This is a genomic window from Pseudomonas izuensis (assembly GCF_009861505.1).
Lineage (GTDB): Bacteria > Pseudomonadota > Gammaproteobacteria > Pseudomonadales > Pseudomonadaceae > Aquipseudomonas > Aquipseudomonas izuensis.
In genome coordinates, this window is record NZ_WTFT01000043.1 from 1 (window position 1) to 57,671 (window position 57,671).

A 57,671-nucleotide genomic window follows, 5' to 3' on the forward strand; every position below is an offset into this window, starting at 1 on the left:
GATTGGGGGCTGGGGCTTCGGGGGTGAAGGTGAGTGAAGTGTGTCGAACAGGCCGAGAGCAAGAGTGTAAAAAAGTTAAGCTCACTGAGAGTGGAAAGCTCATTGGATCTACAGTTGGAAGTACTGCGGGACCAACAATAGTTGGTTACGCTTGTCCCGCAATAAGTTTGACGCCTTATGGACTGCTCGTCTGCGGAGTAGTTACAGCGGGACTGGGAGCAGTTGGTGGCGGATTGATAGGTGAAACAATCGGTGAAGGTATTGGCGAGGTAATATACGAGTGGAGTGAATGATGTTCGGCGCAAGAGATTTTTACTTCGCAACTGCCCTCGCTGTAATTGCGCTAGGGGTGGGCTTGCTTTTTGCGCAACTATATTTCTCTTATTTCAAACTTGATCGTATTTTTGAAATACTGCGAAATTCCCATGGTGCACAAATCCGTAAACTGCTACTGGGTAAAGACCCCATAAGCAGAATATTTCTGACCAATAACATTGGAATGATGATCGTGCACTATAAGCGCTCAATAACGAATGGAGAGCTTGATGCGCTGGACTATGGAAAAATACCTGCAAAACTGATTTTTTATATCAGACTGATGCATTTTTCTGCATTGTTTGTGGGGATCATGATGGTTTTACTTTTTTTAATTGGCAAGGGTACTGGATGGCTCTGATTGTTGAGTTGCTATTGGAGGTGGTACGGCAGGCCCCGTGCAAAAAAATGGCAAAGAAGGTTTAACCATGAGCCAGACTTTGACGACTTTCGATATGACGGCGCTGCTCGACAGCGATGAAGCAATCAGCGAATACCTATCTCAGGTGCTGGCTGAAGATAACAATGAGGAGTTTCTTCGTGCCGTCTGGTATGTGGTAAATGCCCGCCGCGATGATAGTCAAGCACGAGGACCGATCAAGCCTTTTGGTTGACCACAAATCTTGTGTGTCAACCACAGATCCAATGTGGGAGCGTGCCTGTTCGCGATTGGGCCATTACATTCAATGAAAATGTTAAAAGTGCTGCCGTCATCGCGAGCAGGCTCGCTCCTACAGGGAATGAGGTGATCCTGGTGTCAATTGGTGTAGGGCATTTCTGTTTTTCCTAGGCGTCGGTCATGCCCGTTGTCCCTTACTCACAACCCACCACCCACTTTTTACGGATACAAGTTCCACAGGTCCTAGGATATTTCTGGGCAAGGTCTTCGGAGAATTCCTTCGAATTGTGGCGATCGGCGTGAACTGGTTTGAACTGTGTTCCATCGATAGTCTTTAGCGGTCGCTGACCATACAGCGGCAGGGTGTAGGAACCCTTGAAGACCAATGGGATGCAATTGGCGTCAAAGCATGGTTTGCGGCCGTTTACAGGCGTCCGTAAGATCACCTGCGGCGGCTGTGCACGGGCACGCTTCGGCGTGGTCGAGTTTTCCCAAAGGTCTCGATATTCCTACCCCGTGCATAGCTGCCACCCTAGCCCGTAGGAAGGCTAACGGCAGCTCCGTTTCTTCTTTGGGAATATCTAAATGAAAACTTTGACACCTGATCCACCCTACGAAAAACCAGCCCCACATCCCGACAATCGTTTCATGGCACTCACCAGCAATTGCAGTGAAATGCCCACCCTCTTCGTCGACACCCACGCCCCGCTCGACGTCCTGATGGACGCCGCCAACTACCGAATCCGCACTGTCACCCAAGTACTGGAAAATCTGTCCATGCGCGGTTCGATTGAATGCGATTCCTTCATCCTCAGCGATTTTTCACTGCTCTGCGCCATCCCGTTGCGCGATGGCTGTGATGTGCTGGAAGTAGTCGGGCGGCGGTTGCGGGCGCGCTGACCAACCCTGTAGGAGCGAGCCTGCTCGCGATGGAGGTCGACGATAACGCGGGCTGCCTGACTGAACGCGTCGTCTGGACGTTCTTCGCGAGCAGGCTCGCTCCTACAGGTTATCGGTTGTGCCGGGCAATCAATGCCCGCGCAACCACTCGATAAACAGCGCAAACAACTCCGACTGTGATCCCACTTCCAGCTTCAAATACAGATTCTTGCGGTGCATGCGCACGGTTTCCGGGGAGATGTTCATCTGGCTGGCGGTGGATTTCACCGAGTGCCCCCTCAACACCATGTGTGCCACTTCCCGCTCCCGTTCGGTGAGCAGATCACTGCCGAAATGCTCGAACGCCGATTGCACCCGGTGCTTGAGATCATCACGCAGGCCTTGTTCGTGATTGCACTGGATCTCGCTATTGCGCAGCAACCCTCGTCGGCTGAATTCGCTGACGAATTCGCGCACCAGCGGTTCGACGGCGCGCAGCAGGTTCAACTGGTCGACCCGCAGGCATTCACCGCCGTGGCCCTGGAAGAGACTGACGGAAATCTTCGTGTCATTGCCGGTATCGACGATGTAGTAGCTGTCCTCCGAACACCCCACATTCAGGTAATAGGTCTTGTAGTAATCGCTGTCGAAAAAGTTGTCCGGAGCGATTTCCTCCAGGTGATAGAAGCCTTGCGCCAACCCCTGCTCCACCGCCAGACAGAACGGGTCGAGCAAGTAGCCGCCGGCAAAATAGCGTTCGAGAATCGAGACCTGATATTGCTCGGCAATTCCGCGCTGATACAGCAACTGGGGCACGCGGTCCTTGCGCTCCAGGCTGATCATCATCGACTCGATGGACACCAGCTCCCCCAACGCCGCTGCCAGGTATTGCAGGGCGTCGGGTTCGTCGACATGGGCGAATGCCTCGCGCATTCCCCCATGCCATTTATGCAATGCCCCGAAGGGCATCGCGATCAGCGTTTCGTCGTTTGGTCTGCTCATGACCCGCAGTCTAGCGGGTGAACAGGGCCTTGGTAACAGCCTGAGCGATGAAGTCATTGGCCGGCGTACTGGCCGCTCGCTTCCAGCTCGGCCGCCACTTCGAGGATGCACTCGCGCAGGATGTCGACGATCTCATCGACCTGTGCATACGTCAGGATCAGCGGCGGCGACATCACATTGAGGTGCATGATCGGCCGCACCAGCAATCCCTTGGCCTGAGCCCGTGAATGGATCTTCTCGCCGATGTTGATTTCGTCGGCGAACAGCGCCTTGGTGCGTTTGTCCGCGACGAACTCCACGCAGGCCATCAACTTCAAGCAGCGCACATCGCCCACCAGCGGCAAATCCCGCAGCGTGGCCAGTTGCTGCTCCAGGTAGCCGCCGACATCGTCGACATGGGCCAGCAGGTTTTCCCGCTCGATGATTTCAATGTTCTTCAGCGCCGCCGTGCAGCACACCGGATGGCCGCTGTAGGTGAAGCCGTGGGTGAAGCAGCGACCTGTGCCCGGCTCGGCGATGACCTTCCAGATGCGGTCGGAAAAGATGCACGCGCCCAGCGGCAGATAAGCCGAAGTCAGACCCTTGGCGGTGGTGATGATGTCCGGCTGCACGTCGAACACGTCTTTTGAGGCGAAGAACTTGCCCAGGCGCCCGAAGGACGTGACCACTTCATCGGCGACGAACAAGATGTCGTAGCGCTGGCAGACGTCCCACATGCGCTTGAGGTAACCCTTGGGCGGAATGATCACCCCGCCCGAGCCCATCACCGGTTCGGCGAAGAACCCGGCAACCTTGTCTGCGCCAATGGAGAGGATCTTGTCTTCGAATTCCTTGACCAGGAATTCGAGGAACTGCGCCTCGTCCATCCCCTCTGGTGCACGGTAAGGGTTGGGGTTGGACACGTGGTGGATCAGCGGGTTGGCGTAATCGAACTCCGGCACCCGGTCGGCGGCCTTGTTACCGATCGACATGGTCAGTGTGGTCGAGCCGTGATAGGCGTTGAAACGGGCGATGACGTGCTTCTTTTCCGTCTTGCCACGGCAGTTCTGATAGAACTGGATCAACCGGTAGGCGGTGTCCACCGCGGTCGAGCCGCCAGTGGTAAGAAACACATGGTCGAGGTCGCCGGGCGCCAGGCTGGCGAGTTTTTCGCACAGCTGGATCGCCACGTTGTTCGACATGTCGCAAAACGGATTCGAATAAGCCAGCTGCCGTACCTGATCGGCGATGGCCTCGGCCATTTCCTCGCGGCCCAAGCCGATGTTGGTGCACCACATGCCGCCCACTGCATCGAGGAAGCGGTTGCCCTGAGTGTCGTAGATGTAGGTGCCTTCGCCGGCGACGATATTCAGGGAGCCCTGTTCGGCGTGCTCGTCGAACATGTGGTAGCCGTGCATGTGGTGGGCCTTGTCAGCCTTGACCAGTGCGGCCTCTTCAGCCTGCGAAAATACTTTCTTGATTGGAGTAGCCATACACAAACCTCAAACTGAACAATTGGACGATCAAATCCCGCTCTTCACCGTGCTCCACACCCGCGTGATGGCGCGCATGTCTTTGGCGTCCTGGGTTTTCTGCGGGAACAGTCGTTGGCGAACTTCGTCATCGGGATAAATCGCCGGGTTATTGCGCACGCTGGCATTGAGCAAAGGCGTGGCGGCCGCGTTGCTGTTGGCGTAGTTGATGTAATCGCTCACATCGGCCATCACCTGCGGTTGCATCAGGTAATCGAGAAACTTGTGAGCGTTGGCCACGTGCGGCGCGTCGGCCGGGATGTACATGTTGTCGAACCAGATCAGCGAACCTTCCTTGGGAATGAAGTAGGCCAGGTTGATCTGCTTCTTGGCCTCTTCGGCACGGGCCATGGCGGTGGCGTAGTCGCCGGACCAGGTCATGGCCATGCACACATCGCCATTGGGCAGGCTGGTCAGGTAATTGACCGAGTCGAACTTGCGGATGTAAGGCCGCACCGACAACAGCACATCCTGGGCGGCCTTGAGGTCTTCCGGCGCGGCACTTCGCGGGTCACGGCCCAGATACTTCAGCGCCAGCGGAATCACCTCGGTGGGCGCGTCCAGCAGGGTGACGCCGCAGTCGGCGAATTTGGAGACGATCTTCGGATCGAAAATCATCGCCAGCGAACCGATCGGCGCGTCCGGCATGCGTTCCTTGATCTTGTCGACGTTGTAGGTGACGCCATTGCTGCCCCAGGTATAGGGCGCCGAGTACGTGGTGCCCGGGTCGAAGCCTTGCAGGTCCTGCAGGACTTTCGGGTCAAGGTTGCTCCAGCTCGGCAGCAGTTTCTTGTCCAGCGGTTGGAACACCTTGGCCTTGATCAGCGGCGGCGCGAGGGAGGCGTTCAACACGATCAGGTCATAACCGGAGTGACCGGTCAGCAACTTGGCCTGCACCGTTTCATAGGCATCGAAGGTGTCGTAGATGACTTTGATGCCGGTTTCTTTCTCGAAATTCGCCAGCGTCTTCTCGCCGATGTAATCCGCCCAGTTGTAGAGCCGCAGCGTTTTACTGTCGTCCACGTCAGCGGCATGGGCATTGATGACCAACGAAACAACAAACAGACTGGAAATCACCTTCAGTGTCTTGCGCATTGCACATTCACCTTATCGAGCGAGTTCGGCTCTGGATGAGCGGATGAACCTACTATTGGGCGATTCGCCGGGTGAATCCATACCCCGAATGGGTGTGTCGGCCGATGACATGGCAAAAAGCATCAGCTTGGTTGACCCGTTTTGTCATAGCTCCGGGGTTTATCCGCCGCTTAAAGTGGCCGCCAAACCGACTCCGCAGGCGCCAGCCATGACCGACCTGATCAAACAAGAACTACGCGATGGCGTGCTGACGCTGACCATCGATCGCCCCGACAAGCTCAACGCGCTGACCAACGCCATGTACACGCGGTTGGCCGACTGGATTTTCGCGGCTGACGAGGACGATTCGATCCGCGTGGTGATCCTGACCGGTGGCCCGAACTGCTTCACCAGCGGCAACGACCTGGTGGACTTCCTGCAGGAGCCGCCGACGCACCTGGACAGCCCGGCGTTCCGCCTGATGCGCGCCGTGACGCATCTGCAAAAGCCATTGATTGCCGCGGTATGCGGCGCTGCCATCGGCATCGGCACCACCGTGCTGTTGCATTGCGATCAAGTATTGGTGACCCGTAACGCCAAGCTGCGCATGCCGTTCGTCAACATCGGCCTGTGCCCGGAGTTCGGCGCCAGCCTGCTGTTGCCGCGCCTGCTCGGTCAGGCCCGTGCCGCGCGTTTGGTGTTGCTGGGCGAAGGCCTGAACGGCAGCGAGGCGGTGGCGTGGGGACTGGCCAACGAAGCCTTCGACGACGGAGAGCAATGCCTGCTCGCGGCTCAGCAAATCGCCCAGCGTTTTCTGGCGATGCCTCAGGGATCCTTGCGCCAATCCCGACAATTGATGAAGCAGGCCGGCATGGCCGAACTGCAAGCCACCCTGCGCGAAGAGAACACATTGTTCATTCAGCGCCTGAACACCGACGAGGCGAAAAGCGCCTTGAACGCCCTGCTCAATCGCAGTACAGATAAGAATCCACCGAAAGGAAACTAGCCATGAACACCCCGGAAATCTACGTAGTCAGCGCCGCCCGTACCGCCATCGGTTCCTTCGGCGGCTCGCTCAAGGACGTGCCCCTGGCCGACCTGGCGACCACAGCGGTCAAGGCCGCCCTGGAACGCGCCGCCGTGGACCCGGCCCTCGTCGGCCATCTGGTGATGGGCAACGTGATCCCCACCGAATGCCGCGATGCCTACATCTCCCGCGTTGCCGCGATGAACGCCGGCATCCCGAAGGAAACCCCGGCCTACAACGTCAACCGCCTGTGCGGTTCCGGCCTGCAAGCCATCGTCAGCGCCGCGCAAACCCTGCTGTTGGGTGATGCCGATATCGCCATCGGCGCCGGTGCCGAATCCATGAGCCGCGGCCCGTACCTGCTGCCTTCGGCCCGTTGGGGCTCGCGCATGGGCAATGTCCAGGCTGTCGACTACATGCTCGGCATCCTGCATGACCCGTTCCAGAACTTTCACATGGGCATCACTGCCGAAAACGTCGCCGAGCGCAATGGCATCACCCGTGAAATGCAGGACGCCCTTGCTTTCGAAGACCAGAAGCGCGCGGCCCATGCCATCGCCAACGGCTACTTCGCCGACCAGATCGCCACCGTTGAAATCCAGGGTCGCAAAGGCACCCAGCTGTTCAACGTCGACGAGCACCCTCGTGCCACCACCTTGGAACAACTGGCTTCGATGAAGCCCGCGTTCAAGAAAGACGGCTCGGTCACCGCCGGCAACGCCTCGGGCCTGAACGACGGCGCTGCTGCCTTGGTCATGGCCACCGGTGCTGCGGTACAGGTCAACAACCTGCGCCCACTCGCCCGCCTGGTCAGCTACGCCCACGCCGGCCTCGAACCTGAATTGATGGGCCTGGGCCCGGTCCCGGCCACCCGTATCGCCCTCAAGCGTGCCGGCCTGACCGTCGCGGACATGGACGTGATCGAAGCCAACATCGCCTTCGCCGCACAAGCTTGTGCCGTCAGCCAGGAACTTGACCTAGATCCGGCCAAGGTCAACCCGAACGGATCGGGCATCGCCCTGGGTCACCCGGTGGGCGCCACCGGCGCGATCATCGCGACCAAGGCCATCCACGAACTGCATCGCACTGGTGGCCGTTATGCGCTGGTGACCATGTGCATTGGTGGTGGTCAGGGGATTGCGGCGATTTTTGAGCGGGCGTGATAGTCGGATAAACCTGTAGGAGCGAGCCTGCTCGCGAAAAACGTCCAGACAACGCGTGCATTCAGACAGCACGCGTTATCGTTGACGTCCATCGCGAGCAAGCTTTGCTCCCACAAGGGATTCGTGGTGTTGCCGGGTATTGTGTTCGGCCACGATCAACTGTGGGAGCAAAGCTCGCTCGCGATAGCGGTGTTAGAGACAACATAGAATCTCCCGCAAACAACAACCTGCGCCTTGATATTTCCCACTCGCAACTGGTCGCTTTCCATCAATCCCCCCTCCTCCTCGCCCCCTAGATTAGGACCCACAACAAAGCCGTACCGTGCGGCGCCAGTCACCGAGGAGATCGCCCCGATGCTCAATGTCCAGACTCTCAAATCCCCAGGTTCGATCGACGGCTGGGATCATCAGGATCCGGAAGAGGCCTTCACCCTGCCTTCGCGTTACTTCTACGACGAGACCTTGTTCAAGGCCGAGCGCGACAACATTTTCATGCATGCCTGGCATGTCGCCGGGCATGTCAGTGAGTTCGCCGAGCCGGGGCAGTATGTGGTGACGGATATTTTCGACCAGAGCGTGGTGGTGGCGAAGAATCGGCAGGGGCAGATTCATGCGTTCCACAACGTCTGCCAACATCGCGGCAATCGCCTGCTGGAAGAACGTCGCGGCACCACCGGGGGCGTGGTGCGTTGCGCCTATCACTCGTGGTGCTACGAAATGGACGGCAGCCTGCGCAGCGCGCCCCGGTGCGAGAAGATGAAGAACTTCGAGTTGCAGCAGTTCAACATTCCGCAGATCCGCACCGAGGAAATGGGCGGTTTCATCTACTTCAATCTTGATCCGAAGGCGCCTTCTCTGCGCGATTTGTTTCCCGGTGCCGATGAAGAAATGCGCCGGGTGTTTCCGGACCTGGCCAACATGCGCCTGATCGAGGAACAGGACGTGATTGTGCCGGCCAACTGGAAGGTGATCATGGACAATTCCATCGAGGGCTATCACTTCAAGTTGTCGGGGCCGTGCCATATCGACCTGGCCAGACTCATCGATTTCAAGGGCTATCAGTTGACCAAACGCGACAATTGGTGGACCTACATCGCCCCCGCCAATCTGTCGGTAACCGAAGCCTACGGCGTGCCGCTGCGCAAGGATCTGAACCCGGACGAGTGCTTCTTCAACATTGGCCTGTGGCCGAACAACACCTTCTACACCTTCCCGTTCTCGGAGTTCCTGGGCTCGTTCATCATGATTCCGCTGGACGCCGAGCGCTCGCTGTTGCGCTTCGGGTATTACTCCAACAATGCCGAGACCGCCAGGGTCAGCGAGCAGTGCATGAAGTGGATGAACGAGGATCTGGGGCCGGAGGATATTGCGCTGAATATCTCGGTGCAGAAGGGTTTGCATTCGCTGGGGTATGACCAGGGCCGCTACATGATCGATGCCCAGCGCAGCAATGAGAGCGAGCATTTGGTGCATCACTTTCATCGGTTGGTGTTTAACGGGATTCACGGTAAGTCCGCGATCTGAACCAGCCCACATCCTGTAGGAGCAAAGCTTGCTCGCGAAGGCGGTGTGTCAGTCGACGCTGATTTTGCCTGCCCCACCGCTATCGCGAGCAAGCTTTGCTCCCACAGCGGGTGTGAAATGTTCTTTCAACTATGGAGCACCCCGAACCATGGCCAACCATGAGTTTGATTACCTGATTGTGGGCGCAGGGTCCGCGGGCTGTGTGTTGGCCAATCGCCTGGGTGAAGATCCGGCAGCGAAGATTCTGCTGCTGGAGGCAGGACCTGCGGACAAGAGCTGGACCATCGACATGCCGTCCGCCGTCGGGCTGGTGGTGGGTGGCACGCGCTATAACTGGAGCTACCACTCTGAGCCGGAACCCTATCTGGACAGTCGCCGCATCGGCACGCCTCGGGGGCGAACCCTGGGCGGTTCTTCGTCGATAAATGGCATGGTTTACATCCGTGGCCACGCCCGGGATTACGACGCATGGGCCGAACAAGGTTGTGAAGGCTGGAGTTATCAAGAGGTGCTGCCGTACTTCAAACGCGCGCAGAGCCATGCCGACGGCGCCGACGATTATCGCGGGGCGACCGGGCATTTGCACGTCACCCCCGGCGATACGCAAACACCGTTGTGCGCGGCGTTTCTGGCGGCCGGCGCCGAGGCCGGGTATGGCTTGAGCGACGACCTCAACGGCTACCGTCAGGAAGCCTTCGGTCCGGTGGACCGCACCACTCGCAACGGCCGGCGCTGGAGTACCTCGCGCGGTTATCTGAGCGAAGCGCTGGGCCGGGGCAATGTGCGGGTGGCCACCGATGCCCTGGCGTTGCGCATCCTGTTCGACGGCCTGCGTGCCATCGGCATCGAGTACGAACAGAACGGCGTAACCCACACGGCCCATGCCCGCCGCGAAGTGTTGCTGACGGCGGGAGCGATCAATTCGCCGCAATTGTTGTTGCTGTCTGGCATAGGTCCGGCGGCGGAACTGCGCGACCTGGGCATCACCGTCAAACATGACCTGCCCGGTGTCGGCCGACGCCTCAACGACCACCCGGACACCGTCGTGCAATACCTGTGCAAAAAACCGGTGTCGCTGTACCCCTGGACCACCGCACCGGGCAAATGGTGGATCGGCGCGCGCTGGTTCGCCACTCACGATGGGCTGGCGGCGAGCAACCATTTCGAAGCCGGGGCGTTCATCCGCTCCCGGGCCGGGGTCGAACACCCCGACCTGCAATTGACCTTCATGCCGCTGGCGGTGAAACCCGGCAGTGTCGACCTGGTGCCGGACCACGCCTTCCAGATCCACATCGACCTGATGCGCCCCACCAGTCTCGGTAGCGTCACACTGACCAGCGCCGACCCCAGGCAGCCGCCGCGCATCCTGTTCAATTACCTGAAAACCGAGCAGGATCGAGCCGACATGCGCGCCGGTGCCCGGCTGGTGCGCGAGATCATCGGGCAACCGGCCATGGCGGCGTTCAAGGGCGAGGAACTGGTCCCCGGCCCCCAAGCGCAAAGTGATGAAGCGCTGGATGCCTGGGCCAGACAAGTGACGGAAACCGGCTACCATGCCAGCGGCACCTGCAAGATGGGGCCCGCAGGTGACTGGGAGGCAGTGGTCGACCCGCAATTGCGCGTGCATGGCCTCGACGGTTTGCGGGTGGTGGATGCCTCGATCATGCCGGTGATTGTCAGTGGCAACACCAACGCACCGACGGTGATGATCGCGGAGAAGGCCAGTGACATGATTCGCGGCAGGCAACCTCTGCCGCCCTCCAAAGCACCGGTATGGATTCACCCGCAATGGCAGACGCAGCAACGATAGAGATCACTCATGAGCAATCAGTCGTCGAGTAACGCAGAAACACGCTTCACCTGGCGGCGCGGCGAGGTCGCGCCGTTGCGCGTCGCGGTGTTGCTGTTGCCATCGTTTTCCAACTTCGGACTGGCGGCCGTGCTGGAGCCGCTGGCCATTGCCAACTGGCTGAGCCAGCGCACATTGTTCCAGTGGTCATTGTTGTCGCTGGACGGCGAACCGGTGCAGGCCAGCAACGGCCTGACCACCGTCGCCAACGATGGCTTGAAGGCCGACCAGGGGTTTGATGTGTGCCTGGTGATCGCCAGTTTCGATGTGCATAAACACAGCCGCAACCTCGCGCTCAAAAGCTGGCTGCGCAAACAGGCGTTGTTCGGCGCGGTGCTGATGGGGGTGGAAACCGGCACCGAACTGCTGGCGGCGGCCGGGGTACTCGATGGTTATGAAGCGGCGGTGCATTGGGACAACTTGCAGGGTTTTCAGGAAAGTTATCCACGGGTCCACGCCAAGCCGCAGCTGTACACCCTGGAACGCCAGCGCATGACCTGCGCCGGCGCCACATCGACGCTGGACATGCTGCTCGGCTGGATCGGCCAGAGCATCGACAGCGAACTGGCGCGGGAAATCGGCATGCACCTGTTGATGGGCCAGGTGCGCGCGCCGGCGGACAACCAGCTCGACGGCAGCCTGACCAACACGGGGTTGTACGGCAGCAAGATTCGCCGCGCCGTGCAGTTGATGGAAAAGGCGCTGGAGGAACCGCTGGATTGCGAAGCGATTGCCGGCCAGGTCGGGTTGTCGCGGCGGCAACTGGAGCGGCAGTTCAAGCATCAGACCGGGCTGTCACCGCTCAAGTACTACATCACCTTGCGCCTGGCCAAGGCCCACAGTTTGCTGCAACAGACGCGTCTGAGTGTGGCTCAGGTGGCAGCCTGTTCGGGTTTCGGTTCACTGGAGCATTTTTCCCGCACTTACCGCGCCCGCTTCGGCTGTCCGCCCAGCGAAGACCGCAGTCAGGTCTGGACCGCTCCGGTGATGCGCCAGCCGCTGCGCAAGGCGCAGCGGCCGGTTGAGGCGGATTGATTACTGGCGATAATCCGGTTCTTCCTCGTCCAGAATCCCCAGCAGCGCATTGAAATGCTTGTCGGCAAAACCCGGATAGTCGAGCCATTGCCGGCAGGTCTTGCGTGCGATGTCATCGCTGGCGATGCGCAACTCCCGTCCCGTTGAAAGCGCGGTGATATAGGTCTCGCAGGCCCGTTCGAAGTAATACAGATCATCGAAGGCCTGGGCGATGCTCGGCGCGGCCACCAGCACCCCGTGATTGCCCATCAACAGAATCGGCTTGCCCCCCAGCAGACGGCTGACCCGCTCGGCCTCATCCCCCAGGCCCATGCCGTCGAAGCCGTCGTCGATCACCACGCGCTCGAAGAAGCGCATGCAGTTTTGCTCGATGGGCGGCAGCCGCGAATCCTTGAGACAGGCCAACGCCGTCGCGTACTTCGAATGGGTATGCAGGATGCAGCGGGCATGAGGCTGATTGCGGTGCAAAGCACTGTGCAAGGCCCAGGCGGTGATGTCCGGCGCATCCGGACGGTCGAGGCTGGACGGATCATCGGCGTTGACCAGCAGCAAGTCGCTGGCCTTGATTCGCGAGAAATGCTTGCCATAAGGATTGATCAAGAACTCCCGACCGTCTCCCGACACCGCCACGCTGAAGTGATTGGCGATGGACTCGTGCAGGTTCAGCCGCGCCGCCCAGCGAAACGCGCAAGCCAGGCGGGTTCTCAATTGCTCGACAGGTTGATTCATCCGGTGCTCCACAGATGTTGATCGGTTGCCTGGCAGTGTAGAGGGACGCCTTGCGCGCACTTGATGGGAAACGACATGGGCTGCCGTTATTTAGCGGCATCGCAACTGCTGGAAAACGGCGCGTTTATGCCGCGTTTGATCAAGAGCAGCCTCGATTACGCCCTCACAGTAATCCACCTGTGGCGAGTGATTTCACGAAGGATTTTTTCTGCATCACCCATAACAACAAAAAGGTTCACCCCTTGAGGAGTCGATCCATGAAAGCCTTGCTCTTGCTTGCATCCCTCACTATGCCGTTGCATGCCCTGGCCGCCGAACCGGAATCCTGCGCCACGGTGCGCTTCTCGGACGTCGGCTGGACCGACATCACCGTCACCACCGCCGTTGCCAGCGAAGTGCTGGAATCCCTTGGCTACACGACCAAAACCACGCTGCTGTCGATCCCGGTGACCTACCGCGCCCTGTCCTCGGGCAAGGAGCTGGACGTGTTCCTCGGCAATTGGATGCCGACCACCGAAAACGACATCAAGCCCTACCGCGACGCCGGCACCGTGGAAACCGTACGCGCCAACCTGCATGGCGCCAAATACACCCTGGCGGTACCCGACTACGTGTACGACGCCGGGCTGCATGACTTCGCCGACATCGCCAAATTCAAGGACAAACTCAACGGCCAGCTCTATGGCATCGAACCGGGCAACGACGGCAACCGGCTGATTCAGACCATGATCGACAAGAACGCGTTCGGCCTGAAGGACTTCAAGATTGTCGAGTCCAGCGAAGCGGCGATGCTCTCGCAACTCAAACGCGCCACGCGCAAGAACGAATGGATGGTGTTCCTGGGCTGGGAACCGCACCCGATGAACACCCGCAACAAGATGAAATACCTCAGCGGCGGCGACGAATACTTCGGCCCGAACTTCGGCCAGGCCACGGTCTACACCAACGTGCGCAAGGATTACCTCAAGGAATGCAGCAACGTCGGCAAGCTGTTGCAAAACATGGAGTTCAGCCTGGCCATGGAGAACCAGTTGATGGATGCGGTGCTGAACCAGAACCAGAAGCCCCGGGCGGCGGCCAAGGCGTGGTTGAAGGCTAATCCGGCGGTGTTGCAGGCCTGGCTGGAAGGGGTCAGCAGCCGGGATGGCAAGGGTGGGTTGGCGATGGCGAATGCCCGGCTGGCGAGCCAGTAGCCGGCAACACCAATCCACTGTAGGAGCGAGCCTGCTCGCGATGGTGTGTCAGCCACATTGATGTCGACTGACACACCATCGCGAGCAGGCTCGCTCCTACAGGGGATCTTCAACGAACACAACATCTCGTTACCACTAATGAGCACCTGACGACCGGCAGCAAAAATAAATTGCCACTAAATATGACATGCGTCATATTACGTACGTAATTAAATGCCGTTTCCTACAGGTAATCCTCCATGACCAGCATGCCTTCCGTTGAGCCCGACCTGGCCGTCCCGGTGACCGCCCCCAAGCCTCCCCTGCTCAAACGCCTGCTCCTGCCGACCCTGGGCATCGCCGCGCTGGTGCTGGCCGGTGTGTACGCCGCGCACTGGTGGACGAACGGCCGATTCATCGAGGAAACCGACGACGCCTACATCGGCGGCGATGTGACGGTGATCGGGTCAAAGGTTGCCGGTTACATCGACGAAGTGCTGGTGACCGACAACCAGACGGTCAAGGCCGGTGACGTGCTGATCCGCCTCGATTCCCGCGACTACCGCGCTAATCTGGCCAAGGCCGAAGGCGCGGTGGCGGCTGAAGAAGCCCTGCTCGCCAACCTCGACGCCACCGAACAGCTGCAACAGGCGGTCATTGGCCAGGCCCGTGCCGGCATCGATGCCGCTGGCGCCGAAACCGCCCGTTCGCGGGATGACGATGCCCGCTACAAAAAACTGGTCAGCACCAACGCTGTTTCTGTGGAAAGCGCCCAACGGGCCAATGCCACGTTCAAGACCGCACAGGCTCAAAGCAGCCGTGCCCAGGCTGAATTGCTGGCTGCGCAACGGCAGCTGAATGTCATCGCCACCCAGAAACAACAAGCCCGCGCCGCTTTGATTCAGGCCAAGGCCGAGCGCGACCTGGCGCAGTTGAACGTCGGCTACACCGAGTTGCGCGCGCCGGTGGATGGCGTGATCGGCAATCGTCGGGCACGGGTCGGTGCGTATGCCCAGGCCGGCTCGCAACTGTTGTCGGTGGTGCCCTCCAGTGGTTTGTGGGTCGATGCCAACTTCAAGGAAGACCAATTGGCGCGCATGACGCCCGGCCAGCGGGTGGTGATTCATGCCGACGTGCTGTCGGGGCAGGAGTTCCACGGCCATCTGGACAGCCTCGCGCCGGCCAGCGGTTCGCAATTCAGCGTACTGCCGCCGGAGAACGCCACGGGCAACTTCACCAAGATCGTGCAGCGGGTGCCGGTGCGGATCCATCTCGATCCGGCCGACAGCGTGCTCGGTCATCTGCGTCCCGGTTTGTCGGTGACCGCTGAAGTGGACACCCGCAAGGCACCTGACGCCCCTGCCGTGGCCAGCGCGCCATGAGCCGCCCCCTCGCCGCCCCGGCGCAACCGTTCAATGCCGCGAGCATGGCCACGGCGACCAAGGTCTTCGCCTTCGCCAGCATGTGCATCGGCATGTTCATCGCGCTGCTGGATATCCAGATCGTCTCGGCATCGCTGCGTGACATTGGCGGCGGACTGTCGGCCGGTACCGACGAAACCGCCTGGGTACAGACCAGCTACCTGATTGCCGAAATCATCGTGATCCCACTGTCCGGCTGGTTATCGCGGGTGTTTTCTACACGCTGGCTGTTCTGCGCATCCGCCGTGGGTTTTACCCTGACCAGCCTGCTCTGCGGCGTCGCCTGGAACATCCAGAGCATGATCGCCTTCCGCGCCCTGCAAGGGTTTCTCGGCGGCTCGATGATTCCCATGGTGTTCACCACGGCTTTCGTTTTCTTCGGCGGCAAGCAACGGGTGATCGCCGCCGCAACCATCGGCGCGGTGGCTTCGCTGGCACCGACCCTCGGGCCGGTGATCGGTGGCTGGATCACTGATATCTCGTCCTGGCACTGGCTGTTCTACATCAACCTGGTGCCGGGGGTTTTCGTTGCCGTGGCGGTGCCGATGCTGGTGAAGATCGATCAGCCGGAGCTCTCGTTGCTCAAGGGCGCCGACTATATAAGCATGGTGTTTCTGGCCCTTTTCCTCGGCTGCCTGGAATACACCCTGGAGGAAGGCCCACGCTGGAACTGGTTCAGCGACAGTACGATCCTCACTACCGCGTGGATCAGCGGCTTGGCCGGCCTGGCATTCATCGGCCGCAGCCTGCACGTGGCCAACCCGATCGTCGATTTGCGCGCCTTGAAAGACCGCAACTTCGCCCTCGGTTGTTTCTTTTCATTCGTCACCGGGATCGGCCTGTTCGCCACTATTTACCTGACACCGCTGTTTCTCGGCCGGGTGCGCGGCTACGGCGCGCTGGACATTGGCCTGGCGGTTTTCTCCACCGGGGTGTTCCAGATCATGGCGATTCCGCTGTATGCCTTTCTGGCCAACCGCATTGATTTGCGCTGGATCATGATGACCGGCCTGGGGTTGTTCGCCTTATCGATGTGGGATTTCAGCCCGATCACCCACGATTGGGGTGCCAGGGAGTTGATGTTGCCGCAGGCCTTTCGCGGGATTGCCCAGCAACTGGCGGTGCCGCCAGCGGTGACCCTGACCCTGGGCGGGCTGGCGCCGGCGCGGCTCAAACATGCTTCGGGGTTGTTCAATTTGATGCGAAACCTGGGCGGCGCCATCGGCATCGCTGCCTGCGCGACCATTCTCAATGACCGCACCAACCTGCACTTCACCCGGTTGGCCGAACACCTCAACAGCACCAACGAAGCCCTCAACCAGTGGCTGTCCCAGGTCGGCAACAACTTCGCCGCCCTGGGTCAGAGCGGCGATGTCGGGGTGAGTGCCAGCCTGCACCAGCTCTGGCTGCTGACCTACCGCGAAGCGCAGACACAAACCTACGGCGACGCATTCCTGATGATCATGGTCTGCTTCATCGTCGCCACGGCGATGGTGCCCTTGATGCGCAAGGTGCAACCACCGGCTGCGCCGAGTGCGGATGCGCATTGAGGTCAGATCGGAAATTTTGGCCCCTGTGGGAGCGAGCCTGCTCGCGATGGCGGTTTGTCAGGCAATGATGATGTGACTGACCCACCGCTATCGCGAGCAGGCTCGCTCCTACAGTTGATTGGGGACTATCAGGCTTGTGGGGTCTTGCGGAAGCCCACAGCCAGGCGGTTCCAGCTGTTGATGGTGCTGATGGCCACGGTCAGGTCGACCATTTCTTTGGGCGTGAACTGCGCGCTGACCACGTCGTAGTCTTCGTCCGGGGCGTGGGTCAGGCTGAGCTGGGTCAGGGATTCGGTCCACAGCAATGCAGCACGCTCGCGCTCGGTGAAGAACGGTGCCTCGCGCCAGGCCGTGACGGCGAACAGCCGGCGTGGAGTTTCGCCGCCCTTGATCGCATCGGCGGTGTGCATGTCGATGCAGAAAGCGCAGCCATTGATTTGCGAAGCGCGCAGCTTGACCAGCTCGATCAGGTTTTTTTCCAGTGGCAGTTTGGAAACGGCGGTTTCCAGGGCAATCATGGCCTTCAGGGCATCAGGCGAAGCGGTGTAGAAATCGGTACGGGTTTGCATGACGTGCTCCAGGGCAAGTGGGTGTGGACATACGTTAGTCCCGTGGGCGATTTGCACAAATAGCCAATATGGGGGAAGTCGAGTAGGCCACTGGTCGAACCGAGGGTTTGACATTGTAGGAGCGAGCTCTGCTCGCTCCTACAGGGAACCGCGCAGCGGCCATACTCTGCAAAACTCAGCCCGTCCGCTTGAGCAACCACTGCAAAAACCCTTTCTTCTGCACCACCACCGGCACTTCCTGTGTCAATTCCTGCACTTTGTGCAGGCGGTAATCGAGCAAGGTCTTCATCGCGTCGTTGATGTCGTGCCGGGCTTCCAGGCACGGTCTGAGGTAGGCCTTTTCAATGCGGTAAAGCGTACAAGCCGTTTTCGCGGAAAACACGGCGGGCACCGAACTGTCGATCAGGATGCCGGCCTCGCCGATCACTTCCCCCGGCCCCATGCGCCCGGACTCCAGTGGCATGCCGTGGCGGATCAATGAGACCGTGACCACTCCCGAATCGATGATAAACAAGTGATTGCTGACCTCCCCCGCCGCCAGGATCGTCTCCCCGGCGCGAAAGTTTTGCGGGGTCATGTTCTGGCTGAAGGTTTCTTTCTCTTCCTGGCGCAAGGTAGAGAAGATCGGCGAACTGTCGATCAACGCCCGCGCCCGTGACAGGCCGCTCGTCGGCGTGGGTTCCACACTCGACAACAGGCACACCCCGGATGCCCGCAAGTGCCGGTACGCCAGGTCATACAGTTGATTGCACACCGTGCGCTTTTCACTCATCTGGGCGACAAACCCGCTGATTTCGTATTCCACGCCGGCAGGGCTCGAACCTTTGAGCGCCACTTTCGGGCCTGGGTGATTCAACAGGATGCGACAGCCCTGCATCGCCCGCTCCAGGGCATCGATCACGGTTTGCGGGCGCACATGGGGGCTGACCTGCAGACTGATCGAAACGCCGAACATATCGCTGGGCCGGCTGAAATTGGTGATCTTGGCCTTGGCGGCCAGTGAGTTGGGAATCACGATCATGCTGCCCTGGGAGGTTTGCAGCCGCGTGGCACGCCAATCGATGTCGATGACCCGGCCTTCCGTGCCGTCGATGGCGATCCAGTCATCCAGTTGATAGGGTTTGGTGGTGTTCAGGACGATGCCGGAAAACACGTCGCTGAGGGTGCTTTGCAGCGCCAGGCCGACAATGATCGCCAAGGCGCCGGACGTCGCCAGTACGCCCTTGACCGGCAGATCGAGCACGTAGGCCAGGGCGGCGATGACCGCGATCAGGAAAATCAACGCACCGAGCAGGTCCTGCAACAATCGCCCGGTGTGCCCCACACTTTGCATCATCGCTGCGCCGATCAGCACCGTCAGGGTACGCGCGGCGAATAACCACCAACCTATCTCCAACCCAGTGGCGGCCAGGTGCAGCGGCACGTTCTCAGCCCACGGCGCCTGCTCCAGCGGGTTCATGCCTTCGTTGAACAGCAGGACGCTGTACAACGAGAAAATCACCACCCGTACTAACAGTTTCCAGTTGTGGTGGTTGGCACCGATCAAGCGCCACAGCACCAGATCGATCAGGATCAGGACCAGGGCGCAGATCAACGGGTGTTCGGCAAGCAACGACAGCATCAAGCGGCTCCAGCACAGGACGATGAGCAAAAGATCGCACACATTGGGCACAGTGTAGGAGCAATTGATTTGGCTGGATAATCGCGTTTGGCCTGATACCGCAAATCCCTGTAGGAGCCGGCTTGCCGGCGAAGGCGCCTTGAGTCTTGCATCGGCAAGTTGGACGCCTTCACTGGCAAGCCAGCTCCTACAAGGGGTTAAGCGTGTTGCCGGGTTATTTGCTGTTGGTCAGTGTGTTGTAGCTGGTCATCAGGTTGCGATAATCCGGGATGTGGTTGGAGAACAGCGTCGCCAGACCTTCCACGTCATTGCGCCAGTCGCGATGCAGCTCACAGGCCAGGCCGAACCAGGTCATCAATTGCGCGCCTGATTGGGACATGCGATCCCAGGCCGAGTGACGAGTCACTTCGTTGAAGGTACCGGAAGCGTCAGTGACCACGAACACATCAAAACCTTCGGCCAGGGCCGAGAGTGCCGGGAACGCCACGCATACTTCGGTCACTACGCCGGCGATGATCAGTTGTTTCTTGCCGGTGGCCTTGATCGCCTTGACGAAGTCTTCGTTATCCCAGGCATTGATCTGCCCAGGACGAGCGATGTACGGCGCATTCGGGAACAGTGCCTTGAGTTCGGGCACCAGCGGGCCGTTGGGCCCGGTTTCGAAACTGGTGGTGAGAACCGTCGGCAACTTGAAGTATTTGGCCAGGTCGGCCAGGGCCAACACATTGTTCTTGAAGCGATCCGGTTCAATGTCCCGCACCAGCGACAGCAGCCCCGCCTGATGATCCACCAACAGAACGGCGGCGTTATCCTTGTCGAGACGTTTGTAAGAAGTTGTCATGGCAGTAGTCCTCGCGTGTTATCGATGCCGAGTGGAAATCGGCGTGGGGTACCCGGTTAGCGCTGGGAATCCAGCACTTCGTGTTCATTCGCCACTTGCTGAGCCTTGAGGTAGCTCTCGATCAGCAATTGATAATGCGGCATGGCCTGGGCATAGACAGCGGCCCACTGCTCGGCGTCCGGACGGTTCCACGAGCCTTGCAGCTCAGAGAGCGTAGCCATAATGTCGATTGGCACCACCCCGGCCTGGGACAAGCGGGCAATTGTCAGATCAGTGGCCAATTTCGAGTGGTTGCCGGAAGCATCGACCACCGCAAACACCTTGTAGCCTTCATGCACGGCGGCGATGGACGGGAACGCCAGGGTTTTCTTGCCGGTGGTTTTCACTGCCGCGTGAAACACCGCGTTGTCCCAAGCATTGATTTCACCCTTGCGCGCCTGGCCGGAAAACCGGCCTACACATCCTGTGTAGAGCGGGTGATTGAAGCGCGATCGATCAGCCGTGCATCTGACCGAAACGACCGGACTGAAAATCGGCGAAGGCCTGGTGGATTTCCTGCTCGGTGTTCATCACGAATGGACCATGACCGACGATCGGCTCGTCAATTGGCTCGCCGCTGAGCAACAGCACCACCGCGTCCTCACTGGACTCAAGGGTCAACTGATCGCCTTTGCGGTCGAACAGCGCCAACTGCCCCTGGCGCACCGATTCCAGGCCATTGACCTGAACCGAGCCGCGCAGGACCACCAGCGCCGTGTTGCGCCCTTCATGCAGATCAAGCGTGAGCAATTTGCCGGCATTCAGACGGATGTCCCAGACATCGACCGGGGTAAAGGTGCGCGCCGGTCCGGTGTGACCGTCGAACTCACCGGCGATCAAGCGCAGGCTGCCGGCGTTGTCTTTGAGCGCGATGCCCGGAATGTCGCCATCCAGAATGGTCTGGTAGCCGGCATCGGCCATTTTGTCCTTGGCCGGCAGGTTGACCCACAGCTGCACCATTTCCAGGGTGCCGCCGGTTTTGGCGAAACCTTCGGAGTGGAACTCTTCATGGAGAATGCCCGAGGCCGCGGTCATCCATTGCACGTCGCCAGGGCCGATCTTGCCGCCGCTGCCGGTGGAGTCACGGTGCTCCAGTTCGCCTTTGTAAACGATAGTCACGGTTTCGAAGCCACGGTGCGGATGCTGACCAACGCCACGTCGTTCGGTTGTCGGCGTGAATTCGGCGGGACCGGCGTGGTCCAGCAGCAAAAACGGGCTGATGTGTTTGCCCAGGTTGTCGTAGGAAAACAGCGTGCGCACCGGGAAACCGTCGCCGACCCAATGGGTCCGTGGGCTGGTATAGATACCGATGATGTTTTTCATGGTGCCTCCAAATAAGGTGAGTAAAGCCATGGACAAAGCTTAAAACCGTGACCTTTTCTGCACTAGACTGCAAAAATCAGCCTTAGCGTTCTATTTGGAGAACGACGGTGGAAGACCTCAACACCCTCTATTACTTCACCCAAGTGGTGGAACATCATGGTTTCGCCGCGGCCGGGCGGGCGCTGGACATGCCCAAGTCCAAGCTCAGCCGACGCATAGCCGAGCTTGAAGAACGCCTGGGCGTGCGCCTGCTCAATCGCACCAGCCGCCATTGTTCGTTGACCGAAATCGGCCAGGCCTATTACCAGCGTTGCCTGGCCATGCGGGTGGAAGCAGAAAGCGCCGCCGAACTGATCGAACGCAATCGCTCCGAGCCCCAGGGCCTGGTGCGCATCAGTTGCCCGACGGCGTTGCTCAACACCTGGGTCGGGCCGATGCTGACCCGCTACATGCTCAAATACCCGCTGGTGGAATTGTTCATCGAAAGCACCAACCGCCGGGTCGACCTGATCCACGAAGGCTTCGACATTGCCCTGCGGGTACGTTTTCCGCCGCTGGAAAACACCGACCTGGTGATGAAGGTATTGGGCAACAGCACCCAGAGCGTAGTCGGCAGTCCGGTGTTCGCCGAAGGTTTATCGACACCGCCATCGCCAGCCGACCTCAGCGGCTTACCCAGCCTGCATTGGGGCGCGGCGCAGCGTGAATATCAGTGGGAATTGTTGGGTGCCGAGGGTGCCAGCGCGGTGATTCGCCATGCGCCAAGGATGGTCACCGATGACCTGTTGGCATTACGTCACGCGGCCATCGCCGGGGTCGGCATCGCCCACCTGCCCAGCGTGGTGGTGCGCGACGACATCGCCGCCGGGCGCCTGGTGGAACTGGTGCCGGGCTGGGCGCCGAAGAGCGGGATCATCCATGCGATTTTCCCGTCGCGCCGTGGGTTGCTGCCGTCGGTACGGACCTTGATCGACTTTCTTGGGGAAGAGTTCACCCGCAGTGATATTGCTTAGGGGGTAAGGCTTCAAACCGAGTCGCCTCCTTCGCGAGCAAGCCCGCTCCCACATTGGATTGCGTTTCCCCCTGTGGGAGCGGGCTTGCTCGCGAAGGCGTCAGACCAGGCACCATCAATATTCCTGACTGCTCCCCCGATTCTTGACTTGCGGTAAACATTGCTTTGCCAGTCCAGCGGTTTTTCTCACGGATGCAGGCGCGGATACTCGCGCTCATTCCCACGGCAACCTCTGGAGTCATTCATGTCTATCCCCGCATTCGGTCTGGGCACCTTTCGCTTGCAAGGCCAGGTGGTCATCGATTCGGTCAGCACCGGCCTGGAACTGGGCTACCGGGCCATCGACACCGCGCAAATCTACGAAAACGAAGCTGACGTCGGCGAAGCCATCGCAGCCAGTGGCGTCGCCCGTGAAAAACTGTTCATCACCAGCAAGATCTGGGTCGCCAACTTCGCCGGGGATCGCCTGATCGAAAGCCTCAAGGAAAGCCTGCAAAAACTGCGGACCGACTATCTGGACCTGACCCTGATCCACTGGCCATCGCCGGAGGATCAGGTGCCGGTCGCAGAGTTCATGGGCGCCCTGCTCGAAGCCAAGCGCCTGGGCCTGACCCGTCAGATCGGCGTGTCCAACTTCACCGTCGACTTGATGAAACAAGCCATCGCCGCCATCGGTGCCGAGCACATTGCTACCAACCAGATCGAGTTGCATCCGTACCTGCAAAACCGCAAGGTCGTCGAGTTCGCGCATAGCCAGGGCATCCAGATCACTTCGTACATGACACTGGCCTACGGCGAAGTGCTCAAGGACCCGGTCATTGCCCGGATCGCCGACCGCCTGCAAGCGACTGCGGCACAAGTCACTCTGGCCTGGGCCATGCAATTGGGGCACGCGGTGATTCCGTCCTCCACCCAACGCGCCAACCTCGCCAGCAACCTCAAGGCCAGCGCCATGAAATTGAGCGACGCCGACATGGCGTTGATCGCCGGTCTGGATCGGGGCCATCGCCTGACCAGCCCGAAAGGTATCGCACCGATCTGGGACTGACCTCAGCTCCGCTCGAGACTGTGGTCCAGGCGGGTCATGGCTTGATGCAACTGATCGACGGCGGCGTCGATCAGTGAGGCATCCCCCCTACCGCATGCATGCTCCAGTTGCTCACAACACTCGACCAGATTCTGCGCCCGGACCATCTGCGCCCCGCCCTTGATACGGTGCGCCAGGTCCTGCAAACCGTGGTAATCGCCACGGGCATGAGCTTGCAGCAGGCGCTCGCGGTCATCGCGATTGGTCACGGCCAGATCGCTCAACAGCTGAGTGATCAGTTCATCGTCGGCCCCCGTGAATTTGCGCAGCCCGCTCAAGTCGATTTCGGGGGAAGGCAATGGGGTCACGCCTGCCGGTTCGCTGGAGAATCTCGAGGCCAACCATGCGCTCAAGTCGACCAGCCGGATCGGCTTGAACAGGCAGTCGTCCATGCCGGCTTCAATGCAACGTACTTTTTCCTCGGGTCGTGCATTGGCGGTAAAGCCCAGGATCACCGTTCGCTCCCCCACTTCAAACCGCTCCTCATCGCGGATCGCTCCCGCCAGTTCATAACCACTGACCTTCGGCATGTTGCAGTCGGTGATGACCAGATCGAAGGCCTGTTCACGCCATTGTTCGAAACCTTGCTGGCCATCCTCCGCGACCTGTACCTGATGCCCCAAATAACTCAATTGCCGCGAAAGCAATTCGCGATTGGGTAGGTAATCGTCGACCACCAGAATGCTCAAGGGGCGAACCTGCGATTTCTCCTGCAGCATTTCAATGTCGGGCAAAGGTTGCAACGCATCCAGTTCAAGGCTGATATCCACCCGGGTGCCGCGCCCCAGAGAGCTGTCGAGCCGCAAGTTCCCCCCCATCATTTCGCACAACGTTCGACTGATCACCAACCCCAAGCCGGAACCCTGGCGGGGTGATTGCTGGCTGTTCCCCGCCTGCACGAACGGGCTGAACAGCCGTTGCTGGTCATAGGCGCTGATGCCGATGCCGCTGTCCTCGATGCATACCGTGACGGCAAGACGGTCCGGCGGCGCCGGCACCACACGCAAGCACAGGCTGACCTCGCCTTCGTGGGTGAACTTGATCGCATTGCTCAGCAGATTGGACAGCACCTGCTTCAAGCGGGTGGCGTCGACCAGCACATCGCGGTCGCTGTGCTCACCCAGTTCCACCTGCCATCGCAGGTTCTTCTGCCGTGCCAGGCCTTCGAAAACCCGGCACACCGACATCACCAACGCCTGCAGATTGGCCCGCTCCGGCGACAGCGACAGATGCCCGGACTCGATACGGGCGATGTCCAGAATGTCGCCAATCAATGCCAGCAGCTGTTGCCCGGCCTTGGACGCCACCTCGATGGCCGCACGGTCGGTAACGCCCTCCTCGGCCCTTTTCTGCGCCAGTTCAAGCATGCCCAACAGGGCGTTCATCGGCGTGCGGATCTCATGGCTCATGGTGGCCAGGAACGTGGTCTTGGCGCGGTTGGCATCGTCTGCGGCGTCCTTGGCCTCCTGCAGTTGCCCCAGCAGTTGCTGGCGCAAACGAATCTGCCGACGCTGCCAGGCGATCCCGGCCAAGGCTAGCAACAGCAGGAAGCCGGCCGCGGCGAACGTCTGAAAAATGGTGTCTCGGTGACGCAGCCAAACGCTTTGCTCCACCATCAGGTCATTGCGCCAAAGTTGCCTCAGTTCTTCGATTTCTTCAGGGGGGATACTGAGCAACGCCTTGTCCAGGATCGAATGCAGCTCGGTCGCCTCGCGACTGGTCGCCAGGGTACTGCGGGCGGGATCGATGCCCACGGCGCTGGTCACTTGCAGGCGATCGCGGTATTGCCGGGAAATCAGGTAACGGGCGCTGATCAACGAATTGATACTGCCATCGGCCTTGCCCTGGGCAACCATTTCCATGGCATCCGCCGACAGGGGCGCATCCACACTGCGAATCAGCGGGAAGTGTTGCCGAACGAACTCGCCGGCAATGTTGCCATGGGTCATTGCCAGGGTTTTTCCCGCCATCTCTTCGAGGGTTCTGGGGCTGTCGGGCGCCACGCGAGTCACCAGCACGGAAGGACTGCTCAGGAATGGCCGGGTAAACAGCAGGTCCTCTTCACGCCGGGTACTGAGGCCAATCCCGGCCAGCACGTCGACCTCGCCGCTCTTGATGCCGTTGACCATGTCCGTAACCGACCGCATGGCCCGGATGTCGAATTGCAACCCGGTGCGCAGACTGATTTTCGTCAGCACATCGACGCCGATACCGCGAAACTTGCCATCGCTGTCGATGAAGGTGATCGGCGGGATATTGTCGTTGATCGCCACGCTCACACGGGGGTGTCGGTCGAGCCAGCGTTGTTCGGCCACGCTCAATTGCAGTGATTTCGTACCCGGCATCGACGCCCCGTTCGCCCCCCACCGCCGCAGAATGTTCATCTGTTCATTGGCCGGGATCGCCGCCAACGCCTGGTTGACGATGCGCAGCAGCCGCCGGTTGTCGCGGCTCAGGGCAAAGGCGAAGTGACCGGGTTCCATGGGTGAAAAGTCGGCCAGCACGACGTTATTGAGATAGTTTTTGCTGATCAGGTAGTGGGCAGAGAGCGCGTCACCCAAAAAGACATCCGCCTGACCGAAAGCCACCGCCCCCACGGCTGCAAGGGTCGAGGGGTAAAGCTGAACATCAGTCTCGGGATAGAACTGTTTTACGCTGTGTTCAGGCAGGTAGTGGTACACCATCGCCAGGCGCTTGCCTGCCAACGTCGGGTCCGGCACATTCGGCAAATCGGTTCGTGTCACCAGTACTGGTTGATCGACGGCATAGGCGCTGGACATCTGTAGCTGTGGATCCTGTGCCTCATACCGGTTGGCTGTTCCCAGCAGGTCCGCATTCCCTTGCTTGAGCGTCCGGATTGCCTCCTCTCGCGACGTAAGGCGCCGCACCTGAACCTCCACCTGTAACAACTGACCGAGCAGACCGGCATAGTCCGCCGTCACGCCTTCAAGTGCGCGATCGGTAGGGGTGATTTCGAAGGGCGGATAAGGTACTGAAACGGCCAGCACCAGCTTACCTTTTTGCTGCAACCAGCGGGTATCGGCTTCAGAGAGCGGGGCGGTATAACCCTCTGCGCTGGAGCGTCCCAGCAACGTCAGTGTTTGTGGTTGGGCGCTGACATTGATGCCCCACAGGAAAACGCCCAGCAATAGCAGGCTTTTCAAAATGCGCGGATATCGCAAGGCGTTCATTCAGATCAGATGATTGCGCAGGGCAAGATCGCGCAGATGCACCAGCGATTCCACGTTGAGTTTTTCGATCAAACGGGTTTTGTAGGTACTGACAGTCTTGTGGCTCAAATGCAGGGCCTCGGCGATGGCCTTGTTGCTCATGCCCCGGGCCAGTTGCTGGAAAATCGTCAATTCGCGGTCCGACAAATTGTCGATCATCTGTTTTTCGCTGCGTTGCATGATGCTCATCGATACCGAACTCGAGGGCAGGCGCGCGAAATAGCTGTATCCACCCATCACCGCGTGCACGGCTTTTTGCAAATGCTCCAGATCGTTGGTCTTGGCGACATAAGCCGAGGCACCGGCACGCATGCAACGATCCTGGAAATGCTCCGCTTCCTGGGACGTGAAGACCACGATCCGGCACCGCACTTCGCTTGCCTGGATACGTGCCAGCACTTCCAGCCCGTCGAGGCACGGCATGTTCAAATCCAGCACCACCAGATCCGGCTCATGCTGGCGGATCATCGGCAAAACTTCGTTGCCAGTGCCGGCTTCAAGGATGTGCTTGTAGCCCTCCTGCCTGAGTACGATTTTGAGTGCCCCGCGAATCACCGGATGATCGTCCGCAATCAACACTGACTTCATGGCAACTCCCTGGGCAAAAACACGACGATTGAGCAAGACCCAAATTAAACGCAGTGGCTGCGCATAGACTCTGGCACGGATAACTGCGCGGCACTACCTGACAGAAATGACAGTGCCGACGAACGGTAACCGCGGATCGACGACGGCCATCAGGCGCTGGATTGATGTGAGATCAGGCAACGAAGCATGGCTTACCTGAACCCTATTTTTTTCACCGGCGGGAATGGGTGACAGCCCGGCCTGCTTACCGTTGTAGATCAACACGTGATCCAGTTGCCGGTTATCGAGGCACAAACCCAGCAGATCCAGCTTGCCATCGGCCAGTGCAGCATCGACGACCAGCAGGTCGAAGGGCTCGCTGGCGTACTCCACCAGAATCAGCAGTTCTTCGAGGCTCTGCACCGGCGCCACCCCGTAGTAGCCAAGCTGGTTGAACCAGCGTTCGATCCGCAACCGGTGAAAGTGTTGTTCGTCAGCGATCAGGATGCGTAATGACTTGTTCGACAACGTGGCCCCCCGCAAGCGAGTCAGATTAATGAGGGCGCAAGGCTACGGAAGACCCCTCGAGCTTTCTGTAGGACTTTTCCTAAATACCAGTCCCCATCGGATACACGCGATCACAGCTGTTGCGTCCGGCACATCCCCCTGTGGGAGCGAGCCTGCTCGCGAAAGCGGTGGGTCAGTCAGCATGGATATTGGATGGGATGGCCTCTTCGCGAGCAGGCTCGCTCCCACCGTGGATCTCGGTCGCTCGGATACTTCCCCTCAACCAAAGAATCTCCCACAGGGAGCGGCGGGATCATTGCCAGCCAAACCGCCGGATGTAGAACCCCTTCACCGCCTGGGTCAGGCCCATGTACGCCAGCAGAATCACCGGCAGGAACACGAAGTACAGCGACGGCAGCGCCTGCAGCTTGAAGTAATGCGCCAGCGGTCCCATCGGCAGGAAAATCCCCACGGCCATGATGAGCCCGGTCATCACCATCAGCGGCATCGCCGCGCGGCTTTGCAGGAATGGCACCCTCGGCGTGCGGATCATGTGCACGATCAGCGTCTGAGTCAGCAGCCCGACCACGAACCAGCCGGACTGGAACAGTGTCTGATGGTCCGGGGTATTGGCATCGAACACGTACCACATCAAGGCAAAGGTCGTGATATCGAAGATCGAGCTGATCGGCCCGAAGAACAGCATGAACCGACCGACATCCGCGGGCTGCCAGCGTTGTGGTTTTCTCAGCATGTCGGCGTCGACGTTATCGAACGGGATGGCGATCTGCGAAATGTCGTAGAGCAGGTTCTGCACCAGCAGGTGCATCGGCAGCATCGGCAGGAACGGAATGAACGCACTGGCCACCAGCACCGAGAACACGTTGCCGAAGTTGGAACTGGCGGTCATCTTGATGTACTTGAGCATGTTGGCGAAGGTGCGCCGCCCTTCCAGCACGCCCTCCTCCAGCACCATCAGGCTTTTTTCCAGCAGGATGATGTCCGCCGCTTCCTTGGCGATGTCCACGGCACTGTCCACCGAAATGCCGATGTCGGCGGTCCGCAGGGCCGGGGCGTCATTGATGCCATCGCCCATGAAACCGACCACATGGCCGTTGCCCTTGAGCAGGCGCACGATGCGTTCCTTGTGCGACGGCGTCAGTTTGGCAAAGACGTTGGTGCGCTCCACCGCGACCGCGAGTTCGGCATCGGTCATGCGTTCGACATCGTTGCCCAGCAGCAGGCCTTGTTGCTCCAGCCCGACTTCGCGACAGATTTTCGCGGTCACCAGTTCGTTGTCGCCGGTGAGTACTTTCACCGCCACGCCGTGGGCAGCCAGGGCCTTGAGCGCCGGTGCGGTGCTTTCCTTGGGTGGGTCGAGGAAGGCGACGTAACCGATCAGGGTCAGTTCCCGTTCATCGGCCAGGCTGTAGGTATCACGCCCTTCGATCATTGGCCGGGCCGCCACGGCAACCACCCGAAGACCTTCGGCGTTGAATGTCGCAGTGACTTGGCGAATCCGCGCCAGCAGCACTTCGCTGAGCACTTCATCCACCTCGCCATGACGCACCCGCGAGCAGACCCCCAGCACCTCCTCCACGGCGCCTTTGCAGATCAGCAGATGCGGTTGATCACGTTCGGCGACCACCACCGACATGCGCCGGCGAGTGAAGTCGAACGGGATTTCATCGACCTTGCGAAACGCCGTGCCGACTTTCAATTCACGGTGGATTTCCACGTGTTCGAGCACTGCCACGTCCAGCAGGTTTTTCAGGCCGGTCTGGTAGTAACTGTTGAGGTAAGCCATTTCCAGTACGTCATCGGAGTCATTGCCCCAGACATCGACATTGCGCGCCAGGAAGATCTTGTCCTGGGTCAGGGTGCCGGTCTTGTCGGTGCATAGCACATCCATGGCACCGAAGTTCTGGATCGCATCCAGACGTTTGACGATGACTTTTTTGCGCGACAGGAACACCGCGCCCTTGGCCAGGGTCGAGGTTACGATCATCGGCAGCATTTCCGGGGTCAGGCCCACGGCAATCGACAGTGCGAACAGCAGCGCCTGGGTCCAGTCGCCCTTGGTGAAGCCGTTGATGAACAGGACCAGCGGCGCCATGACGAACATGAAGCGGATCAACAACCAGCTGACTTTGTTGACCCCGGTCTGGAACGAGGTGGGGGCACGGTCGGTTGCGCCGACCCGTTGCGCCAGTGCACCGAAATAGGTGTTGTTGCCGGTGGTGAGGATCACCGCCATCGCCGTGCCGGACACCACGTTGGTGCCCATGAACAGAATGTTGTCCAGGTCCAGTGGATTGAGGGTGTCGCTGTCCTGGCGGCGCGGGAATTTTTCCACCGGCATCGATTCACCGGTCATCGCCGCCTGGCTGACGAACAGGTCCTTGGCACTGAGCACCCGGCAATCGGCGGGAATCATGTCGCCGGCCGACAGCACGATCAGGTCGCCCGGCACCAGTTGCTTGATCGGCAATTCGAGACGCTGTGTACCGCCGTTTTCCATATCGCGACGCAGTACCGTCGCGGTGTTGCTCACCATCGCCTTGAGCGCATCGGCGGCCTGGTTGGATTTGCTTTCCTGCCAGAAGCGCAGCAAGGTCGAAAGCACCACCATGGAAAAAATCACGATGGCGGCTTTCATGTCTTCGGTCAGCCAGGAGATGACCGCCAGCAACGTCAGCAGCAAGTTGAAAGGATTCTTGTAGCAGTGCCACAGGTGGGTCCACCACGGCAGCGGTTGTTCGTGCTCGACCTCGTTGAGACCGAATTGCTCGCGCAGTGCCTCGGCTTCCAGTTCGCTCAAGCCGTCGGTGTGACTGCCCAAAGTGCCCAGCAGCGCGCCGGTGTCGCTGCCGGCGGCGCTGACCAGGGTTTGCGCCAGGGTCGGCGGCACCTCGCGGCTGACCGTGGTGTCGGTGAAGTTTTCCAGCAGCGCCAGGCGACGGAAATGCCGGGCGATGTGGCGGGTGCGCAGGAATCCGGCGAAGAATTCTTTGAGCAGGGTCAGGTTCATGGCAGTTCCCCCAGGATCAGCCGGGAAACCGTCGAGCAGGCGTGTCGGTGCGCCGCGATGACGACAAAAGGTCGAACATCACGCACGGTTCAGCGTCGATGAGAAGGACGTCGGGATACCGGCCGGGAATGGCCGTGATCGGGATGCCGCTGCTCGCTATTACGGCGAGACAACGGCACAAAAAAGATGGCGCGCTATCAGGCCGAGGATGTGCCGGTTATCGAAACCGGCCGACTACTGTCACTCGAACAAGTACCCACTGTGGGTCTCCGCTATGGATTGAAAACGCGCGAAGCTTACGCCCCGGTATGTGGAGAGTAAACCTGTTACAAAACCTTGCAGGGGGAATCGCGGGGTTCTTCAGGAAGGGTTCAGCTTTGAAGATTTGTATCGTTCATTCGGGCCCCTTCGCTGGCAAGCCAGCTCCTACAACGAATATCTACTGTAGGAGCTGGCTTGTCGGATCGCCGCATCGCAGCGAAGGTGGTGGGCCCGGTCAGGCGCTGGCAGCCATGGCATGTCGGCGATGATGCACTTCAAGCTGATCCTTGATCACCTTGAGTACCTTGGCCTCATGCTCATGAATGAAGAAGTGCCCGCCGCCGAGCATGTCCAGGGAAAAGCTGCCACGGGTTTCCTGGCTCCAGCCGATCAACTGTTCGGTGGTAGCCCGGTCGGCCTTGCCGCCGAGCACGTGTACCGGGCACTGGAGCAGTGGACGTGGCAATGGCTCGAACCGCCCGCACAACTGGAAGTCGGCGCGCAGGATCGGCAGGGTCAGGCTCATCAGCTCCTGGTTGGCCAGTACTTCCTCGCTGGTGCCGTTGAGCGTGCGCAGTTGCTCGATTAGTTCGGCATCGGTTCTGGGCTCGGCAAAACCACGGTCGTAGTCGGCACGCATTGTCGGCGCAGCGGTACCCGAGGCAAACAGGGCCACCGGTTCGGCGCAACCGAGCGAGCGAAACGCATGCGCCATCTCACAGGCCAGCAGCGCGCCGAGGCTATGGCCGAACAGCGCGTAGGGGGCCTTGAGCGTGGTTTTTTGTTCCAGCGCCAGTTGCAGCGCCAACCGCCGCATATCGGTGTGCAATGGCTCACCAAACCGCGCGCCCCGTCCCGGCAGCTCCACCGGCTGCAATTTCAGCCACTGCGGCAGTTTGTTCCGCCAGCGGCTGTAAACCATGGCGCTCGCACCCGAATAGGGCAGGCACAGCAATGTCAGCTGGGTCACCGGGCTTACCTCGAAAAGTTGTCTGTCTAGGAGAACGGATGAAACCTGACAGAAATTAGTCGAAGGAATATCCCTGTGGGAGCGAGCCTGCTCGCGATGGTGTATCAGTCGACATCAATGTGGCTGACACTCCATCGCGAGCAGGCTCGCTCCCACAATTAACCTCTATTTCAAATGACGGAAACTCTGCACCGCAGAACCCAACACCACGGCCCCCGCCGCAATCGCCACCCAAAACCCGCTGCGCGCCCCGAACGCATCCACCAGCCACCCGGAACTGGCCGCGCCGATCGCGACGCCGATGCTCAAGCCGGTGACCAGCCACGTCAGGCCTTCGGTGAGCTTGGCCGGCGGCACGATCTGCTCCACCAGGGCCATGGCGACAATCAGCGTCGGGGCAAAAAACAGCCCGGCGACGAACACCGCCAGCGACAGCCCGAAAATATTCGTCGCCAGCAACAACGGCAAGGTCGTCACCGCCGTCGCTACCCCACCGTAGAGAAACAGGCGCGGCAGCGGCACCTTCGAACGCAGCGCGCCGAATGCCAGCCCGGCCAGGCATGAGCCGATGGCGTACACCGACAGCACAATGCTCGCCGCCGCGGGTTGGCCCTGCTGCCGGGCGAACGCCACGCTGACCACATCCACCACGCCGACGATGGTGCCCATGGCGACCATCAGCAACATCAGCCACTGGATGTCCACAGAGCGAATGATCGAACCCATATGATGTTCTTCATGGGGATGCACCGCCGGCTCGGTGCTGCGTTGCAGGACAAACGCCGTGACCCCGATTGCCAGCATCAACAATGCCGCCAGCGGCCCGGCCTCGGGGAACGCCACCACGCACAGACCCACCGACAACGGCGGCCCGACAATGAAGCAGACTTCGTCGAGCACCGACTCCAGGGCATAGGCGGTTTGCAGTTGCGGCTGGCCGCGATACAGCTCGGTCCAGCGCGCCCGCACCATCGCCGACATGCTCGGCATACAACCGGCCAGCGCGGCAAATACAAACAGCGTCCATTGCGGCGCCTGCAAACGGGTGCAGAGCAATACCAGCAACAACGCCCCGCCGCCGATCAGCGCCGACACCGGCAGGATCCGCCGCTGACCGAAACGGTCCACCAGTCGCGACACCTGCGGCGCACAAAATGCCGTGGCCAGCGCAAAAGTCGCCGCCACAGCCCCGGCCAGTGCGTAGCCGCCCTGCAACTGCGAAAGCATGGTGATCAGGCCGATACCGGTCATGGAAATCGGCATACGCGCAATCATCCCGGCCAGCACAAAGGCTCGGGCGCCAGGGGCTTTGAATAGTTCGCGGTAGGGGTTTGCCATGGGGCTGGCCTCGATAAGGGCCTGCAAGTTGCCACAACGGCCAATCGAGGGGGAAGCAACAAATTGTTGGGTGAATGTGAAAGCCACATTCGCACTGGGGCAGCTTCGGTCGCGGGCAAACAGCTCAGCGATGGCGTTATACAAATTGCATAAATCCGTAGAAGCGAAAAACGACTTCACACAACATCCAAACAATCTAAGTAACCGCTTGAAAGCCTCTCCCCCGACAACTAGTTTTTTGTTCTTCACCTGCCCTATTTTCTCTACGCAGTCGGTCAGTAGTAACGCCAGTAGCGAAGACACAATGGAGTCCAGCTATGGAAGAGTTACTCATCCTGGTCGATACCCACGATCGTAAACGCGGTTACGCCCCCAAGATGCAGGTCCATCAACAAGGCTTGCTGCATCGTGCGTTCTCGATCTTCATTTTCGACAAGAACGGGCGTGTCCTGCTGCAACAGCGCGCTTCGGGCAAGTACCACTCTCAAGGGTTATGGACCAATACCTGCTGCGGTCATCCCCGGCCAGGTGAACGAACCCTGGCGGCGGCGAAACGACGCTTGCAGGAAGAAATGGGCATCACCTGCCCACTGCAAAAAGTCGCCACGCTGCTCTACCGCGAGCAAGTGTCAAACCAGCTCATCGAACATGAGTACGACCACATCTTCGCCGGCCTGTGTCACACCGATCCCATCGCCAATCCCGAAGAAGCCAGCAACTGGCAGTGGATGGCGCTCGCGCAAATCCCCCCGAGCATTGCCGCGGCCCCCGACACGTTCAGCATCTGGTTTCGGCGGATTTTTGAAACCCTCGGCCCTGCCGATTTGAAAGCCTGGAATGAGACTGCACAGGCGCGGGATTGAATCAGCGTCCAACAGCAGAGGCCTGCGCGTGCCACAGGCTGTGTAATTGACATGGAAGAAAGGAGAATCCCGATGACACAACAACCGACTGGGACAAGCGCCCCCAAACCGACCCTTGCACCTTTTGTGGTGCGTCCACTGCACTGTCCATCGCCGCTGCGAATCGACGAAGCACTCGGCAAGGAGGTCAACGACCGGCTGATGTCATGGGTCGGACGCATCGGCATATTTGCGGGCAAACTCGAAAAGATCCGCGATTCGAACTTCGGTCGCTATGCCATGTTGTGTCACACGGATACAGACGATCCGGATCGTCTGTTACTCCAGGGCCAGTGCCTGGCAGCCCTGTTCGCGGTGGACGACCATTTTTGCGATGACCGTTCACTGGGCTGTAGCCCGGCAACTGTCGCCCCTCGCCTGTCGTTCGCCATTGCCGCCATGGATCCGGTTTACCTGCCCCGCTCTTTCGACACCGAACTCGAACGCCAGCTCGACAGTGACCCGGTGCTGGTCGGGCTGCGCGCTTATATGAAGCGGGTTGAAGAATTCTGCACGCCGTCACAAGTCGCAAGGGTTCGCCAGATCAGCATCGCCATGTTCGTGACGATGGCCGCCGAAGGAGCCTGGCGCATATACGACACGAAACCGACGATTGCCGAATACCTGGCCAGCAGACAGGTCAACAGCTTCTGGCCGTGCCTGGTGTTGATCGATCCGATCGGCGGGTACGAGGTACCCGCCAATCTGTATTCACAACCGCAGGTTCATCAGATCACCGCACTGGCTTCCCTCGCCACGACGTTGGTCAACGACCTTTATTCCGCTTACAAAGAGCATATGAACGAGGTGGGTGAATTCAAGTTGCCATACCTGCTCGCTGCACAACATCAGTGCACCCTGCAACAGGCGATCGACCACATTGCCGATATTCACGATGACGTAATGCGCGATTACGAAGTGGCCGAGGACAGACTGCTGGGCAATGCCTCGCCTCTGCTTCAACGCTACCTCAAAGGCTTGAAGGCCTGGATCGCCGGGAATCTGGAATGGCATAAACATAGCGCTCGGTATCATGTTGAACCGCGCTGACTGAACCCGGGGCAGGCCGATCCCGTTCGAGCATTGTTGCGTGAAGGGTTGGCCTGCCGGCCACTGGGTACTCCCAGACAAATGAACTCCAGGCCGTCCGGACCTGTCCTCTGATCAGGCTCTCAGTTCCCGGAGTTTTCTCGACAATGACTGACCACCACCCCGAACGCCAAAGCCCCATCGACGCCCACGGCATTATCGGCGACATGCGCAGTGCCGCACTGGTCAACGACAAGGGCAGCGTGGATTTTTTCTGCTGGCCGGAATTCGACAGCCCGTCGATTTTCTGTTCGTTGCTCGATACCCCCGAAGCAGGGATTTTCCAGCTTTCCCCGGATTTGCCCGACGCCCGCCGCGAGCAAATCTACCTGCCCGATACCAACGTGCTGCAAACCCGCTGGCTGAGCGACCGCGCGGTAGTGGAAATCACCGATCTGCTGCCCATTGGTGACACTGAAGATGACTTGCCGCTGTTGATGCGTAGGGTGCGGGTGGTCAGTGGCAAGGCAGACTTTCATCTGCGATGTGCCGTGCGCCATGACTATGCCCGCGCCAATACATGTGCCCGCCTCGACAATAAAGACGTGATCTTTGAAGCCATCGACCAGCCACCCCTGCGCTTGTCCTCTGACCTGCCCTTGAACATCGACGCCGACGCCGCCGTTGCTCTATTCACCCTCGAACAGGACCAGACCGCCGAGTTCCTGCTCGGCGCCATCGATGATCCGCGCTTCAAGAAAGGCGCCGCGGATTTGTGCCTGGAGCGCACGCTGAAGTTCTGGCGCGACTGGATCGGCCAATCCAACTATCGCGGTCGCTGGCGGGAAATGGTCAGCCGCTCGGCATTGGCCATGAAGCTGCTGACTTCACGCAAACACGGCGCAATCCTTGCGGCGGCGACCTTCGGCCTGCCGGAAACCACCGGCGGCGAACGCAACTGGGATTATCGCTATACCTGGATCCGCGACGCCTCGTTCACCGTGTACGCCTTCATGCGCCTGGGTTTTACCGAAGAGGCCAACGCCTACATGCGCTGGTTGCGCGGGCGGGTCAGCGACTGTCACGGCAAAGCCATGAAGCTGAATATTCTGTATGGCATCGATGGCCGACAGGAACTGCCGGAAATCGAACTTGCGCATTTATCCGGTCACGGCGGCGCGAAACCGGTGCGCATTGGCAATCTGGCTTATGCGCAAGTCCAGCTCGATATCTTCGGCGAGCTGATGGATGCGGTGTACCTGGTCAACAAGTACGGCGAAGCCATTTCCCACGAGGGCTGGAAACACACGGTGGAAGTGGTCGATCAAGTCTGCGACACCTGGCAGCAGGAAGACGTCGGCATCTGGGAAATGCGCGGCGAACAACATCACTTTCTGCACTCGCGCCTGATGTGCTGGGTGGCGCTGGACCGGGCGATCCGTCTCGCCTCGAAACGCTCCCTGCCCGCCCCGTTCGCCCGCTGGGACCAGACCCGTCAGGCGATCTACGCCGACATCTGGGCGAATTTCTGGAATGAAGAACACGGGCATTTCGTCCAGCACATCGGCGGCACCGGCCTCGACGGTTCGATGCTGCTAATGCCACTGGTGCGTTTCGTCAGCGCCAGGGACCCACGCTGGCTCGGCACCCTCGATGCCATCGAGAAAAACCTGGTGCGCAACGGCATGGTTTACCGCTACTGCAACGAACAGACCCACATCGACGGCCTGCCCGGCACCGAAGGCGCGTTCGCCGCGTGCTCCTTCTGGTACGTCGAATGCCTGGCCCGCGCCGGACGGGTGGAAAAAGCCCATCTGGAATTCGAGCAACTGCTGCGCTTCGCCAACCCGCTGGGGCTGTACGCCGAGGAGTTCGACAGTCATGGGCGGCATATGGGGAATACGCCGCAAGCGTTGACGCATCTGGCGTTGATCAGCGCGGCGTGTTTTCTGGACCGGAAGTTGAGTGGGGAGAAGGGGTTTTGGCAGCCTTGAATACCATCTATCAGACACCGCCTGTCATCTGTGGCGAGCGGGCTTTTGTGGCGAGGGGATTTATCCCCGTTGGGTTGCGAAGCAGCCCCAAATTTGTAGCGCACGGTGTGTCAGGTATTCTGCTTTTGAATGGTTTCGCGACTGCTGTGCAGCCGAACGGGGATAAATCCCCTCGCCACAAAAGCCCGCTCGCCAAAGGTTTTTCGCTGGCCAAAGCCCTACATTTTTTAAACAAAACACCCGGAAATACCCTGTTGCCAGCCGTTACACCCCCACCTAACATCCCGGTTCAACGGGCACAGCGGAGCTGTCCAACAAAACCCGAACTCAAGGAACCGGCATGACCCAACGCATCCACCGCAGCATCGATCTCCCCCTTCGTACCGGCTTGAACCGCGACGAACTGTGGGAGGCCCACGACAAGGGTCTGATCAAGTGCTGGGAAATCGGTCGCCAACGCGCCGCCCGCTTTCCCGACCTCGCCCGACAATGTCTCGCCGGTGAACTGCCGGTGCTGGGCTGGAAAGGTGGCGTCAGCCGCAGCCTGAAAAAACTCGAAAAGTACGGCTCGCTCAAATACCTCGCCCAATGGCAGGGTTTGCGTGGGGAGGATCTGGATGTGGATTTGAGCGAGGAACGGGCGCTGACCTGTTCACGCACGGGGATGGTGGTGACGTTCACGCCGGAACGGGCAAAGTATTTCAACCAGGTGGCAGAGGCGTGATTTGCTCAACAGGGATGTAGTCCCTTGGGCTAGTCTGTCGTCAGGTCTGAAATCAGGAGCCTGCCGTGGCTGAACATCCAATAAAAACAGTCCGCACACCGCTGCTCAACGTTGCTTACGAGGAACACGGCCCCGGCACCGGCGACCCGGTGATCTTGCTCCACGGTTTCCCCTACTCGGCCCGCGCCTATGACGAAATCGCTCCGCCCCTCGCAGCCAAAGGTTACCGCGTCATCGTCCCGTACCTGCGCGGCTACGGCCCGACCCGTTTCAACAGCCCCGATACATTGCGCTCAGGTCAGCAAGCCGCCCTCGCCCAGGATCTGCTCGACCTGATGGACGCCCTCTCCATCTCGAAAGCAGCCCTCTGCGGCTACGACTGGGGCGGTCGGGCGGCGTGTATCGTGGCGGCGTTGTGGCCGCAGCGGGTGCGTTGCCTGGTGACGGGGGATGGCTACAACCTGCAGGACATTCCCCGTTCGACCCAGCCACGGGCCCCGGAAACCGAGCATCGCCTGTGGTATCAGTACTACTTCCACACGCCGCGCGGCGTCGAAGGCTTGACGAAAAATCGCCGCAGCTTGTGTGAATTGCTCTGGAAGCTGTGGTCGCCGACCTGGACCCAAGGCCCTGAGCGATACCCCTTGAGCGCACCAGCCTTCGACAACCCGGATTTCGTCGAGGTGGTGATTCACTCGTACCGGCATCGGTTCATGTATGCGCCCGGCGATCCGGCGCTGGAGTGGATGGAGGAGGCCCTGGCCAAGCAACCACCGATCAGCGTGCCGACGATTTCCCTGTGTGGTGCCGACGATGGCGTGGGCCCGGCACCGGAAATCGACGACGATCTCGAACACTTCACCGGGCGTTACGAGCGCCGGGTGCTGGCGGGGGTCGGGCATAACATTCCCGAAGAAGCCCCCGAGGCCACGCTCAAAGCGTTACTGGATCTGCTGCAGCACTGACGGAAAAACGTTCGCGATAGGCCTGCGGCGTCACGCCCGTGGCCCGCAGAAAACAGCGACGCAGGGTTTCTTCGCTGCCGAATCCGCATTGCACGGCGACCCGCTTGATCGGCACGCCGGTGTCGCTGAGCAGGCGTCGCGCCGTCTCGACTCGAATCAACTCGATGGCCCGGGCGGGTGTCTGGCCGGTGTCGGCGCGGTAGTGACGCACGAAGCTGCGCTCGCTCATGCCGGCCTGCAAGGCCAGGTTCGGGATGCCGAGATCCTGGGTGAGATTTTCGCTGATCCAGGCGTGAAGCTCGTCGAACCGATTGCCTTCTTTCTGCAAGGACAGGGTCACGCTGAATTGCGACTGGCCACCGGGCCGCTTGAGGAACACCACCAGTTGACGGGCGACTTCCAGGGCCATGTTGCGGCCGAGGTCGGCTTCGACCATCGCCAGCGCCAGGTCGATGCCGGCGGTGACCCCGGCCGAGGTCCAGACCGGGCCGTCGTTGATGAATATCGGATTGGGCTCGACCAGCAGCGCCGGGTGCTTCTGCGCCAGTTGATCGCAGCGGGTCCAGTGGGTGACCACGCGCCGGCCATCGAGCCAGCCGCTGGCCGCCAGCAAAAACGCCCCTGTGCACACCGATGCAACCCGCCGGCAATGCGCCGCGTGCTCGCGCACCCAAGTGACCAGTGGTTGGTCTTCCGCCGCCGCGTAAACACCCCAGCCCCCGGCGATGATCAGGGTATCGCTGCCCTGCTGCGGTAACGGTTCGGCCAACAACGCCAACCCTGCCGACGACATCACCGCCCCGCCGCCACTGGCGATCACCGTCGGCGCGTAAGGCGTGGGCGAACCTTGCTGACGGGCGATGTCGTTGGCCGAGGCGAACACCTGCAACGGCCCGGTGACGTCGAGCAATTGCACATTGGCAAATGCAAGCACATGAATGGTTTTGGGCATTTTGGCGTAATTCGTGGGGTGATTGGCGTATGCGCCAAATGCTAGGCGCCTACAGTGAAGTCGTCCACCCACTTCAGGAGAAAAAACACCATGACCTTGCAGATCGGTTTTCTGTTGTTTCCACAGGTGCAGCAACTCGACCTCACCGGCCCTTACGACGTGCTGGCCTCGTTGCCCGATGTGAAGGTGCATCTGATCTGGAAGGACCTGATGCCCGTCACCGCCAGCACCGGTCTGATGCTCAAGCCCACCACCACCTTCGATGACTGCCCGGCGCTGGATGTGATCTGCGTGCCCGGCGGCAGCGGTGTCGGGCCGTTGATGGAAGATGACCAGACCCTCGCGTTCCTCAGGGAACAGGCCGCGACGGCGCGTTATGTCACCTCGGTGTGCACCGGTGCGCTGGTACTCGGTGCGGCGGGGCTGCTCAAGGGCAAGCGCGCCACCACCCACTGGGCCTATCACGAGTTGCTGGCGCCGTTGGGGGCGGTTCCGGTGAAGGGTCGGGTGGTGCGCGACGGCAATCTGCTGACCGGTGGCGGAATCACCGCAGGCATCGATTTTGCCCTGACCCTGGCGGCCGAGTTGTTCGATCAGGACACTGCCGAGCTGGTGCAATTGCAGCTGGAATACGCGCCGGCGCCGCCGTTCCAGGCCGGGAGCCCGGAAACAGCACCCAGTCGCGTTCTGGAAGAGGCCCGACAACGCGCCGCCGGGTCGTTGAAGCTGCGGGCGCAAATCACCGAGCGTGCCGCGGCGAAACTCGAACTTTAATTCCCGTAGGAGCGAGCCTGCTCGCGATGGTCGTTAACGATAACGCGTGTTCACTGGTTGAACGCGGTGCTCTTGAGACCATCGCGAGCAGGCTCGCTCCTACAGTTAGAGTTTCGCCAGCCTTTTTCAGGCGCCCACAAAAAAACCCGCCGAAGCGGGTTTTTCCAAGACCATTACGACTCCCTGTCGTCAGCACTCCATGCAAATGGCCGATCATCCATGATCCTGAGCACTCCCTGTGCGTCAGTGGATGGGGCCAGAATACGCATCGGATCCAATCCGCAATAGACGACATAGCTACCATCGCGTGTAAGACATTCGCTATAGCACCCTTCCGAAAACCCTTAGATGCCTCATTCACTTTCACGCTCGCGGGCCTTGGCGCTTTCGACGAGAAAGTGCTCGAGCCTGCCCAATTGCTCTTCCCAGCCACGGCTGTCCATGTAATACGCTTCTTTTTGACGGATGTCGGGAATGTGGGCGAAACCTGACTCGGACACCTTGAGCAGCGTGCCGTCCTCGAAATCCGCCAGTTCGAACTTCACCAGCGTGGTGGGTTCCTGGGAGTAGTCGATCTTCGGATTCACGGCGTAGGGGTGCCAACGAAACGAAAACAACTGCTGCGGTTCGACCCGCTCGACCAACACATTCCACAACACGTGTTCATAACCGGGATACGTGACTTGTCCCTGGGTCCACTCGCCGGCAATGAAACGCCTGCCTTCGAGCGCGACACCGAACCATTGACCGAACGCCTCGGCATCGACCAATGCGCGCCAGACATGGGAGCGCGGCGACCTGAGCATTATTTTGCGTTCAAAACTATTGGGTACTGGTTTCATATGTCACCTCCTGTACTGAACAACAGTAGGCCTGTAAGACCACATGTCCAGCCCGAAAGTTGTATGAATCGGGTGTCAGTTGTCGCAATCGCTCTCTTTGCATCGCTTTTCGCTTCGCTACACTGCCCTCCTATCCCCTCTGACACAGCGAGTTTTCCCCATGCGCACACGCTTTTTCCTGGCGCTGACGCCTTTGCTGCTCAGCCAACTGGCCCATGCCGTGGACTGCGCCAATGCTGCCGACCAGGCCACGATGAACCTGTGTGCGTCGCAGCAGCATGCGGCGGCAGACAAGGAGTTGAATGCGCTGTATCAACAAATCACTTCAAGGCTCAAGGGCAATCCTGAGAGCAAGAAACTGCTGGTGAGTGCGCAGCGTTCGTGGATTGCGTTTCGCGATGCCGAATGCAGGTTTTCGGCGTCAGGTGTGGAAGGCGGGAGTGTTTATCCGCTGATCTACGGCAATTGCGTGACGGAATTGACCAAGGCGCGGATTGAGACGTTCAAGACATACTTGAAGTGCCAGGAGGGGGATTTGGGGTGTCCGGTGCCGGGGGTTTGATTCTTCGGTGTATTTGAAGGCCTCATCGCGGGCAAGCCTTGCTCCCACAGGTTTGTGTCGTTCATGACAAACGACGCGGACCTGTGGGAGCAAGGCTTGTCGAATCGTCGCACCGCCGCGATAGCGTCAGTGCAGACGCTGCAATTTACCGCACAAAAACCTGCGCCGTGGTAATCGCCATGTCCCCACCCGGCATCTTGATGCTGCCAATCTGTTTCAGGCTGTCGGCATCGAAGATCGCCACATCGTTGAACGTCCCGGCCAGGTAGATCTTGCTGCCGTCCTTGTTGAAGGAAATGCAGTAGTAGGAGTGATCGAGCGTCGCCGCCTGAAGCATCTTTTTCTCCTTGATGTCGTACTTGGCCAGGCGGTTGAGCACGCCGAACATCAAGTTCGGGTCTTTCGGCGAGCGCATGCCGCTGAAATAGATTTCAGTCAGGGGACCGAAGTCAGTGGTTTCGGTCTTGCCGGTCTTCAGGTCGATGCTGAACAGGCCGTACAGGAAGTCGGCGGTGGCCGGGTCCTGTTTCTTGTCCTTGAACTTCGCGGTGGTGTAGAGCAGCGAGAAGTCATGGCGATAGGTCTGCTGGTTCCATACATAGAGCACGTCGGGCGCGGCGTAGTTGGCGCGTTTCCAGTGACGGCTGGGGATCAGCACGTCGAACTTGCCGGTCTGCACGTTGACCTTGTAGATATCCGCACCGGCCACGTACAACGTGCCGTCGTCACCGCTCTGCATGATGGTCAGCTGCCGCGGCGCCGGGAAGCTGCGCACGGGTTTGGCGTCCATACCGGCGTCGGTCTTGTACACATCGAGCCGGGGTTGCTGCACTTCGTAGTGATCGTTGAGCATCAACGTCGGGTTGGCGATGGTGAACAGTTCCTTGCCGTCGTGGCTGAGGGTGAAGGCGAACATGGACCTCGCTTTCTCCCCGGGCTTCTGGGTGATGCTGGCGTGGAACACCTGTTTGCAACTGTCGAGTTCGACGCCATAGACATCCGCGTAGTGATTGTTCAGCACGTAAGCGGTCTTGCGATCCGGCGACAGCTGCACAGTGCCCGGACCGAAGGCGTCCGGCATCTTGCAGGTCTTGAACAACGTGTCGGTGGCCAGGTCGATCACGTGCAGGTTGTTCGGATAATTGGTGGTCAACATGTATTCATGACCGTCTTGCAGCGCGGTGTTTTCATCGGCCACAACGGTGAGCGAAAGAGCGCTAAGGACGGCGAACGCGGCCAAGCCGCAGGCTTTCAAATTACGCATGCTGGAATCCTTCTTCTGTCAGATCACTTGTCTTTCGGGAAGACAGTGCCGAGGTTGCGCCAGTTGTCGTTGGACGCCTGCGCATCCTTGTTCCAGTCCGGGTAGGTACTCATCATGTCCGGCACCTGGGCCGGCCACCAGCACGGGTCGGAGCAGCCATACAGGTCGGCTTCCATCGGCTGGCACAACGACGACACACCGCCAAATGCATCGATTTCCCAACCCGGGTCGGTGGTCGAGGCACAGCCCGCCACGGAACTCATGGCTACGACTTCTTCGATGCGGTTCTCGTCCGCGGCCTGATCCAGCTTCAACGCCTTGTTATTGATTGCCTTGAGATGTTTCATATCAGTGAGCCTTGCGCGGAGTGATGTAGCTGCTGATGAACGCAGGGTTGTTGGCCATGATCCGGGTGTAGACCTCGATGCCGAAGTCGACCCAGTCACGCATCAGTTCGCAGTAGTGATAGGTCGGGTGCGTCGGGTCGCCGTAGCGGGCGTAGCTCTCGTGGTAGCAGCCGCCGGAGCACAGGTTGCGGATCTGGCAGTCTTCGCAACCGGTGTTGGTGCGGTCCAGGCGCTGGGACAGGAAGTCGTTCAACTCCACCTGTTTCACACCGCTGTGGACGTTGCCGAAGGTCGGCAGGCTCGAACCGGTAAACCGGTGGCACAGGTTCAGTTCGCCCTTGTGATCCACCGCCAGCATCTTCAGGCCCGCGCCGCACGGCAGGGCTTTCTTGTGGCCTTCGTGGATGTCGGTGATCAACTGGTGCAGGTTGGAAAAGCCGATGTTGCGATGCTCCAGCGCCGCTTCCAGGTAACGGCGACCGAGGGCCTTCATGTTGGCGAACACCTGCACCAGTTCATCGCTGGTGAGGTTGAAACTGCTGATGTCGCCGGAGGTCACCGGGGCGAAACCGACCTCGGCAAAACCCAGCTCATTGAACAGGTGATCCCAGATGGTTTCGACGTCGGTGACGCCGGTGGTCAGGGTCACCCGCGCGCCCACCGGGCGGCTGTTATAGCGCGACAACAGCATCTCGGCCTTGCGTCGCACCACGTCGTAAGTGCCCTGCCCGCCCACGGTGATGCGGTTGCGGTCGTGCACGGTTTTCGGCCCGTCGATACTCACTGACAATCCGAAACGGTGGGCGTTGAGGTAATCCACGGTCTCTTCGGTGAGCAGCGTGGCGTTGGTGGTCATGACGAATTCGACGAACTTGCCGGCCTCGGCAAAACGCTTCTCGCAGTAGTCGACCATGTACTCGATCAGCTTGCGATTGCTCAGCGGCTCGCCGCCAAAGAACACCACGGTGAAACGCTCTTCGTCCGGGGATTCGCGCAGCAGCATTTCGACGGAAGCAATGGCCGTATCCACGTCCATCTTCTTGCCGGCCGACGGCTTGTCGAGGTCTTCCTTGTAGCAGTAGGTGCAGCTCAGGTTGCAGCCGGTGTTGACGTTGAGCACCACGGTGTTGATGGCGGTGCGTTCGACGCGTTTGGTGGCGATGTCCGGGGTCAGCGGCGAGCCGTCGCTGACCAGTTCCAGGGCCATCAACTCGCGCAGGGTCTCGGTGATTTCCTCGCCGTTGAAACGCGCGGCCAGGCGCTGGATCAGGTCGTCCGAGGAACAGCCGGGGCCACGCAAGGTGTCGATGATGGTGCCCGTCAGTTCATCGCTGGCGAACAGCGAACTGCTGGGGATGTGGAACAGCATGCGGTCGGCGTCTACGTGCACTTCGTGCAGGTTGCGTTCGACCAGATTCAAAATTGCGCCCATGGCAAACCTCCTGTGCAAGCCCCGTTGTGCAGGGCTTGCGATCATTCCGAAAAGTGTCTGAATCGCTGACGATCAGGCCAACTCAAGGAATGGGTGGATTGTTCCAGCGTTGCACGGTCACGATCATGTGGCCTTCGCCGGTCAGGGATTTTCCTGCGTCGTCGACGGCGGCGATCACCTTGAGGTTGCCGGCATTGTTGGTGGACATTTTGCGTGCAGGGTTCGGCCCGGCATCGCCCGGGGTGAATACGCCCGAGTCGGCCTGCATGGTGCCTGCAAACTTGACGTCTTCGTCTTCCTTGGCGCGATCGTCGAAGGCCTCGACCTTCCACTGCGCCGGGAACACGCCGATGCGATACGGCTTGCCATCGGCGCCCTTGCCCCAGGCTTCGGCGTCGAAACGGCCCTGGACTTTCGGCGTCGAACCACCGCCCTCGCCGATCCGTGCCACGGAGAACTCAGGCACGACTTTGACCGCATCGATCTTGTTGTAGACCGAGAGTTGCGGGCCTTTCAGCGAGCCGACGCTGACCGCGCGCACGCCCGGCTGGGCGTTGGCGGCCGCCTTGAGTTTGACTTTGATCTGTTCCGGGCTTTGGGAGACGACTTCGACCACGTCCACGCCTTTGCCGAAGTTCGGCTTGCCGGCCAGGCCACTGCCGATCAAGCCGGTGCCAATCAAAGTCACTTCGGTTTCGCTGCCGGCCTTCAGATAACCTGGCTGCACCGCGAGCAAACGGCTGGAGCCCTGCTTGGCGGCGACGAAATCCAGGCCACGCTCATCATGCTCGGCCTCGAACATCCGGCCCTGCAGGGCGTTGCCCTGGGCGGCGAAGACCTGGCGCATGGTCACGCCATCGATGGTCACGTTGCCGCGCCATTCGTAGCCCGTGTAGAGAATCGCGCTGCCGTCGCCGTTGAACGGCGAACCGTCGGCGTATTGGCCCTTGACGCTGACCTTGAAGGTGTCGTTGCCGTCGGCTGTCACGCTCATGACGCCGGCCAGCTCGCCTTTACCGGGCAAGTGCCCGCTGAAGCTCCAGTCACCCACCAGTGCCTCGCTTTTCGGCGCGGTGCCCAGCCATTTTTTCCAGGCCGGGTTATCCAGCGGATAACGCTTGGCCAGCAGCGGCACCATGTCTTTGCGAGCGATATCGAACCAGTCGCGGTCGCGGGCCAGTGCCTGATACTCCAGCGACGGCCATTGGCCGAGGTGGAAGTTCACCAGACGCTCCCATTCCTGGGCCGGACGGCGTTGCAGGGCGACCCGCGCACCGGAGTGGCAGCGACCGCACATCTGGCTGGTCTGGTCGTCGAATTTTTCCACGGTGTTGAGCCGGCGCTCCATGGCGTAGCGCACGCCGTCGGTTTCGCTGGGTGCCAGGCCCTGGGTGTCGGCCAGGTACTTGACCAGCGTCCGGCGGTCCTCGTCACTGATCTGCAAACCGTGCATGGTCTGCATGCGCGCAATGCTCATCAGCCAGCCTTCCGGCGTCTTGCGCTGGTGGCTGATGCGGCTCAGGGCGTTATTGGCTTCGGGGGTGTGACAGCCCTGACAGGTTTCCTTGAGGATGGTCTGGGCGTCGCGGGCTGCCAGGCTGTAGGGCGAATGCAGCGCCACACAAGCGGCCACGGCCAGCAGACTGGCACTCAGGCCTGATCGGAGTTTTCTCTTCATCAACGTCGAACCTCGCACGGTGCTTTCTTATTTTTGTTGCTGATCGTTTTTTTTGGTTTCTGCCGTCGGCTTTGATCCGCTGACGCAGGCAAGAGAAACGTCTGCAATGAGCAATACACGGAGCGTGCCAGCTTGCCGATAAGCTTCTTAATCAATCACTTGCGTTTATTTGACTACACAAGGCCATGCCTGGAGACGGTGGCTGGCGTCTAATATCGCGACAGCTGTTGCAGTCTGAGACAGCATAGATGCTCTACCGGAACAGCTCATCGGCCAGCCATTGACGGTCCGCGCCGACGGGTGCGAAATGGTTGTTCACCGATTGCCAGGCAGGGGAAAAAAAATGGCAAGCATCACTGTCCTGGCGGGGGACTTTCTGCAGGGTGACGGAGATTACCGGGATGGCGTTTTTATTCTAAGAACGTCGCTGCACCCGTGGCCCGGCATTAGGCTCCCGCTATCGAAATTCAAAAACCTGGAAGTGGCCAACGAGGAATCGATCAACAACATCAAGGAGGCCATCGGCTTCGGCGTGGCGGGTGCCATGTTGCTCGGACCGATCGGCGCCTTCGCCGGCTTCATGTTGGCGGGAAAGGAAACCGAAGTGACTTTTCTGGCGACGCTCAAGGATGACAGGAAGCTATTGGCAGCCGCCGATAGCAGCACGTTCGATGAAATTACCCGAAAAATGGCGTCATGAGGCTATCGATACAGGCCGCACCACCGCCGTGGTGCGGCCGACGCAGATGTCAGTGGTAGATCGGTGGCTGAGCGCCTTTGTGCGATTCGATCTGTTGGCGCATTTCCGCCACGAGCGTGGCAATTCCGTGCACGGTGTCCAGTTTCCACAGGGGAACGTGGGTGGCTATCAGGTCCACCTGGCCGGTCATGCAATCGCAGACCCGAATCGTCAGGGACTGATCCGGCGCCATGCTGCAGGTGCACACCGAGGGTAGAAAACTGCGCTCTATGATGCTTTGAATTTCCAGGGGTGAAAGGTTCATCGCTGCCTCCCTTACGCCAGATGTGATGCCGGGAAAATGATCCCTCACTTCACCCACCGAACCAGAAAATTCTAGTCCTCGCCAAGGGCTGCCTCAAGATGGCGGGCAGGCTGTTCGTCGTCTCACACGCTGTCGCGATTTGCGACAAAACCATCGCACCGCCGACCTCTCCCGGTTTCAGGAGAAACCCCGCCCGACAAGGGCCCGCCGGCCCTCTCGGGCACTTGGCACAGCCATTGCGAAAGCCCTGTTCTCACGAACAACAAGAGGCCTCGCCATGTCGCTCCCTAACCTGCTTCCCGCCACTACGGCATTTATCCAGCGCGCTCCGCGCATGCTCATCGGCGGTGACTGGGTCGAGGCCGCCGACGGCCAGACCATGAACCTGCACAACCCTGCCACCGGCGAAGTGTTGTGCGTGGTGCCAAGGGCCACGCCGGACGATGTCGACCGCGCGGTGCTTGCCGCCCGCCAGGCGTTCGATGATTCAGCGTGGAGCCGTACCCGCCCCCGCGAGCGCCAGAATCTGTTGTGGAAGCTCGCCGACCTGATGCAGCGCGATGCCGAGCTGCTGGCGCAACTGGAATGCCTGAACAACGGCAAGAGCGCGGCCGTCGCCCAAGTGATGGACGTGCAACTGGCCATCGACTTCCTGCGCTACATGGCCGGCTGGGCGACCAAGATTGAAGGCTCCAGTGTCGACGTATCGCTGCCGCTGATGCCCAACGACCAGTTCCACAGTTTCATCCGTCGCGAAGCGGTGGGCGTGGTCGGCGCCATCGTCGCCTGGAACTTCCCGTTGCTGCTGGCCTGCTGGAAACTCGGCCCGGCCCTGGCCACCGGCTGCACCGTGGTCCTCAAGCCCGCCGATGAAACCCCGCTGACCGCCCTGAAACTCGCCGAGCTGGTGCTGGAAGCGGGCTACCCTGAGGGCGTGTTCAACGTGGTCACCGGCACCGGCATCACCGCTGGTTCCGCCCTGACCCACAACCCGCTGGTGGACAAGCTGACCTTCACCGGCTCCACCGCCGTGGGCAAGCAGATCGGCAAGATCGCCATGGATTCGATGACCCGGGTCACCCTGGAGCTGGGCGGCAAATCGCCGACCATCGTCATGGCCGATGCCGACCTGTCGAGCGCCGCCGCCGGTGCCGCGAGCGCGATTTTCTTCAATCAGGGCCAGGTCTGCTGCGCCGGCTCGCGCCTGTATGTGCAGCGCAAGCATTTCGACAACGTGGTGGCGGACATCAGTGATATCGCCAACGCCATGAAACTCGGCAACGGCCTGGACCCGAGCGTCGAGATGGGGCCGTTGATCTCCGCCCGTCAGCAGGAGCGCGTTTACGGGTACATCGAACAGGGTCGGCAAAGCGGCGCGACCATCGCCTGCGGTGGCGAGCAGTTCGGACCGGGCTTTTTCGTCAAGCCGACGGTCATCGTTGATGTCGATCAAAAGCATTCGCTGGTGCAGGAAGAAATCTTCGGCCCGGTGCTGGTGGCGATTCCGTTCGATGACGAGGCCGATGCGCTGCGCATGGCCAACGACAGCCCCTACGGCCTTGGCGCGAGCATCTGGTCCAATGACCTGGCGGCGGTGCACCGGATGATTCCGCGGATCAAGTCCGGTTCGGTGTGGGTCAACTGCCACAGCGCCCTGGACCCGGCGCTGCCGTTTGGTGGCTACAAGATGTCGGGGGTTGGGCGGGAAATGGGGTATGCGGCGATTGAGCATTACACCGAGTTGAAGTCGGTGTTGATCAAGCTGTAACTGGCAGCGTTCTTTCGGACGCCATCGCGGGCAAGCCTTGCTCCCACATTTTGTGTCGTTCATGACAAACGACGCGGACCTGTGGGAGCAAGGCTTGCCCGCGATGGGGCCAGACCTGTCACCGCAAGGATCAGGGCTTGTACCCTTGGGCCAACAACCACCCCCGAACCATCCTCCCCTGCTCCACCGTCAACCCCGCCAGCACCTGCTCAGCCGGCTCGCGACAAATTAACCGCCGCACCAACGGCGCCAACTCCACCCCCTGCACATGCCAGATCCCCAACGGCTGATCCGCCGTGATCACCACCTCGGCTTCATCGACAAAACCGTCGCGCAACACCGGCGCCCGCTCAATCCGCAATGCATTGAAATCCGCCGCGGCATGGGCGACCTCAGCATCCGGCCATTGCCGTCGCGCCTGCCAGAACGGCTGATCGACCCAGCGTTGTTCGTCGGCGTAGAAATCCCGGCCGATCCGCGCGAACCGCAGGAACAATTGCTCCACCCGTTGCTGATGAAACCGTTGCGCCAGTGAACCTCGCTCGGGTTTGCGCAGCAGGGTGTTGATCACCGTCGGGGCCTGCAATGCCGAGGACAGGGATTGAAAGATGCCATTGCCCGACAGCGGGTCCACCGCCATTGCCGCATCGCCGACCCGTATCCATTTGTCGCCACACACCTGCGGACTCAGAATCGCCGTGCTGCTGCGGGCGTGCAGCTGTACATCGACCTCGGGTTCACCGGCGAAAAATGCCAGTGCCACCGCCGAGTCCTGACGCCGCCGGCGACAGTAGTCGAGCAACTGGGCCTTGCCCGGCAACCCGGCGCTGGCGACGTCCACTGTCCATTGCCAGTAACACTGGCCGTCGGCCCGCCGCGCCATCCACGCCCAACCGTCTTCAAGGCTTTCCACGGCGCTGGTGGTAGCGCCCGGCGTACCTTGCCAGCGATTGAGCAGGCTGACCGTCTCCGGCCCGCGCAGGCCTTTGCCGAGGGCCGGTGCCTGACGGCCGCGGGCTTCCACCAGAAAGTCCGCGGTTATGGCCTGGTGTCCGTCGACCTCGATGCGATGGCCGGTGGTCGAAGCCTGCACCGACAACACCCGGCCTTCGACCAGTTCCACCCCTGCCACGCGCAAAGCTTCCCGCAGGCCACGATCGAAGGTCGGGCGATCCAGCAGAAACTCGACGTTTTGCGCATGTTGCTGGCCGTTCCAGTTCACCCGCCTTTGAGACGGCAAAGTTGCTTCGGACAGCGCCTGATGCAGGCCGGCGCCACGCAACGCCTCCAATACTCGCTGGGAAACGCCTTCCAGCGCGGCAAACCGGCGCCACTCGCTGATCAGCGTGACAGCGTAACCCAGCCGCCGCAGCCCCAACGCCACCGCCGCGCCCGCGGGCCCGGCGCCCAGAATCACAATCGCCGTCATGGCCCGAATCGCCGCTCGGGGCCGCGATATCGGGCGTTATGCCGCAGATACTCGATGACCTGCTCATTGCTCGCCTCGGGCTGTGTCACCAGAAACGCCGCAATGTGCCCGCTCAACGCCGCACATCCAAGACTCGCCCCGGACTGCCCCGGATAAGTACCGTGCACGCACGCGGCAAAATCCGCCTGGGCACTGTTGAGCCATGACCATTCCAGTTCGGCGCAGCGCGCGTCGCCGGTCACCCGCAGCACCTGTGGATAATTCGCCGGAAACACGCCCTCGCCTTGCGCCGGACTGGACGCGCACAGCAATACGCCGCGCGCCACAGCAGCTGCACAAGCGACCCGCAACAGGCTGCGATCCTGACGCAAACCCAGGCTCAGGTTGATCAACCGCACGTCCTGCGCCACCAGCCAGTCAATCGCCGAAGCGATCTGCAAGGCGCTGGTGACACCGCGCTGGTCGAACACCTGGGCCACGCAAAACAGCGCCGAGGGCGCTCTCCGGCCGATGGCTTCGATGACCGCGCTACCGTGGCCCAGCGGATCGTCCCGCAAGTCGCTTTCGGCGAGCCCGTCCTCCACCAGGGAAAAGCGCCGCCCGACGATCACCTGTACCCGCTGCGCCGCCGAGTGCCCGCTGTCCACCACGCCGATACGCAGCCCGGCTTTTTCAAGCAGCTCAGGCTTCATGCAGCACCGTTTTCGAAATCAAAACACCGTCGAGCAATTCAAAGCGCAGATCGGCATCGGCCAGGGTCGAGGGACGGTGACTGATCAGGATTCGCGTGCGCCCGGCAAACAGCCGGTCGATGGCCTCGATCACTTCGCGCTCGGTGGCTTCATCCACGGCTGAGGTGGCTTCGTCGAGCACCAGGATCAGAGGGTCCTGCAACAACGCGCGGGCAATGGCGATGCGTTGTTTCTGCCCGCCGGACAACTGCTGGCCGCGCTCGCCCAGTGGGCTGTCCAGACCTTCGGGCAAGGAGCTGATCAAGCTGTCGAGCTGCGCCAGCCGCGCCACTTCGGCAATCGCTTCGCGGCTGGCGTCCGGCACCGCATAGGCCAGATTGTCGGCGAGGCTGCCGCGGAACAGCACGATATCCTGACTGACCACGGCGATGCGTCGGCGCAGCTGGAACAGGTCCAGCTCACGCACATCCACTTCGCCCAGCAGCACCCGCCCGGACTGTGGGTCATGGTGGCGTTGCAGCAGATCGATCAGGGTCGATTTGCCGACACCGGAGCCGCCGCTCAGGGCGACTTTCAAACCGTAGGGAATCCGCGCTTCGATGCCACGCAGGGTGGTCGAGCGACCGGGGTGGCTAAAGTGCACATCGTCGAAGCGCAATTCACCCGAGGCAGGCATTGGCTTCGGGGCGTCGGGTGTCAGCACGGTCGGCTGCTCACCACGCAACTCCATCACCCGGCCGAGGCTGACGGTCATGCGCTGAATCGCCACATAGAGCCCCAGCAGACTCTGAACCGGCCCGACGGCCATACCTAAGTAAGTGGAAAACGCGATCAGCGCACCCAATTGCCAGGTGCCCTGCACCACCCAGTAACCGCCGATCAAAAACGCGCAGGCCCGGGACAGCGAGGTCAGCGTACCGGGCACGGCCTGGGTGAAAAACTCGGTGACTTGCAGGCGCAGCAGCTGGCTCATGTAGCCTTGACCTAGCGTTTCCAGGCGCCGCGCTTCGCGCTGTTGCTGGCCGGCGGACTGGATGAATTTCATCACCGGCAGGGTCTCGACCATGAACGACGACATGTCCGCCGAACGCTCGCGCAACTGCCGCACATCGCGCTCGACCTTGCGCCGCATCCAGCGCAGCCAGAGCACGTCGAGGGGGATCAGCACCAGCGCCAGCAGCGACAGTTTCCACGACAGGGTCAACAGCATCGCCACCGCCACCACCAGGCCGATCACGCTCGACACCGCCGAGAACAGCGAGTCCACGGCAAAGCGCTGGATCTCGGCCACGTCACCATCGAGGCGCGACATCAGGTCGCCGATGCGCCTCTGGCCGTAGAAGCTTGGTGACAGGGTCTGCAAGTGCCGATAAAGGTCATCACGCAGGGCAAACAACATGCGCCCCGACAATCGCGTGTGCAGGTAACGATTGATCCCCGACAGCGCCGTACCCAGCAGCCCGGCGACGATCATCAGCCCGGCGATCAGCACCAGCATCGGGAAGTTGCGCGCCAGCAGGCCATCGTCGATCAGCAGCTTGGTCAGCCACGGCTGCACCAGCACCAGTGCCGAGGCGCAGACCGACAGTCCCAACAATCCGGCAATCGCCAGGCGATGGGGCCGCACAAAACTGTAGAGCCAGTGCAGCGAGGCTTGCAGGGCCTCGGGGTTCTGGCTGTCGATCAGCCGGACAATCAGGCGGCGCATCACGAACGCAACTGTTTGAGCTTGCGATACAGGGTCGCGCGACTGATGCCCAGGGCGTCGGCGGCGGCCGAGACGTTGCCCTGATGGTTGTCCAGTGACTGGCGAATCATTTCCAGTTCGTTTTCGCGGATGCTGCCGGACTGCGGACGTTCGGTCGCGGTCAGTTCGTCGAGCATGCTGTCGGGCAAATGATCGAGTGTGAGCACGGTTTCGCCCGGTTCGCGCATGGCCAGCGCGGTGCGCAGGACCATCTCCAGTTGGCGGATGTTGCCCGGCCAGTGATAGTTGCCGAGCAATCGGCTCAAGTCGTCATGCAGTACCACCGCCGGCGCATCGAGCCTGGCCAGCAGTCGACCGACCAGCGCGCTGAAATCCTCGCGCTCGCGCAGGGCCGGGAGCATCACGCTGATGCCGTTGACCCGGTAGAACAGGTCTTCGCGAAAGTGCTTGTCCTCCACCAGGCGCTTGAGTTCACGGTGGGTGGCGCAGATCAGGGCGACGTCGATGTCTTGCTCTTCGCCGGCACCCAGCGGTGCGACCTTGCGGTCCTGCAACACCCGCAGCAGCCGCGCTTGCAGGGCCAGCGGCATGTCACCGATTTCATCGAGAAACAGCGTGCCGCCGTGGGCCTGTTGCAGGCGACCGACCATCCCGCCCCGGCGCGAACCGGTGAACGCGCCTTCGCGGTAGCCGAACAGCTCGGACTCGATCAGGCCTTCGGGGATGGCCGCGCAGTTCACCGCCACGAAAGGTTTGTCGCAGCGGCTGCCAGCCATGTGCAGGGCACGGGCGATGACTTCCTTGCCGGTACCGGTTTCGCCCAGCAGCAACACCGGCAACTGGTTGGCCAGGCCCTGGCGGGCCATGCGCAGGGCGCGGGCATAACGGACATTACTGCCCGCCAGGGATTCGAGGTCCGGTTGAGCCTTGGTGGTTTTGGCCGGGGTGCGTGTCGGGGTTGCGACGTTGATGTTTCGCTGCGGCGCACGCAGGGTCTTGTAGAAAAATTCGCCTTTGGCGGTCTGCAGGCTGCCGGCGCCACCTTGATGCAAGCGCGCCAGCAATTGCAGGCCATCGACGCCGAGAAACTCTTCACAGCGCCGACCGACAAGCGCCGAACGCTCGGCATGCAACAACTGACAGGCCTGGGCACTGACCGCGAGGATTTGTCCGCCGAGGCTGACTGCCAGCAGGCCTTGCCAGGGGGATTCGAGGTATTGGCGACGGCTGTGGAAGGCCAGGACGATTTCGTCCGGATAGCTGGCGTTGAACACCCGGCTCTCGATCTGACTGACCGCCATGGCCAGCAACGCCGTGCTGTCGTGGGCGCGACCCAGCGGGCCTTCGCGGGTCAGGTCGAGCACGCCGAGGATCTCGCCTTGCGGGCAATGGATCGGCACCGAGGTGCAGGAAAAATCGCTGAGGCGATCCAGGTAATGTTCGCCGCAATCGATCAGGGTCGGCCGGGCTTCCACCAGTGCCGTGCCGAGGGCATTGGTGCCGCGAACGGCTTCGCTCCAGCAGGCTCCGAGGGTGATGTCTTGCAGGCCGCTGCCCTTGAGACGATCAGCCCGCCCTTCCACGGCGAGGATAGTGGCGTCGGAGTTGGCGAGGATGATCAGCCCTTCCTTGCCCTGGCGTTCGGCCAGGTAATCGATGGAAGGCAAGGCGGCGTCGATCAACAGGCGGTTGCTCGACAGCAGCACGTCAAGGCTGGCGCCCGACTCCAGCGCCAGCTCGTGCTTGGCATTGAAATGCACGCCATGGCTGAGGCTGCGTCGCCACGAGGCATCGATTTCCGCCCGCAGGACGCCGTCTGGCACTTCGCCTTCCAGGTGCAGCTTTTCCCGGGCCAGCCGGGCTTCGTGGTGCAGTTTGGGGGAGTTTGTTTTTATTAGCGTCATCAAGCGCTCCGGGTCGTCCGCCCTGCGCCTTTACTTTATATGTCGGCGCTGTGGAGCCATCTTTACGTTAACGTCAGGTCGATGGCAAGTGCCTTACGGCGCTTGTGTTCCGGCAGGTGGATCGAGTCATCGTTCATCGCGAGCAAGCTTTGCTCCCACGGTATTGAGGTGGGTCACAAATTTGCATTCGACCTCACCCCTTGTGGGAGCAAGGCTTGCCCGCGATGGCGCCGTCACAGGCAACATCGAAATCAGAGCTGCCACACCTCAGGACTCACAAAAAACGCCCGCGCATTCTCCTCCAGACTCTCCAGGTGATACCCGCCCTCCTGCACGATCAGGCACGGCAACCCGAGGCTGCGGATCCGCTCGCCGAGCACGGCGAACCCTTCACGGGTTACCGCCACCTTGCTTTGCGGGTCCAGCTCATAAATATCGAAACCGAGGGACAGGACCAGCACCTCGGCACCGAAGTCCGTCACTGCATTCAGCGCCACATCCAATTGCCCGAGGAAGTCCTGCTCGCTGGCGCCATGGGCCATCGGCAAGTTCAGGTTGAAGCCCTCTCCCGCCCCGACACCGCGCTCATCGGCAAACCCGGCGACACCCGGATAAAAATTGGTCGGATCGCCATGCACCGACACGTAGAGCACGTCATCGCGGTCGTAGAAAATTTCCTGGATCCCCTGGCCGTGGTGCATGTCGGTATCAAGCACCGCCACTCGCGCGAACTTGTCACGCAACACCTGCGCCGCCACTGCCGCGTTGTTCACATAACAGAACCCTCCCGCAGCTTCGGCCCGGGCGTGGTGCCCCGGTGGACGGCACAAGGCGTACGCGGCGGGCTCGCCATCGAGCAAGGCCCGGGCGCCGGCAATCGCGCTTTGCGCCGACCAGTAGGCCGAGCGCCAGGTTTGCTCGCCCACCGGACAGCTGCCGTCGGCCAGATAGCGCGCAGCCTGGGCAAGAATCCCGCGCAGGGCATTGGGCTCGCGGACGAAGATGTTCGACATCACCTCGTCGCCCCAATCCTCGGGGATTTCCTTCCAGCGCTGATGCGCTTCCTGGAGAAACGCCAGGTACGGCGCACCGTGCACCGCCAGCAACGGATCGAGCCCGGCATCGGTGGGTTGCTCAACCTTGAAACCCAATGCATGGGATGCCTGCAACAGTCGTTGGGCGCGCTCCGGCACTTCCTGCGGGGTGCGCATCTGGCCACGGGAGTAGTAGCTGCGGGGATGGTGAAGCAGTTGTTCGGGGTGGAAAAAACTGCGCATGGGATGAATTCCTGTCAGTTAACCTAAATCCAGAATTTGAGCGCGGTTCCTGTGGGAGCGGGCTTGCCCGCGATAGCTATGCATCAGGCAACATAGATGTTGAAGCTGATGACCTCATCGCGGGCAAGCCCGCTCCCACAGGGTTTTGTGTTCGTTCAGATTTTTTCAGCACGGGCCAGCACGGCGTTGAGCAGCACGTCGGTGCCCTGGCGCACATCTTCAGGCAGCACGTCTTCGGCTTCGTTATGGCTCAAGCCGCCAACACAGGGGATAAAAACCATAGCCGTCGGGCAGAACCGCGCCAGATGAATCGCGTCATGTCCGGCACCGCTGACGATTGATTGCTGAGCGTAGCCCAGCGCATCCACCGCCTGCTGCACCGCCGCCACACAATCAGCGTCGAATGGCGTGGCCGGGCTGATCCAGTGCGGGGTGACGGTGAGGTTCAAGCCGCGAGCGTCAGCAACTGCCTGCAGCCGCGCACGCACCTGTTGTTCCATGGCCGCGATGGCTTCGTCGCGGTGATGACGCAGATCGACGGTGAAATCCACCCGCCCCGGTATGGTGTTGCGCGAGGACTTGTTGATGCTCAATTCGCCAACGGTGGTCAGGCCTTCGGGGGCGAAATCAGTCGCCAGGCTTTCTATGGCCTGGATCATCCGCGCCACGCCATACAAGGCGTCCTTGCGCAGCGGCATTGGCGTCGTGCCGGCGTGGGCGGCCATACCTTCGACCCGCACGTCGAGCCAGCGGATCGCCTGGCCACCGCTGACGACGCCGATGCTCTTGGCGTTGTCTTCAAGGATCGGCCCTTGTTCGATGTGCGCCTCGAAATACGCATCCACCGCACCGCCCAGCGGTCGCTCGCCGGCATAACCGGTGCGCTGCAACGCCTCGGCGACACTGATGCCATCCACGTCACGCACCGCCAGCGCCGTGTCCAGATCCATGATCCCGGTGAACACCGCCGAGCCGAACATCGCCGGAGTAAAGCGTGCGCCTTCTTCGTTGGTCCACACCGCAACTTCCAGCGGCTTGCGGGTTTTAATACCGAGATCGTTGAGGCAGCGCACCACTTCCAGGCCGGCGAGCACGCCGTACACGCCATCGAACCGACCGCCTTCGGGTTGGGTATCGAGGTGGCTGCCCATCATCACC

General features: G+C 60.7%; 48 protein-coding genes and 3 pseudogenes (1 of these 51 running past the window's edge). 23 read left to right on the forward strand and 28 right to left on the reverse strand.

Annotation, left to right across the window (positions count from 1 at the left end; translation table 11 throughout):
• The 4 genes and pseudogenes from GPL81_RS31255 to GPL81_RS27520 all read left to right on the forward strand — a co-directional run.
• Positions 1–293, forward strand: a pseudogene (locus tag GPL81_RS31255) (hypothetical protein); the annotation flags it as partial.
• Positions 290–676 carry a hypothetical protein gene (locus GPL81_RS27510; RefSeq protein WP_218585665.1) on the forward strand — a complete coding sequence of 129 codons (387 nt, stop codon included), beginning with the start codon at positions 290–292 and terminating at the stop codon, positions 674–676. The pseudogene GPL81_RS31255 and the gene GPL81_RS27510, both read left to right, overlap by 4 nt.
• Before the next feature lie 67 nt (positions 677–743).
• Positions 744–884: pseudogene (locus tag GPL81_RS27515) on the forward strand (addiction module antidote protein); the annotation flags it as partial.
• Positions 885–1,519: 635 nt separating this feature from the next.
• A complete protein-coding gene (locus GPL81_RS27520; RefSeq protein ID WP_160109260.1) occupies positions 1,520–1,834 on the forward strand; it encodes a hypothetical protein in 315 nt (104 codons plus the stop codon).
• Between the two features lie 129 nt (positions 1,835–1,963).
• Here the strand turns inward: GPL81_RS27520 and GPL81_RS27525 are convergent, their stop codons facing one another.
• The 3 genes from GPL81_RS27525 to GPL81_RS27535 are packed head-to-tail and all read right to left on the reverse strand — an operon-like array spanning position 1,964 to position 5,421.
• Positions 1,964–2,872 carry a helix-turn-helix domain-containing protein gene (locus tag GPL81_RS27525; RefSeq protein WP_160109261.1) on the reverse strand — a complete coding sequence of 303 codons (909 nt, stop codon included), beginning with the start codon at positions 2,870–2,872 and terminating at the stop codon, positions 1,964–1,966.
• Positions 2,869–4,287, reverse strand: a complete 1,419-nt coding sequence (locus GPL81_RS27530; RefSeq protein ID WP_160109262.1) for an aminotransferase — start codon at positions 4,285–4,287, stop codon at positions 2,869–2,871. Before GPL81_RS27530 ends, GPL81_RS27525 begins: the two co-directional genes overlap by 4 nt.
• A 30-nt stretch (positions 4,288–4,317) precedes the next feature.
• A complete protein-coding gene (locus GPL81_RS27535) occupies positions 4,318–5,421 on the reverse strand; it encodes a polyamine ABC transporter substrate-binding protein (protein ID WP_160109263.1) in 1,104 nt (367 codons plus the stop codon).
• A 208-nt stretch (positions 5,422–5,629) separates the two neighbouring features.
• Between GPL81_RS27535 and GPL81_RS27540 the strand changes: the two genes are divergently transcribed.
• From GPL81_RS27540 to GPL81_RS27560, 5 genes are all read left to right on the forward strand, one after another.
• The gene (locus GPL81_RS27540; RefSeq protein ID WP_160109312.1) at positions 5,630–6,406 is read left to right on the forward strand and encodes an enoyl-CoA hydratase; all 777 of its coding nucleotides are present in this window, start codon (positions 5,630–5,632) and stop codon (positions 6,404–6,406) included.
• A 2-nt stretch (positions 6,407–6,408) separates the two neighbouring features.
• Positions 6,409–7,590, forward strand: a complete 1,182-nt coding sequence (locus tag GPL81_RS27545; protein WP_160109264.1) for an acetyl-CoA C-acyltransferase family protein — start codon at positions 6,409–6,411, stop codon at positions 7,588–7,590.
• A gap of 354 nt (positions 7,591–7,944) precedes the next feature.
• On the forward strand, positions 7,945–9,114 hold the full coding sequence (locus GPL81_RS27550) for an aromatic ring-hydroxylating oxygenase subunit alpha (protein ID WP_160109265.1): 1,170 nt from the start codon (positions 7,945–7,947) through the stop codon (positions 9,112–9,114).
• A 148-nt stretch (positions 9,115–9,262) separates the two neighbouring features.
• Entirely contained in the window at positions 9,263–10,924 is a 1,662-nt protein-coding gene (locus GPL81_RS27555) for a choline dehydrogenase (protein ID WP_160109266.1), read from the forward strand.
• A 9-nt stretch (positions 10,925–10,933) separates the two neighbouring features.
• The gene (locus GPL81_RS27560; RefSeq protein ID WP_160109267.1) at positions 10,934–11,998 is read left to right on the forward strand and encodes a GlxA family transcriptional regulator; all 1,065 of its coding nucleotides are present in this window, start codon (positions 10,934–10,936) and stop codon (positions 11,996–11,998) included.
• Here the strand turns inward: GPL81_RS27560 and GPL81_RS27565 are convergent, their stop codons facing one another.
• On the reverse strand, positions 11,999–12,727 hold the full coding sequence (locus tag GPL81_RS27565) for a class II aldolase and adducin N-terminal domain-containing protein (RefSeq protein WP_160109268.1): 729 nt from the start codon (positions 12,725–12,727) through the stop codon (positions 11,999–12,001).
• A 257-nt stretch (positions 12,728–12,984) separates the two neighbouring features.
• Here GPL81_RS27565 and GPL81_RS27570 point away from each other — a divergent pair, with 257 nt between their 5' ends.
• The 3 genes from GPL81_RS27570 to GPL81_RS27580 all read left to right on the forward strand — a co-directional run bounded on the left by GPL81_RS27570 (position 12,985) and on the right by GPL81_RS27580 (position 16,870).
• On the forward strand, positions 12,985–13,920 hold the full coding sequence (locus GPL81_RS27570) for a choline ABC transporter substrate-binding protein (RefSeq protein ID WP_160109269.1): 936 nt from the start codon (positions 12,985–12,987) through the stop codon (positions 13,918–13,920).
• Positions 13,921–14,159: 239 nt separating this feature from the next.
• Positions 14,160–15,281 carry an HlyD family secretion protein gene (locus tag GPL81_RS27575; RefSeq protein ID WP_121103142.1) on the forward strand — a complete coding sequence of 374 codons (1,122 nt, stop codon included), beginning with the start codon at positions 14,160–14,162 and terminating at the stop codon, positions 15,279–15,281.
• Positions 15,278–16,870, forward strand: coding sequence for a DHA2 family efflux MFS transporter permease subunit (locus tag GPL81_RS27580; RefSeq protein ID WP_160109270.1), 1,593 nt, complete (start codon positions 15,278–15,280; stop codon positions 16,868–16,870). Before GPL81_RS27575 ends, GPL81_RS27580 begins: the two co-directional genes overlap by 4 nt.
• 128 nt (positions 16,871–16,998) lie before the next feature.
• Here the strand turns inward: GPL81_RS27580 and GPL81_RS27585 are convergent, their stop codons facing one another.
• The 5 genes and pseudogenes from GPL81_RS27585 to GPL81_RS27605 form a co-directional block, all read right to left on the reverse strand.
• A complete protein-coding gene (locus tag GPL81_RS27585) occupies positions 16,999–17,439 on the reverse strand; it encodes a carboxymuconolactone decarboxylase family protein (protein WP_096509887.1) in 441 nt (146 codons plus the stop codon).
• A 175-nt stretch (positions 17,440–17,614) separates the two neighbouring features.
• Positions 17,615–19,060 carry a mechanosensitive ion channel domain-containing protein gene (locus tag GPL81_RS27590; RefSeq protein ID WP_160109271.1) on the reverse strand — a complete coding sequence of 482 codons (1,446 nt, stop codon included), beginning with the start codon at positions 19,058–19,060 and terminating at the stop codon, positions 17,615–17,617.
• A gap of 214 nt (positions 19,061–19,274) precedes the next feature.
• Positions 19,275–19,901: an isochorismate family cysteine hydrolase YcaC gene (gene ycaC, locus GPL81_RS27595; RefSeq protein WP_160109272.1), complete on the reverse strand. Its 627-nt coding sequence runs from the start codon at positions 19,899–19,901 to the stop codon at positions 19,275–19,277.
• A 56-nt stretch (positions 19,902–19,957) separates the two neighbouring features.
• Positions 19,958–20,338 (reverse strand): annotated as a pseudogene (locus GPL81_RS27600) (cysteine hydrolase family protein); the annotation flags it as partial.
• 58 nt (positions 20,339–20,396) lie between these two features.
• Complete coding sequence (locus GPL81_RS27605) at positions 20,397–21,263, reverse strand: pirin family protein (RefSeq protein WP_160109273.1); 867 nt, start codon at positions 21,261–21,263, stop codon at positions 20,397–20,399.
• Positions 21,264–21,370: 107 nt separating this feature from the next.
• Between GPL81_RS27605 and GPL81_RS27610 the strand changes: the two genes are divergently transcribed.
• Positions 21,371–22,276 (forward strand): LysR substrate-binding domain-containing protein, encoded by a 906-nt coding sequence (locus tag GPL81_RS27610; protein WP_160109274.1) that lies wholly within the window; start codon positions 21,371–21,373, stop codon positions 22,274–22,276.
• A gap of 243 nt (positions 22,277–22,519) precedes the next feature.
• A complete protein-coding gene (dkgB, locus tag GPL81_RS27615) occupies positions 22,520–23,323 on the forward strand; it encodes a 2,5-didehydrogluconate reductase DkgB (RefSeq protein ID WP_160109275.1) in 804 nt (267 codons plus the stop codon).
• Positions 23,324–23,325: 2 nt separating this feature from the next.
• Here dkgB and GPL81_RS27620 read toward each other — a convergent pair whose 3' ends face one another.
• The 6 genes from GPL81_RS27620 to GPL81_RS27645 form a co-directional block, all read right to left on the reverse strand.
• A complete protein-coding gene (locus GPL81_RS27620) occupies positions 23,326–26,553 on the reverse strand; it encodes a transporter substrate-binding domain-containing protein (protein WP_160109276.1) in 3,228 nt (1,075 codons plus the stop codon).
• Entirely contained in the window at positions 26,554–27,180 is a 627-nt protein-coding gene (locus GPL81_RS27625; RefSeq protein WP_160109277.1) for a response regulator transcription factor, read from the reverse strand.
• Between the two features lie 93 nt (positions 27,181–27,273).
• Positions 27,274–27,687 carry an ANTAR domain-containing protein gene (locus tag GPL81_RS27630; RefSeq protein ID WP_160109278.1) on the reverse strand — a complete coding sequence of 138 codons (414 nt, stop codon included), beginning with the start codon at positions 27,685–27,687 and terminating at the stop codon, positions 27,274–27,276.
• A gap of 292 nt (positions 27,688–27,979) precedes the next feature.
• Complete coding sequence (mgtA, locus tag GPL81_RS27635) at positions 27,980–30,697, reverse strand: magnesium-translocating P-type ATPase (RefSeq protein ID WP_160109279.1); 2,718 nt, start codon at positions 30,695–30,697, stop codon at positions 27,980–27,982.
• Between the two features lie 496 nt (positions 30,698–31,193).
• On the reverse strand, positions 31,194–31,928 hold the full coding sequence (locus GPL81_RS27640) for a thioesterase II family protein (protein ID WP_160109280.1): 735 nt from the start codon (positions 31,926–31,928) through the stop codon (positions 31,194–31,196).
• Between the two features lie 165 nt (positions 31,929–32,093).
• Entirely contained in the window at positions 32,094–33,266 is a 1,173-nt protein-coding gene (locus GPL81_RS27645; protein ID WP_160109281.1) for an MFS transporter, read from the reverse strand.
• Between the two features lie 317 nt (positions 33,267–33,583).
• On the opposite strand from GPL81_RS27645, the gene idi reads away from it, so the two are divergent.
• From idi to GPL81_RS27670, 5 genes are all read left to right on the forward strand, one after another.
• Positions 33,584–34,129, forward strand: coding sequence for an isopentenyl-diphosphate Delta-isomerase (idi, locus tag GPL81_RS27650; RefSeq protein ID WP_160109282.1), 546 nt, complete (start codon positions 33,584–33,586; stop codon positions 34,127–34,129).
• Between the two features lie 72 nt (positions 34,130–34,201).
• Positions 34,202–35,218 carry a terpene synthase family protein gene (locus tag GPL81_RS27655; protein ID WP_160109283.1) on the forward strand — a complete coding sequence of 339 codons (1,017 nt, stop codon included), beginning with the start codon at positions 34,202–34,204 and terminating at the stop codon, positions 35,216–35,218.
• A 146-nt stretch (positions 35,219–35,364) separates the two neighbouring features.
• A complete protein-coding gene (locus tag GPL81_RS27660) occupies positions 35,365–37,191 on the forward strand; it encodes a glycoside hydrolase family 15 protein (RefSeq protein ID WP_160109284.1) in 1,827 nt (608 codons plus the stop codon).
• 340 nt (positions 37,192–37,531) lie between these two features.
• Positions 37,532–37,915 carry a hypothetical protein gene (locus GPL81_RS27665; protein WP_160109285.1) on the forward strand — a complete coding sequence of 128 codons (384 nt, stop codon included), beginning with the start codon at positions 37,532–37,534 and terminating at the stop codon, positions 37,913–37,915.
• 65 nt (positions 37,916–37,980) lie between these two features.
• Positions 37,981–38,880, forward strand: coding sequence for an alpha/beta fold hydrolase (locus tag GPL81_RS27670; RefSeq protein ID WP_160109286.1), 900 nt, complete (start codon positions 37,981–37,983; stop codon positions 38,878–38,880).
• On the opposite strand, the gene GPL81_RS27675 is transcribed toward GPL81_RS27670, so the two are convergent.
• Positions 38,849–39,832 carry a GlxA family transcriptional regulator gene (locus tag GPL81_RS27675; RefSeq protein WP_160109287.1) on the reverse strand — a complete coding sequence of 328 codons (984 nt, stop codon included), beginning with the start codon at positions 39,830–39,832 and terminating at the stop codon, positions 38,849–38,851. The genes GPL81_RS27670 and GPL81_RS27675 overlap by 32 nt on opposite strands.
• A 90-nt stretch (positions 39,833–39,922) precedes the next feature.
• Between GPL81_RS27675 and inhA the strand changes: the two genes are divergently transcribed.
• The gene (gene inhA / locus GPL81_RS27680) at positions 39,923–40,606 is read left to right on the forward strand and encodes an isonitrile hydratase (protein ID WP_160109288.1); all 684 of its coding nucleotides are present in this window, start codon (positions 39,923–39,925) and stop codon (positions 40,604–40,606) included.
• Between the two features lie 353 nt (positions 40,607–40,959).
• Here the strand turns inward: inhA and GPL81_RS27685 are convergent, their stop codons facing one another.
• Positions 40,960–41,448, reverse strand: coding sequence for an SRPBCC family protein (locus GPL81_RS27685; protein ID WP_160109289.1), 489 nt, complete (start codon positions 41,446–41,448; stop codon positions 40,960–40,962).
• A gap of 160 nt (positions 41,449–41,608) precedes the next feature.
• Here GPL81_RS27685 and GPL81_RS27690 point away from each other — a divergent pair, with 160 nt between their 5' ends.
• On the forward strand, positions 41,609–42,010 hold the full coding sequence (locus GPL81_RS27690; protein ID WP_160109290.1) for a lysozyme inhibitor LprI family protein: 402 nt from the start codon (positions 41,609–41,611) through the stop codon (positions 42,008–42,010).
• Positions 42,011–42,155: 145 nt separating this feature from the next.
• On the opposite strand, the gene peaD is transcribed toward GPL81_RS27690, so the two are convergent.
• From peaD to peaA, 4 genes are all read right to left on the reverse strand, one after another.
• Positions 42,156–43,274, reverse strand: a complete 1,119-nt coding sequence (gene peaD, locus GPL81_RS27695) for a quinohemoprotein amine dehydrogenase subunit beta (protein WP_160109291.1) — start codon at positions 43,272–43,274, stop codon at positions 42,156–42,158.
• Positions 43,275–43,297: 23 nt separating this feature from the next.
• Positions 43,298–43,621: a quinohemoprotein amine dehydrogenase subunit gamma gene (gene qhpC / locus GPL81_RS27700; RefSeq protein WP_008016081.1), complete on the reverse strand. Its 324-nt coding sequence runs from the start codon at positions 43,619–43,621 to the stop codon at positions 43,298–43,300.
• A 1-nt stretch (position 43,622) separates the two neighbouring features.
• Positions 43,623–45,053 (reverse strand): quinohemoprotein amine dehydrogenase maturation protein, encoded by a 1,431-nt coding sequence (gene peaB, locus GPL81_RS27705; protein ID WP_160109292.1) that lies wholly within the window; start codon positions 45,051–45,053, stop codon positions 43,623–43,625.
• An 82-nt stretch (positions 45,054–45,135) separates the two neighbouring features.
• Complete coding sequence (gene peaA, locus GPL81_RS27710; protein WP_160109293.1) at positions 45,136–46,731, reverse strand: quinohemoprotein amine dehydrogenase subunit alpha; 1,596 nt, start codon at positions 46,729–46,731, stop codon at positions 45,136–45,138.
• A gap of 343 nt (positions 46,732–47,074) precedes the next feature.
• Here peaA and GPL81_RS27715 point away from each other — a divergent pair, with 343 nt between their 5' ends.
• Entirely contained in the window at positions 47,075–47,431 is a 357-nt protein-coding gene (locus tag GPL81_RS27715; RefSeq protein ID WP_160109294.1) for a hypothetical protein, read from the forward strand.
• A 49-nt stretch (positions 47,432–47,480) separates the two neighbouring features.
• On the opposite strand, the gene GPL81_RS27720 is transcribed toward GPL81_RS27715, so the two are convergent.
• Positions 47,481–47,735: a DUF1652 domain-containing protein gene (locus GPL81_RS27720; protein ID WP_096509864.1), complete on the reverse strand. Its 255-nt coding sequence runs from the start codon at positions 47,733–47,735 to the stop codon at positions 47,481–47,483.
• A 277-nt stretch (positions 47,736–48,012) separates the two neighbouring features.
• Between GPL81_RS27720 and GPL81_RS27725 the strand changes: the two genes are divergently transcribed.
• Positions 48,013–49,503 (forward strand): aldehyde dehydrogenase family protein, encoded by a 1,491-nt coding sequence (locus GPL81_RS27725; protein ID WP_160109295.1) that lies wholly within the window; start codon positions 48,013–48,015, stop codon positions 49,501–49,503.
• Between the two features lie 130 nt (positions 49,504–49,633).
• Here GPL81_RS27725 and qhpG read toward each other — a convergent pair whose 3' ends face one another.
• The 6 genes from qhpG to GPL81_RS27755 all read right to left on the reverse strand — a co-directional run.
• The gene (gene qhpG, locus GPL81_RS27730; RefSeq protein ID WP_160109296.1) at positions 49,634–50,932 is read right to left on the reverse strand and encodes a flavin-dependent monooxygenase QhpG; all 1,299 of its coding nucleotides are present in this window, start codon (positions 50,930–50,932) and stop codon (positions 49,634–49,636) included.
• On the reverse strand, positions 50,929–51,624 hold the full coding sequence (qhpE, locus tag GPL81_RS27735; RefSeq protein ID WP_160109297.1) for a subtilisin-like serine protease QhpE: 696 nt from the start codon (positions 51,622–51,624) through the stop codon (positions 50,929–50,931). The genes qhpG and qhpE overlap by 4 nt, the downstream gene beginning before the upstream one ends.
• Positions 51,614–53,332, reverse strand: coding sequence for an ABC transporter ATP-binding protein (locus GPL81_RS27740; protein WP_160109298.1), 1,719 nt, complete (start codon positions 53,330–53,332; stop codon positions 51,614–51,616). The genes qhpE and GPL81_RS27740 overlap by 11 nt, the downstream gene beginning before the upstream one ends.
• On the reverse strand, positions 53,332–55,236 hold the full coding sequence (locus GPL81_RS27745) for a sigma-54-dependent Fis family transcriptional regulator (protein ID WP_160109299.1): 1,905 nt from the start codon (positions 55,234–55,236) through the stop codon (positions 53,332–53,334). Before GPL81_RS27745 ends, GPL81_RS27740 begins: the two co-directional genes overlap by 1 nt.
• Positions 55,237–55,487: 251 nt before the next feature.
• The gene (locus GPL81_RS27750; protein WP_160109300.1) at positions 55,488–56,513 is read right to left on the reverse strand and encodes a histone deacetylase family protein; all 1,026 of its coding nucleotides are present in this window, start codon (positions 56,511–56,513) and stop codon (positions 55,488–55,490) included.
• 155 nt (positions 56,514–56,668) lie between these two features.
• A protein-coding gene (locus GPL81_RS27755) for a Zn-dependent hydrolase (protein ID WP_160109301.1) crosses the window boundary here: on the reverse strand, positions 56,669–57,671 show its 3' portion. Its footprint extends 224 nt past the window's final position; the window shows 1,003 of its 1,227 coding nt (coding positions 225–1,227); its start codon lies off the right edge, out of view; its stop codon occupies positions 56,669–56,671.

What these genes read in the sequence shown, in the direction of transcription:
- GPL81_RS27690 (WP_160109290.1), top strand. Translation starts at nt 41,609, where the DNA reads ATGCGCACACGCTTTTTCCTGGCGCTGACGCCTTTGCTGCTCAGCCAA.
- GPL81_RS27620 (WP_160109276.1), bottom strand. Translation starts at nt 26,553, where the DNA reads ATGAACGCCTTGCGATATCCGCGCATTTTGAAAAGCCTGCTATTGCTG.
- GPL81_RS27560 (WP_160109267.1), top strand. Translation starts at nt 10,934, where the DNA reads ATGAGCAATCAGTCGTCGAGTAACGCAGAAACACGCTTCACCTGGCGG.
- GPL81_RS27545 (WP_160109264.1), top strand. Translation starts at nt 6,409, where the DNA reads ATGAACACCCCGGAAATCTACGTAGTCAGCGCCGCCCGTACCGCCATC.
- ycaC (WP_160109272.1), bottom strand. Translation starts at nt 19,901, where the DNA reads ATGACAACTTCTTACAAACGTCTCGACAAGGATAACGCCGCCGTTCTG.
- inhA (WP_160109288.1), top strand. Translation starts at nt 39,923, where the DNA reads ATGACCTTGCAGATCGGTTTTCTGTTGTTTCCACAGGTGCAGCAACTC.
- GPL81_RS27520 (WP_160109260.1), top strand. Translation starts at nt 1,520, where the DNA reads ATGAAAACTTTGACACCTGATCCACCCTACGAAAAACCAGCCCCACAT.
- GPL81_RS27725 (WP_160109295.1), top strand. Translation starts at nt 48,013, where the DNA reads ATGTCGCTCCCTAACCTGCTTCCCGCCACTACGGCATTTATCCAGCGC.
- GPL81_RS27685 (WP_160109289.1), bottom strand. Translation starts at nt 41,448, where the DNA reads ATGAAACCAGTACCCAATAGTTTTGAACGCAAAATAATGCTCAGGTCG.
- GPL81_RS27580 (WP_160109270.1), top strand. Translation starts at nt 15,278, where the DNA reads ATGAGCCGCCCCCTCGCCGCCCCGGCGCAACCGTTCAATGCCGCGAGC.
- GPL81_RS27625 (WP_160109277.1), bottom strand. Translation starts at nt 27,180, where the DNA reads ATGAAGTCAGTGTTGATTGCGGACGATCATCCGGTGATTCGCGGGGCA.
- GPL81_RS27605 (WP_160109273.1), bottom strand. Translation starts at nt 21,263, where the DNA reads ATGAAAAACATCATCGGTATCTATACCAGCCCACGGACCCATTGGGTC.
- qhpC (WP_008016081.1), bottom strand. Translation starts at nt 43,621, where the DNA reads ATGAAACATCTCAAGGCAATCAATAACAAGGCGTTGAAGCTGGATCAG.
- mgtA (WP_160109279.1), bottom strand. Translation starts at nt 30,697, where the DNA reads ATGAACCTGACCCTGCTCAAAGAATTCTTCGCCGGATTCCTGCGCACC.
- GPL81_RS27665 (WP_160109285.1), top strand. Translation starts at nt 37,532, where the DNA reads ATGACCCAACGCATCCACCGCAGCATCGATCTCCCCCTTCGTACCGGC.
- qhpE (WP_160109297.1), bottom strand. Translation starts at nt 51,624, where the DNA reads ATGAAGCCTGAGCTGCTTGAAAAAGCCGGGCTGCGTATCGGCGTGGTG.
- GPL81_RS27555 (WP_160109266.1), top strand. Translation starts at nt 9,263, where the DNA reads ATGGCCAACCATGAGTTTGATTACCTGATTGTGGGCGCAGGGTCCGCG.
- GPL81_RS27525 (WP_160109261.1), bottom strand. Translation starts at nt 2,872, where the DNA reads ATGACTTCATCGCTCAGGCTGTTACCAAGGCCCTGTTCACCCGCTAGA.
- GPL81_RS27575 (WP_121103142.1), top strand. Translation starts at nt 14,160, where the DNA reads ATGACCAGCATGCCTTCCGTTGAGCCCGACCTGGCCGTCCCGGTGACC.
- GPL81_RS27715 (WP_160109294.1), top strand. Translation starts at nt 47,075, where the DNA reads ATGGCAAGCATCACTGTCCTGGCGGGGGACTTTCTGCAGGGTGACGGA.
- GPL81_RS27740 (WP_160109298.1), bottom strand. Translation starts at nt 53,332, where the DNA reads ATGCGCCGCCTGATTGTCCGGCTGATCGACAGCCAGAACCCCGAGGCC.
- GPL81_RS27510 (WP_218585665.1), top strand. Translation starts at nt 290, where the DNA reads ATGATGTTCGGCGCAAGAGATTTTTACTTCGCAACTGCCCTCGCTGTA.
- GPL81_RS27590 (WP_160109271.1), bottom strand. Translation starts at nt 19,060, where the DNA reads ATGCTGTCGTTGCTTGCCGAACACCCGTTGATCTGCGCCCTGGTCCTG.
- GPL81_RS27645 (WP_160109281.1), bottom strand. Translation starts at nt 33,266, where the DNA reads ATGGCAAACCCCTACCGCGAACTATTCAAAGCCCCTGGCGCCCGAGCC.
- GPL81_RS27655 (WP_160109283.1), top strand. Translation starts at nt 34,202, where the DNA reads ATGACACAACAACCGACTGGGACAAGCGCCCCCAAACCGACCCTTGCA.
- GPL81_RS27535 (WP_160109263.1), bottom strand. Translation starts at nt 5,421, where the DNA reads ATGCGCAAGACACTGAAGGTGATTTCCAGTCTGTTTGTTGTTTCGTTG.
- GPL81_RS27750 (WP_160109300.1), bottom strand. Translation starts at nt 56,513, where the DNA reads ATGCGCAGTTTTTTCCACCCCGAACAACTGCTTCACCATCCCCGCAGC.
- peaB (WP_160109292.1), bottom strand. Translation starts at nt 45,053, where the DNA reads ATGGGCGCAATTTTGAATCTGGTCGAACGCAACCTGCACGAAGTGCAC.
- GPL81_RS27570 (WP_160109269.1), top strand. Translation starts at nt 12,985, where the DNA reads ATGAAAGCCTTGCTCTTGCTTGCATCCCTCACTATGCCGTTGCATGCC.
- GPL81_RS27585 (WP_096509887.1), bottom strand. Translation starts at nt 17,439, where the DNA reads ATGCAAACCCGTACCGATTTCTACACCGCTTCGCCTGATGCCCTGAAG.
- GPL81_RS27565 (WP_160109268.1), bottom strand. Translation starts at nt 12,727, where the DNA reads ATGAATCAACCTGTCGAGCAATTGAGAACCCGCCTGGCTTGCGCGTTT.
- idi (WP_160109282.1), top strand. Translation starts at nt 33,584, where the DNA reads ATGGAAGAGTTACTCATCCTGGTCGATACCCACGATCGTAAACGCGGT.
- GPL81_RS27540 (WP_160109312.1), top strand. Translation starts at nt 5,630, where the DNA reads ATGACCGACCTGATCAAACAAGAACTACGCGATGGCGTGCTGACGCTG.
- peaA (WP_160109293.1), bottom strand. Translation starts at nt 46,731, where the DNA reads ATGAAGAGAAAACTCCGATCAGGCCTGAGTGCCAGTCTGCTGGCCGTG.
- GPL81_RS27530 (WP_160109262.1), bottom strand. Translation starts at nt 4,287, where the DNA reads ATGGCTACTCCAATCAAGAAAGTATTTTCGCAGGCTGAAGAGGCCGCA.
- GPL81_RS27675 (WP_160109287.1), bottom strand. Translation starts at nt 39,832, where the DNA reads ATGCCCAAAACCATTCATGTGCTTGCATTTGCCAATGTGCAATTGCTC.
- GPL81_RS27745 (WP_160109299.1), bottom strand. Translation starts at nt 55,236, where the DNA reads ATGACGCTAATAAAAACAAACTCCCCCAAACTGCACCACGAAGCCCGG.
- GPL81_RS27660 (WP_160109284.1), top strand. Translation starts at nt 35,365, where the DNA reads ATGACTGACCACCACCCCGAACGCCAAAGCCCCATCGACGCCCACGGC.
- qhpG (WP_160109296.1), bottom strand. Translation starts at nt 50,932, where the DNA reads ATGACGGCGATTGTGATTCTGGGCGCCGGGCCCGCGGGCGCGGCGGTG.
- dkgB (WP_160109275.1), top strand. Translation starts at nt 22,520, where the DNA reads ATGTCTATCCCCGCATTCGGTCTGGGCACCTTTCGCTTGCAAGGCCAG.
- GPL81_RS27550 (WP_160109265.1), top strand. Translation starts at nt 7,945, where the DNA reads ATGCTCAATGTCCAGACTCTCAAATCCCCAGGTTCGATCGACGGCTGG.
- peaD (WP_160109291.1), bottom strand. Translation starts at nt 43,274, where the DNA reads ATGCGTAATTTGAAAGCCTGCGGCTTGGCCGCGTTCGCCGTCCTTAGC.
- GPL81_RS27720 (WP_096509864.1), bottom strand. Translation starts at nt 47,735, where the DNA reads ATGAACCTTTCACCCCTGGAAATTCAAAGCATCATAGAGCGCAGTTTT.